57 protein-coding genes (1 of these 57 only partly in view) are annotated in these 56,079 nt (G+C 64.3%); 23 read left to right on the plus strand and 34 right to left on the minus strand.

Annotated elements, in window-relative coordinates:
• Window positions 1-53 precede the first annotated feature (53 nt).
• From J7573_RS18885 to J7573_RS18915, 7 genes are all read right to left on the minus strand, one after another.
• Window positions 54-815, minus strand: a complete 762-nt coding sequence (locus J7573_RS18885; RefSeq protein WP_294338643.1) for an ABC transporter ATP-binding protein — start codon at window positions 813-815, stop codon at window positions 54-56.
• Window positions 812-1,873: an iron ABC transporter permease gene (locus J7573_RS18890; RefSeq protein WP_294338645.1), complete on the minus strand. Its 1,062-nt coding sequence runs from the start codon at window positions 1,871-1,873 to the stop codon at window positions 812-814. The genes J7573_RS18885 and J7573_RS18890 overlap by 4 nt, the downstream gene beginning before the upstream one ends.
• Window positions 1,870-2,985 carry an ABC transporter substrate-binding protein gene (locus J7573_RS18895; RefSeq protein WP_294338647.1) on the minus strand — a complete coding sequence of 372 codons (1,116 nt, stop codon included), beginning with the start codon at window positions 2,983-2,985 and terminating at the stop codon, window positions 1,870-1,872. Before J7573_RS18895 ends, J7573_RS18890 begins: the two co-directional genes overlap by 4 nt.
• 115 nt (window positions 2,986-3,100) lie before the next feature.
• The gene (locus J7573_RS18900; protein WP_294338649.1) at window positions 3,101-4,111 is read right to left on the minus strand and encodes an NAD(P)-dependent alcohol dehydrogenase; all 1,011 of its coding nucleotides are present in this window, start codon (window positions 4,109-4,111) and stop codon (window positions 3,101-3,103) included.
• A gap of 177 nt (window positions 4,112-4,288) precedes the next feature.
• Window positions 4,289-4,879, minus strand: coding sequence for an HAD family hydrolase (locus tag J7573_RS18905; RefSeq protein WP_294338653.1), 591 nt, complete (start codon window positions 4,877-4,879; stop codon window positions 4,289-4,291).
• Window positions 4,876-5,745 (minus strand): acyl-CoA thioesterase II, encoded by an 870-nt coding sequence (gene tesB / locus J7573_RS18910; RefSeq protein ID WP_027917732.1) that lies wholly within the window; start codon window positions 5,743-5,745, stop codon window positions 4,876-4,878. Before tesB ends, J7573_RS18905 begins: the two co-directional genes overlap by 4 nt.
• Before the next feature lie 90 nt (window positions 5,746-5,835).
• Window positions 5,836-6,408, minus strand: coding sequence for a GNAT family N-acetyltransferase (locus J7573_RS18915; RefSeq protein ID WP_294338660.1), 573 nt, complete (start codon window positions 6,406-6,408; stop codon window positions 5,836-5,838).
• Between the two features lie 167 nt (window positions 6,409-6,575).
• On the opposite strand from J7573_RS18915, the gene J7573_RS18920 reads away from it, so the two are divergent.
• The 3 genes from J7573_RS18920 to J7573_RS18930 all read left to right on the plus strand — a co-directional run bounded on the left by J7573_RS18920 (window position 6,576) and on the right by J7573_RS18930 (window position 9,600).
• A complete protein-coding gene (locus J7573_RS18920; RefSeq protein ID WP_294338662.1) occupies window positions 6,576-7,262 on the plus strand; it encodes a histidine phosphatase family protein in 687 nt (228 codons plus the stop codon).
• Window positions 7,263-7,300: 38 nt separating this feature from the next.
• Complete coding sequence (locus tag J7573_RS18925) at window positions 7,301-8,215, plus strand: histone deacetylase (RefSeq protein WP_294338665.1); 915 nt, start codon at window positions 7,301-7,303, stop codon at window positions 8,213-8,215.
• A 149-nt stretch (window positions 8,216-8,364) separates the two neighbouring features.
• Complete coding sequence (locus tag J7573_RS18930) at window positions 8,365-9,600, plus strand: TIGR03862 family flavoprotein (RefSeq protein ID WP_294338667.1); 1,236 nt, start codon at window positions 8,365-8,367, stop codon at window positions 9,598-9,600.
• Window positions 9,601-9,738: 138 nt separating this feature from the next.
• Here J7573_RS18930 and J7573_RS18935 read toward each other — a convergent pair whose 3' ends face one another.
• The 5 genes from J7573_RS18935 to J7573_RS18955 all read right to left on the minus strand — a co-directional run bounded on the left by J7573_RS18935 (window position 9,739) and on the right by J7573_RS18955 (window position 14,078).
• Window positions 9,739-11,070: a DEAD/DEAH box helicase gene (locus tag J7573_RS18935; protein ID WP_294338670.1), complete on the minus strand. Its 1,332-nt coding sequence runs from the start codon at window positions 11,068-11,070 to the stop codon at window positions 9,739-9,741.
• 55 nt (window positions 11,071-11,125) lie between these two features.
• Entirely contained in the window at window positions 11,126-12,040 is a 915-nt protein-coding gene (gene yedA / locus J7573_RS18940; protein WP_103449868.1) for a drug/metabolite exporter YedA, read from the minus strand.
• Window positions 12,041-12,149: 109 nt separating this feature from the next.
• Window positions 12,150-12,755, minus strand: coding sequence for a 3'-5' exonuclease (locus J7573_RS18945; RefSeq protein ID WP_294338678.1), 606 nt, complete (start codon window positions 12,753-12,755; stop codon window positions 12,150-12,152).
• Between the two features lie 9 nt (window positions 12,756-12,764).
• A complete protein-coding gene (locus J7573_RS18950; RefSeq protein WP_294338680.1) occupies window positions 12,765-13,259 on the minus strand; it encodes an NYN domain-containing protein in 495 nt (164 codons plus the stop codon).
• 51 nt (window positions 13,260-13,310) lie between these two features.
• Window positions 13,311-14,078, minus strand: a complete 768-nt coding sequence (locus J7573_RS18955; RefSeq protein ID WP_294338681.1) for a DUF2076 domain-containing protein — start codon at window positions 14,076-14,078, stop codon at window positions 13,311-13,313.
• Window positions 14,079-14,233: 155 nt separating this feature from the next.
• Here J7573_RS18955 and J7573_RS18960 point away from each other — a divergent pair, with 155 nt between their 5' ends.
• Window positions 14,234-14,884, plus strand: a complete 651-nt coding sequence (locus tag J7573_RS18960; protein WP_294338683.1) for a YciC family protein — start codon at window positions 14,234-14,236, stop codon at window positions 14,882-14,884.
• Window positions 14,885-14,902: 18 nt separating this feature from the next.
• On the opposite strand, the gene hrpB is transcribed toward J7573_RS18960, so the two are convergent.
• Complete coding sequence (gene hrpB / locus J7573_RS18965; RefSeq protein ID WP_294338684.1) at window positions 14,903-17,431, minus strand: ATP-dependent helicase HrpB; 2,529 nt, start codon at window positions 17,429-17,431, stop codon at window positions 14,903-14,905.
• 115 nt (window positions 17,432-17,546) lie between these two features.
• On the opposite strand from hrpB, the gene J7573_RS18970 reads away from it, so the two are divergent.
• On the plus strand, window positions 17,547-17,966 hold the full coding sequence (locus J7573_RS18970; RefSeq protein WP_159408768.1) for a polyribonucleotide nucleotidyltransferase: 420 nt from the start codon (window positions 17,547-17,549) through the stop codon (window positions 17,964-17,966).
• A 25-nt stretch (window positions 17,967-17,991) separates the two neighbouring features.
• Window positions 17,992-18,861 carry a cation diffusion facilitator family transporter gene (locus J7573_RS18975; protein WP_294338688.1) on the plus strand — a complete coding sequence of 290 codons (870 nt, stop codon included), beginning with the start codon at window positions 17,992-17,994 and terminating at the stop codon, window positions 18,859-18,861.
• A 1-nt stretch (window position 18,862) separates the two neighbouring features.
• On the opposite strand, the gene J7573_RS18980 is transcribed toward J7573_RS18975, so the two are convergent.
• Window positions 18,863-19,693: a DUF6515 family protein gene (locus J7573_RS18980; protein ID WP_294338692.1), complete on the minus strand. Its 831-nt coding sequence runs from the start codon at window positions 19,691-19,693 to the stop codon at window positions 18,863-18,865.
• Window positions 19,694-20,084: 391 nt separating this feature from the next.
• Between J7573_RS18980 and J7573_RS18985 the strand changes: the two genes are divergently transcribed.
• Complete coding sequence (locus J7573_RS18985; RefSeq protein ID WP_003249795.1) at window positions 20,085-20,561, plus strand: Lrp/AsnC family transcriptional regulator; 477 nt, start codon at window positions 20,085-20,087, stop codon at window positions 20,559-20,561.
• Window positions 20,562-20,613: 52 nt separating this feature from the next.
• On the plus strand, window positions 20,614-20,817 hold the full coding sequence (locus J7573_RS18990; RefSeq protein WP_027917747.1) for a DUF2788 domain-containing protein: 204 nt from the start codon (window positions 20,614-20,616) through the stop codon (window positions 20,815-20,817).
• Window positions 20,818-20,821: 4 nt separating this feature from the next.
• On the opposite strand, the gene J7573_RS18995 is transcribed toward J7573_RS18990, so the two are convergent.
• From J7573_RS18995 to J7573_RS19010, 4 genes are all read right to left on the minus strand, one after another.
• Window positions 20,822-21,457 (minus strand): pseudouridine synthase, encoded by a 636-nt coding sequence (locus J7573_RS18995; RefSeq protein ID WP_294338722.1) that lies wholly within the window; start codon window positions 21,455-21,457, stop codon window positions 20,822-20,824.
• A 6-nt stretch (window positions 21,458-21,463) separates the two neighbouring features.
• Window positions 21,464-22,927, minus strand: coding sequence for an AMP nucleosidase (gene amn, locus J7573_RS19000; RefSeq protein WP_294338723.1), 1,464 nt, complete (start codon window positions 22,925-22,927; stop codon window positions 21,464-21,466).
• Between the two features lie 84 nt (window positions 22,928-23,011).
• Window positions 23,012-24,664 carry an acyl-CoA dehydrogenase family protein gene (locus J7573_RS19005; protein ID WP_294338725.1) on the minus strand — a complete coding sequence of 551 codons (1,653 nt, stop codon included), beginning with the start codon at window positions 24,662-24,664 and terminating at the stop codon, window positions 23,012-23,014.
• A gap of 117 nt (window positions 24,665-24,781) precedes the next feature.
• On the minus strand, window positions 24,782-26,773 hold the full coding sequence (locus J7573_RS19010; RefSeq protein ID WP_294338726.1) for a hybrid sensor histidine kinase/response regulator: 1,992 nt from the start codon (window positions 26,771-26,773) through the stop codon (window positions 24,782-24,784).
• A 265-nt stretch (window positions 26,774-27,038) separates the two neighbouring features.
• Between J7573_RS19010 and J7573_RS19015 the strand changes: the two genes are divergently transcribed.
• The 4 genes from J7573_RS19015 (at window position 27,039) to J7573_RS19030 (ending at window position 30,575) form a co-directional block, all read left to right on the plus strand.
• Window positions 27,039-27,836 carry a hydroxymethylpyrimidine/phosphomethylpyrimidine kinase gene (locus J7573_RS19015; RefSeq protein WP_294338727.1) on the plus strand — a complete coding sequence of 266 codons (798 nt, stop codon included), beginning with the start codon at window positions 27,039-27,041 and terminating at the stop codon, window positions 27,834-27,836.
• 13 nt (window positions 27,837-27,849) lie between these two features.
• Complete coding sequence (gene thiE / locus J7573_RS19020) at window positions 27,850-28,473, plus strand: thiamine phosphate synthase (protein ID WP_294338728.1); 624 nt, start codon at window positions 27,850-27,852, stop codon at window positions 28,471-28,473.
• A gap of 17 nt (window positions 28,474-28,490) precedes the next feature.
• Window positions 28,491-29,774, plus strand: a complete 1,284-nt coding sequence (hemL, locus tag J7573_RS19025; RefSeq protein WP_294338730.1) for a glutamate-1-semialdehyde 2,1-aminomutase — start codon at window positions 28,491-28,493, stop codon at window positions 29,772-29,774.
• Between the two features lie 255 nt (window positions 29,775-30,029).
• Complete coding sequence (locus J7573_RS19030; RefSeq protein WP_152956212.1) at window positions 30,030-30,575, plus strand: tetratricopeptide repeat protein; 546 nt, start codon at window positions 30,030-30,032, stop codon at window positions 30,573-30,575.
• Between the two features lie 3 nt (window positions 30,576-30,578).
• Here J7573_RS19030 and J7573_RS19035 read toward each other — a convergent pair whose 3' ends face one another.
• Window positions 30,579-30,905, minus strand: a complete 327-nt coding sequence (locus tag J7573_RS19035) for a DUF1820 family protein (RefSeq protein WP_085677149.1) — start codon at window positions 30,903-30,905, stop codon at window positions 30,579-30,581.
• A 174-nt stretch (window positions 30,906-31,079) separates the two neighbouring features.
• Between J7573_RS19035 and J7573_RS19040 the strand changes: the two genes are divergently transcribed.
• Genes J7573_RS19040 through lnt form a run of 4 tightly spaced genes read left to right on the plus strand, consistent with a single transcriptional unit; the run spans window position 31,080 to window position 34,935 of the window.
• Complete coding sequence (locus tag J7573_RS19040; protein WP_294338734.1) at window positions 31,080-32,078, plus strand: PhoH family protein; 999 nt, start codon at window positions 31,080-31,082, stop codon at window positions 32,076-32,078.
• Window positions 32,071-32,544: an rRNA maturation RNase YbeY gene (gene ybeY / locus J7573_RS19045; RefSeq protein ID WP_294338736.1), complete on the plus strand. Its 474-nt coding sequence runs from the start codon at window positions 32,071-32,073 to the stop codon at window positions 32,542-32,544. The genes J7573_RS19040 and ybeY overlap by 8 nt, the downstream gene beginning before the upstream one ends.
• 25 nt (window positions 32,545-32,569) lie before the next feature.
• Window positions 32,570-33,409: an HlyC/CorC family transporter gene (locus tag J7573_RS19050; protein WP_294338737.1), complete on the plus strand. Its 840-nt coding sequence runs from the start codon at window positions 32,570-32,572 to the stop codon at window positions 33,407-33,409.
• Window positions 33,410-33,417: 8 nt separating this feature from the next.
• Complete coding sequence (lnt, locus tag J7573_RS19055) at window positions 33,418-34,935, plus strand: apolipoprotein N-acyltransferase (RefSeq protein ID WP_159408755.1); 1,518 nt, start codon at window positions 33,418-33,420, stop codon at window positions 34,933-34,935.
• Window positions 34,936-35,061: 126 nt separating this feature from the next.
• Here lnt and J7573_RS19060 read toward each other — a convergent pair whose 3' ends face one another.
• Window positions 35,062-35,823: a YdcF family protein gene (locus J7573_RS19060; protein WP_294338741.1), complete on the minus strand. Its 762-nt coding sequence runs from the start codon at window positions 35,821-35,823 to the stop codon at window positions 35,062-35,064.
• 131 nt (window positions 35,824-35,954) lie between these two features.
• Window positions 35,955-36,269 carry a hypothetical protein gene (locus tag J7573_RS19065; protein WP_085677143.1) on the minus strand — a complete coding sequence of 105 codons (315 nt, stop codon included), beginning with the start codon at window positions 36,267-36,269 and terminating at the stop codon, window positions 35,955-35,957.
• Window positions 36,270-36,498: 229 nt separating this feature from the next.
• On the opposite strand from J7573_RS19065, the gene leuS reads away from it, so the two are divergent.
• The 5 genes from leuS to J7573_RS19090 all read left to right on the plus strand — a co-directional run bounded on the left by leuS (window position 36,499) and on the right by J7573_RS19090 (window position 42,605).
• Window positions 36,499-39,105: a leucine--tRNA ligase gene (gene leuS, locus J7573_RS19070; protein WP_294338744.1), complete on the plus strand. Its 2,607-nt coding sequence runs from the start codon at window positions 36,499-36,501 to the stop codon at window positions 39,103-39,105.
• 61 nt (window positions 39,106-39,166) lie between these two features.
• Window positions 39,167-39,772, plus strand: a complete 606-nt coding sequence (gene lptE, locus J7573_RS19075; RefSeq protein WP_294338747.1) for an LPS assembly lipoprotein LptE — start codon at window positions 39,167-39,169, stop codon at window positions 39,770-39,772.
• Between the two features lie 37 nt (window positions 39,773-39,809).
• On the plus strand, window positions 39,810-40,847 hold the full coding sequence (gene holA, locus J7573_RS19080; RefSeq protein WP_294338749.1) for a DNA polymerase III subunit delta: 1,038 nt from the start codon (window positions 39,810-39,812) through the stop codon (window positions 40,845-40,847).
• Window positions 40,848-41,063: 216 nt separating this feature from the next.
• Window positions 41,064-41,228 carry an alternative ribosome rescue factor ArfA gene (arfA, locus tag J7573_RS19085; RefSeq protein ID WP_009685838.1) on the plus strand — a complete coding sequence of 55 codons (165 nt, stop codon included), beginning with the start codon at window positions 41,064-41,066 and terminating at the stop codon, window positions 41,226-41,228.
• A gap of 60 nt (window positions 41,229-41,288) precedes the next feature.
• Window positions 41,289-42,605, plus strand: coding sequence for a lytic murein transglycosylase (locus J7573_RS19090; protein ID WP_294338759.1), 1,317 nt, complete (start codon window positions 41,289-41,291; stop codon window positions 42,603-42,605).
• Between the two features lie 33 nt (window positions 42,606-42,638).
• Here J7573_RS19090 and J7573_RS19095 read toward each other — a convergent pair whose 3' ends face one another.
• The 13 genes from J7573_RS19095 to J7573_RS19155 all read right to left on the minus strand — a co-directional run bounded on the left by J7573_RS19095 (window position 42,639) and on the right by J7573_RS19155 (window position 55,013).
• Window positions 42,639-43,577 carry an LD-carboxypeptidase gene (locus J7573_RS19095; protein WP_294338762.1) on the minus strand — a complete coding sequence of 313 codons (939 nt, stop codon included), beginning with the start codon at window positions 43,575-43,577 and terminating at the stop codon, window positions 42,639-42,641.
• Between the two features lie 82 nt (window positions 43,578-43,659).
• Window positions 43,660-44,676: a lipoyl synthase gene (gene lipA / locus J7573_RS19100; RefSeq protein ID WP_060509515.1), complete on the minus strand. Its 1,017-nt coding sequence runs from the start codon at window positions 44,674-44,676 to the stop codon at window positions 43,660-43,662.
• A gap of 2 nt (window positions 44,677-44,678) precedes the next feature.
• Window positions 44,679-45,326: a lipoyl(octanoyl) transferase LipB gene (lipB, locus tag J7573_RS19105; RefSeq protein ID WP_294338766.1), complete on the minus strand. Its 648-nt coding sequence runs from the start codon at window positions 45,324-45,326 to the stop codon at window positions 44,679-44,681.
• A complete protein-coding gene (locus J7573_RS19110; protein WP_003249736.1) occupies window positions 45,326-45,601 on the minus strand; it encodes a DUF493 domain-containing protein in 276 nt (91 codons plus the stop codon). The genes lipB and J7573_RS19110 overlap by 1 nt, the downstream gene beginning before the upstream one ends.
• Window positions 45,602-45,674: 73 nt before the next feature.
• A complete protein-coding gene (locus J7573_RS19115) occupies window positions 45,675-46,835 on the minus strand; it encodes a D-alanyl-D-alanine carboxypeptidase family protein (protein WP_294338782.1) in 1,161 nt (386 codons plus the stop codon).
• Window positions 46,836-47,059: 224 nt separating this feature from the next.
• Window positions 47,060-48,061: a septal ring lytic transglycosylase RlpA family protein gene (locus tag J7573_RS19120; RefSeq protein ID WP_294338785.1), complete on the minus strand. Its 1,002-nt coding sequence runs from the start codon at window positions 48,059-48,061 to the stop codon at window positions 47,060-47,062.
• Complete coding sequence (mltB, locus tag J7573_RS19125) at window positions 48,061-49,071, minus strand: lytic murein transglycosylase B (protein ID WP_294338788.1); 1,011 nt, start codon at window positions 49,069-49,071, stop codon at window positions 48,061-48,063. The genes J7573_RS19120 and mltB overlap by 1 nt, the downstream gene beginning before the upstream one ends.
• 17 nt (window positions 49,072-49,088) lie before the next feature.
• A complete protein-coding gene (rodA, locus tag J7573_RS19130; RefSeq protein ID WP_050437190.1) occupies window positions 49,089-50,192 on the minus strand; it encodes a rod shape-determining protein RodA in 1,104 nt (367 codons plus the stop codon).
• Window positions 50,193-50,230: 38 nt separating this feature from the next.
• Entirely contained in the window at window positions 50,231-52,120 is a 1,890-nt protein-coding gene (gene mrdA / locus J7573_RS19135; RefSeq protein WP_294338790.1) for a penicillin-binding protein 2, read from the minus strand.
• Window positions 52,121-52,136: 16 nt separating this feature from the next.
• Entirely contained in the window at window positions 52,137-52,604 is a 468-nt protein-coding gene (gene rlmH, locus J7573_RS19140) for a 23S rRNA (pseudouridine(1915)-N(3))-methyltransferase RlmH (protein ID WP_008090421.1), read from the minus strand.
• 9 nt (window positions 52,605-52,613) lie between these two features.
• Window positions 52,614-53,036, minus strand: a complete 423-nt coding sequence (gene rsfS / locus J7573_RS19145; RefSeq protein ID WP_152956229.1) for a ribosome silencing factor — start codon at window positions 53,034-53,036, stop codon at window positions 52,614-52,616.
• A gap of 44 nt (window positions 53,037-53,080) precedes the next feature.
• Window positions 53,081-53,740 (minus strand): nicotinate-nucleotide adenylyltransferase, encoded by a 660-nt coding sequence (nadD, locus tag J7573_RS19150; RefSeq protein WP_294338804.1) that lies wholly within the window; start codon window positions 53,738-53,740, stop codon window positions 53,081-53,083.
• A gap of 1 nt (window position 53,741) precedes the next feature.
• Complete coding sequence (locus tag J7573_RS19155) at window positions 53,742-55,013, minus strand: glutamate-5-semialdehyde dehydrogenase (RefSeq protein WP_294338807.1); 1,272 nt, start codon at window positions 55,011-55,013, stop codon at window positions 53,742-53,744.
• 204 nt (window positions 55,014-55,217) lie between these two features.
• Between J7573_RS19155 and J7573_RS19160 the strand changes: the two genes are divergently transcribed.
• Window positions 55,218-55,910: a DNA-3-methyladenine glycosylase gene (locus J7573_RS19160; protein ID WP_294338809.1), complete on the plus strand. Its 693-nt coding sequence runs from the start codon at window positions 55,218-55,220 to the stop codon at window positions 55,908-55,910.
• 3 nt (window positions 55,911-55,913) lie between these two features.
• Window positions 55,914-56,079, plus strand: the start of a protein-coding gene (locus J7573_RS19165; protein ID WP_294338812.1) for a bifunctional DedA family/phosphatase PAP2 family protein. The gene runs 1,151 nt beyond the window's last position; the window shows 166 of its 1,317 coding nt (coding positions 1-166); it begins with the start codon at window positions 55,914-55,916; its stop codon lies beyond the right edge, outside the window.

The raw sequence follows: 56,079 nt of genomic DNA on the forward strand, positions 1-56,079 counted from the left end.
CCTGTGGGAGCGGGCGTGCCCGCGAAGAGGCCAGTACAGGCAACCAGAAAATCTCAGGCCAACGCCCGATCCACCAGCACTTGCAGCCTTCCCTGCGAACAGCGCTCGACCCGCGCCTCGACGCCATACACCTCAGCCAGCAGCTCAGGCTGCAGCACCTCCCCCGGTGCCCCACACGCCACAACCCTGCCCTCGCGCAACACCACCAGCCAATCGGCATGGCTGGCCGCCAGGTTGATGTCATGCAACACCGCCACTGCCAGCAACCGATGCGCCACCACCCGCTCGCGCACCGCGCCCATCACCCGCAACTGGTAATGCAGGTCCAGCGCACTGGTCGGCTCATCGAGCAACAGCACCTGCGGATTGCGCGCCATCAGCTGCGCCAGCGCCACCAATTGCCGCTGGCCACCGGACAGGCTGTCGAGCGAACGCTTGGCCAGCGCCTCGATACCCAATTGGCGCAACGCCTCGTAGGCGCTGCCGAGCAGGTCATCGGCACCACTCACACGCAACGCCGCGACAATGCTTTCCAGTACCCCAATGGCAATCCCCGGCGGCAGTTGCTGGGGCATGTAGGCCAGCCGCCGCGAGCGCTCGGCAAAGCTCAGCCGGGTCACGTCCTGGCCATCCAGGCTCAAGCCGCCCTTCATCCGCTCCAGCCCTGCCAGCGCCCGCAGCAAGGTCGACTTGCCCGCGCCATTGGGCCCGACCAGCGCCACCAGGCTACCGGCCGGCAGCTCGGGCAAACTCACCCCGTGCAGGATCTGCCGCGCGCCATAGGCGACCGCTACGTCATCGATCAACAGGCTCACAGTCTTCTCCCCCGGCGGAACACCAGCAGCACGAACACCGGCACCCCGACCAACGCCGTGACGATACCCACCGGCACGATCACCCCGGGCAGGATCAGCTTGCTGGCAAGCGACGACATCGACAGCATCAACGCCCCCACCAGCGCACTGGCCGGTAGCAGGAATCGTTGGTCCTCACCAACCAGCAAGCGGGCGATATGCGGCCCGACCAGGCCGACGAAACCGATAGTGCCGACGAACGCCACCGCCGTGGCCGACAACAGGCTGATGCGCAGCAGCGAGGCAAAGCGCAGGCGCCGGGTATCCACGCCAAAGCTGCGCGCGCGGTCCTCGCCCATGCGCAACAAGGTCATGGCCGGCGCGGCGCGCAGCGAGAACGGCAACAGCAGCGCCAGCACCAGGGCCAGGATGCCGAGCTTCTGCCAGTCGGCCCGGGCCAGGCTGCCCAAGGTCCAGAACACCAGTTGCTGCAGCACGTCCTCGGTGGCCAGCAACTGCAGCAGCGAGACCAGCGCATTGCAGCTGAACACCAGGGCGATGCCGAACAGCACCAGGCTCTCCACCCCCGCGCCACGCAAGCGTGACATCGCCTGCAGCAACACCACCGACAGGCAAGCGAAGACGAAGGCCATCAGCGTCACCTGCGCGCTCGGCGCCAGCCAGGCGATACCCAGTGGATAGGCGATCGCCAGCGATGCACCCAAAGCCGCCGATGACGACACGCCGAGGGTGAACGGGCTGGCCAGCGGGTTGTCGAGGATCGCCTGCATCTCGGCGCCAGCCAGCGCCAATGCCGCGCCCACCAGCACCGCCATCAGCGAGTACGGCAGGCGCACGTTCCAGATGATCACCCGCTCGGTGGCGCTCAGCGTCGCCGGGTCGAAGATGCCCTGCAGCAGTTGCCCCAGGCCCATGCCCGAGGCACCGCTGGCCAGGTCACCGAGCACCGACAGCAGCAGCAACAGCGCCAGCGCGAACACCAGCAAGGCTCGCCGCCAGAGCAGGCGGCGGTAATGCCAGGCCGCAAGTGCCGCACCCTCCTGCGCCAGCGCGGTCACTTGGCGTCGACCCAGTACTGGCCGTCCAGGCCTACCTTCAGCATGCGGTTGATTTCACCCAGGGTGGCCTGTGGGTCGACATCCTCGAAGCGCTCGGGGTGCACCCAACGCGCCATGACCTCGATCGCGAGGATGTTGAACGGCGAGTTGTAGAAGTCATGCCACAGGCCGTGGGCCTGCCCGGCCTGGATTGGCCGCAGCGGCGCGAACTCGGGGCGTGCGGTGATCTTCGTCAGGCTCTGGCGGGCTGTCTCGGTGGCTACACCCGCGCCCAGCAGCACGCCCGGTGCACGGTTGCCGGTGGCGATGTACACGTCAGGGTCTGCCTGCAGCACGTACTCGACACTGACGTCGCCGAGTGCGCCCGGCACCACGTCGGCACCGATATTGTGCCCCCCGACCGCCTCGACCACGCTGCCCAGGCCGCTTTTTCCGGTGGTGTGACCCGGTGCCTGCCACACGCCTGCCAGCAGTTCGAGAAACACTTTCGGCCGCTCACTGGCCTTGAGCATGGCCACGCTGTCGGTGATGTGCTTGAGGTGACGGTCGTACAGGCTCAGGTATTCCTGCGCCTGCTGTTCACGCCCGAGCAGGGTGCCCAGCGCCTGCATGCTGACCCGGGTATTGCGGATCGGGTGCACGCGGAAGTCGACGAACAGCACCGGCACCCCGGCCTTTTCCAGCAAGTCGGCCACCGGGCTGTGCTGGGTCGGGCCTTCGCCAGCGATGCTGAAGATCGCCAGGTCCGGCTTGAGCGCGAGGATCTGTTCGGCACTGACGCTCTGCTCCGAGGCCTGGCCGATCAATGGCAGCCTGGCGACCTGCGGGTACAGCTTGGCGTAGACGTCGTAGGTGTGCGGGTCGAGCAGGCGCATGTCGTTCTGCCAGCCGACCACGCGCTGGAACGGGTTGTCGCGGTCGAGCAAGGCCAAGGCAAAGAACAACCGCCCTTCGCCAAGCACGATGCGCCGCGGCGCATGGTCGATCTCGACCTGGCGCCCAAGCACGTCAGTCACTTGCAGGGCGCTGGCGGTTTGCGCAAAGCCGGCAGCAGTCGCCAGCAGAACGAGGGCAGGCAGCAAGCGCTGCCGGATACGGGAAAGGAAGCTCATCGGGGGGAATCCTCTTGAAGAGAATCAGTCGCAGCTGAAGCGGGGCATTCTAGCCAGCCGCTTTCCCCTGCCGATGTGCGCAAATGTATTGGCTTGTCGGGCGCCTGTTACAGTTTCACCAGGTCAGGCAGATCTTGCCGAAATGCCGGTTGCTCTCCTGATAACGGAACGCCTCGACGATCTGCTCCAGCTCGAAATGCTTGTCCACCACTGGCCGCAAGCCGTTGGCATCGATCGCCCGCACCATCGCCTGCTGCTGCGCACGGCTGCCCACCAGCACACCTTGCAGGCGGATCTGCCGCACCAGTGCCTGCACCAGCGGCAACTGCCCGGCCACGCCTGTGAGAATGCCGATCAGCGACACATGCCCACCGATGCGCGCGGCGATCATCGACTGCTCCAGGGTCGCCGGCCCACCCACTTCGATCACATGATCGACGCCGCGATTGCCCGTGAGCTCACGCGCCTTCTCGCCCCAGGCCGGGGTGCTCTTGTAGTTGATCAGGTGGTCGGCGCCGAGGGCTTTCAGGCGTTCGAGCTTGGCGTCACTGGACGACGTGGCGATGACCGTCGCCCCCGCCAGCTTGGCAAACTGCAGGGCAAAGATCGACACGCCGCCAGTGCCCTGCACCAGCACCGTGTCACCCGGCTTGAGGTGGTCATCGCTCATCAAGGTGCGCCAGGCGGTGAGGCCGGCCGTGGTCAGGGTCGCCGCCTCGGCATGGCTGAAGCCCTTGGGTGCCAGGGTGAACGAGGTGGCCGCAGCGGTGACCTGTTCGCGGGCATACCCATCGATGCCGTCACCGGGCACCCGGCCAAAGCCTTCGACATTGGCCTGGCCGTCGAGCCAATCGGGGAAGAAGGTGCTGACGACGTTATCGCCGACCTGGAACTCGCTCACACCCGCACCGACCGCGATCACTTCGCCGGCACCGTCGGCCATGGGAATGCGCCGCTCGCTCGGGCCCCACATGCCACTGACTACAGCGTAGTCGTGATAGTTGAGGGAGCTGGCATGCAGCTGCACGGTGATCTCGCCGGCCTTGGGCGCCGGGGCCTCGCAGGTGCCGACTTCGACCTTGTCGTAGCCGCCGCCGGGTTGCACATAGATGGCCTTGTTGGTCATGACTGAGGTTCCATTCAGAGGAAAGACTGGGTTCAGCATAGCCAGTGCGGGCCTCTTCGCGGCGGTTCGGCGCCCCGACACGCCCGCTCCCACAGGGAGCACCACAGGCTCGAATCTTGTGGGATACCTGTGGGAGCGGGCGTGCCCGCGAAAGGGCCCTCATTGGCAACAGATCATTCAGCCCAGAAGCACCTGCAACGCCCGGCAATCCGCCGCATGCCAGTCCACCAGCGCCGGCCATGGATTATCCGGCAGGTTCACCAGCACCGTGCGCGCACCTGCGGCCCGCCCGCAGTCCAGGTCAAAGCGGTAATCCCCGACCATCACCAGCTCGCCAGGCGCCACGCCCCAGGCGCGGGCAATCTTCAACAGCCCATCCGGGCTCGGCTTCGGCTCTGCTTCATCACGCCCGAGAATGTGCTCGACCGCGAAGCAGTCCGCCAGGCCGATGGCCTCCAGCGTCACATGCGCCAGCTCCCGCGCATTGCGGGTCAGGATGCCCAGGCGGCAGCCACGCCCGGCCAGCTCACGCACCAGCTCCACTGCCCCGGCGGCCGCTGTCGAGGCAATCGCCAAGTCGCGCTCATGCTCCAGCAGCCAGGCATGCTTGGCCGCCGCTTCCGCCGCCGGCAGCGCCGCCAGGTGGGTGAGAATGTCGTGCTCGGCCGGGATGTCCAGGGCGACGCGAATGGCGGCGAAATCGTGCACCGCCACGGTCAGGGTGCCGTCCATGTCGAACACCCAGTTGCGGATTTCGCCCAGGTTCATGCCCAGTCCTTACGGTGGCGAATCAGGCCTTCCTGGGTCGACGACGCCACCAGCTGGCCGGCACGGTTGAAGATGCTGCCGCGGCAGAAGCCACGGGCATTGCCGGCCCACGGGCTGTCGGTGGCATACAGCAGCCACTCATCGGCACGCAGGTTGCGGTGGAACCACAGCGAATGGTCGAGGCTGGCGATCTGCATGTCGCGCTGCCATACCGACTTGCCGTGGGGCAGCAGCGAGGTGGTCAGCAGGCCAAAGTCGGAGGCGTAGGCCAGCAGGTACTTGTGCAGGGCAGGTACGTCCGGGAGTGTGCCGTCGGCGCGGAACCAGGCGTACTTCACCGGGTCGCCGGGCTGGGGGTTGAACGGGTCGCGCTCGGTCACCGGGCGGATCTCGATCGGCTTGGCGCACAGCACCTTGTCACGGATGCGCTCGGGCAGCTTGTCGGCATGGGCGCTGGCCAGCTCGACTTCGGTCGGCAGGTTTTCCGGGCCGACCACATCGGGCATCTGCACCTGGTGCTCGAAGCCTTCCTCGTCGTACTGGAACGACGCGCTGCAGGTGAAGATCGGCTGGCCCTTCTGGATCGCCGTCACTCGCCGGGTGCTGAAGCTGCCGCCGTCACGCACGCGGTCGACCGAATAGACCACCGGCAGGCTGGCATCGCCCGGGCGCAGGAAGTAACCGTGCAGCGAATGCACATGGCGCGCGTCCTCGACTGTCTGGCTGGCGGCCGACAGCGACTGGCCCAGTACCTGGCCACCGTACAGCTGGCGGAAGCCCAGGTCCTGGCTGCGGCCACGGAACAGGTTCTCCTCGATCGACTCGAGGCTCAACAGGTCGACCAGGTCGTCCAACACATGACTCATCGGGGGTTCTCCTAGCAAGGCATCACAGCTCTACGGCGCTCTCAGGTGGGAAATGATACAGGGTTTGCCATTGACGCCGTGCATGACGGCTCATTCAGTGCGCAGGGTCTGTTCCCAATGTGCGCGGTCAATGCGATACAGCACATGGAGGCGCAGCGGGTGGCCGATGGGCAGCCGGGGGTGGTCGAAGCTGCCATTGGCGTCCTGGACCATGCCGATGGCCTGCATGACTTTCTGCGACGGCAAGTTGCTCTCGCTAGTGAACGACACCACCTCTTCCACGCGCAATTGGGCGAAAGCACAACGCAGGCAGGTCCACGCCGCCTCGCTGGCAAACCCCAGGCCCCAGTGGCGCCGGGCCAGGCGCCAGCCAATCTCCACCGCCGGGGCGAACGGTGCGTCGAAATTGACATTGAGCAACCCCGTCATACCGATGAAAGCCCCGCTATCCTTTCGCTCCAGGGCCCACAGGCCAAAGCCGTATTCGTTGAAGTGCCCACGAATCCTGCCGATCAGCGCCGCCGCTTCCAGCCGCGTCATCGGCGCCGGGAAATAACGCATCACCTGCGGGTCGGCACACAGCGCGGCGAACTCGCGCAGGTCGTCATCGTGCCATTGGCGCAGCACCAGGCGTGCGCTTTCCAGGTGGAGGATGGGGTTCATGGGGCGAGCTCCGGTTTTGCGCGGTGGCATCTAACAGCGTAGGCGCGGCCAGGTTTTTCACGCAACCGACGGCGCCCAGAATGCAATTTTCACAACCCCTTCACCAGCTCCCGACAGACGGCTGAGCACAATACCGCCACACCACCGCCGCGCCATTGGAGTGACGCATGCAGCCAAGCAACACCTCGGGCCATCCCGCCATCCACGCCCGTCGCAAGCGACGCATGTCACGCAAAGCCCTCGGTGCCGCTCTCGGCCTGTGCATGGTCATCGCGGCAGTGACCACCTGGCTGGCGACGAGGACCCATATCGTGGACCTTGGCAACGAGCAGCAGTTGAGTGAAAGCGGCCTCCTGCAGGACTGGGCCGAAGGTGCGGTGATCGTGATGATCCGCCATGCCGAACGTTGTGACAGCGCACCCGGCCCGTGCCTGAACGACCCCACCGGCATCACCGTGGCCGGCAGCGAGGCCGCCACACGCGTCGGCCAGGGCCTGAAGCAACTGGGCCTGAGCAATGCCGACATGCTCGCCAGCCCCAAAGTGCGTACCCAGCAAACGGCGCACTTCATCCTTGGCCAGGCCGTGCCGAGCGAAGCCTGGCTGGAAAGCTGCGACAACCAGTTCGCCAGTGAAGCGCTGGCACGCAAGCGTGCAGGGCACAATTTGGTGCTGGTGACCCACAATGGCTGCATCGACCACTTCGCCCGGCAGCAGCGCGTGGCTGGCGGTGAGCGGGAAAGCAACTATGCCAGTGCACTGTTCGTCTCCGTGGATGCCAATGGCAAGGCACGCATCCTTGGTCGGCTGAACGAGCCGGACTGGCAACGCGTATTGGCCAGCGCAGGGAAATAACTGGCAAGATCAGCGCTGGCCCCGATTACGAAGTCCCCATGCCGCTGCCGCTGATCTACCACGAAGACTACAGCCCGGAATTCCCCGCCGAGCACCGCTTTCCCATGGACAAGTTCCGCCTGCTGCGCGACCACCTGGTCGACAGCGGGCTGACCACCGACCAGGCCCTGCTGCGCCCGGACATCTGCCCCAACGATATCCTCGCCCTGGCCCATGACCGCAGTTACATCGAGCGCTACATGAACGGCGAACTGTCCCGCGAGGACCAGCGCCGCCTCGGCCTGCCCTGGAGCGAAGCCCTGGCCCGGCGTACCGTGCGCGCGGTGGGCGGCTCGCTGCTGAGCGCCGAGATGGCGCTGCAGCACGGCATCGCCTGCCACCTGGCGGGCGGCACCCACCACGCCCACTACGACCACCCGGCCGGCTTCTGCATCTTCAATGACCTGGCCGTGATCAGCCGCTACCTGCTCGAAGCCGGCCGCGTGCACCGGGTGCTGATCTTCGATTGCGATGTGCACCAGGGCGATGGCACGGCACGTATCCTCCACGACACCCCGGACGCCATCACCGTGTCCCTGCACTGCGAGCAGAACTTCCCGGCGCGCAAGGCTCACAGTGACTGGGACATTCCCCTGCCCCGTGGCATGGGCGACACGGCTTACCTGAAGGTGGTGGAGGATGCGCTGAACTACCTGCTGCCGCTGTATCAACCCGACCTGGTGCTGTACGACGCCGGCGTCGATGTGCACAAGGACGATGCCCTGGGCTACCTGCAACTCACCGACCAGGGCCTGGCGGCGCGTGACGAGCGGGTGATGCGTCACTGCCTGGGCCGCGATATCCCGGTGGTCGGGGTGATCGGTGGGGGCTACAGCAAGGACCGTGAAGCCTTGGCCAGGCGCCACGGCATTCTTCACCACAGTGCGGCACGGGTCATCGGTTGTTCACAATGACTGTGGAACCGCTTGTGGATAACCTGCGGGAAAGGCGCTGCAGCCCTTTGCGGGCGTGGGCTGTAGAACATTGATCATTTTTTGTTCAGTGCTTAGGTTGGCCCGGCTGCGCTAGAATGTGCAGTCTTTTCCACAGCCTGCTGCCTACCATGTCAGAAAAATCCCCCGCCTCCCCTTCCCTGGCCGTCGTTATCGGCGGCGGCCCTGCCGGCCTGATGGCTGCAGAAGCCATGGCCCAGGCGGGCCTGGCGGTGGAAGTGTTCGACGCCATGCCATCGGTGGGCCGCAAGTTCCTGCTGGCCGGCGTCGGCGGCATGAACATCACTCATTCGGAAGCTTATCCACAGTTCGTTTCGCGCTACGCCGAGCGGCAGAGCGAGATCGACGGGTTGTTGCGCGACTTCGATGCCGATGCGCTGCGCCAGTGGATTCACGGGCTGGGTATCGAAACCTTTGTCGGTACGTCGGGCCGGGTTTTCCCGACCGACATGAAAGCAGCCCCGCTGTTGCGCGCCTGGTTGAAGCGCCTGCGTGACAACGGCGTAGTTATCCACACCCGCCATCGCTGGCTGGGCTGGAATGCCGACGGCAGCTTGCGGATTGCTTATCCACAGGGTGAACTGCAGGTCGAGGCCGACGTCGTGGTGCTAGCCCTCGGTGGTGCCAGCTGGGCCAGGCTGGGCTCCGATGGTGCCTGGCAACCATTGTTGGCCGAACGCACTGTGGATATCTCGCCGCTGCGGCCAAGCAACTGTGGTTTTGAGGTCGAAGGCTGGAGTCCAGTGCTTGTGGACAAGTTTGCCGGGGCGCCGCTGAAGAACATTGCTCTGAGCGTGCCGGGCATGACGCCGCGCAAGGGCGAGTTCATCCTCACCGCACAGGGCGTCGAGGGTAGCCTGGTGTATGCATGGTCGGCGCAACTGCGCCAGGCCATCGAGCATCAGGGGCAGGCCAGGCTGTTGCTCGATCTGCTGCCGGACAAGCCTGTGGACAAGATTGCCCAGGCGCTGGCCAAGCCACGCGGGTCGCGGTCGATGGCCAAGCATCTGCACAGCCAGCTGGGGATCGATGGGGTCAAGGCGGGGTTGCTGCGGGAGCTGACGGATCAGGCGACGTTTGCCGATCCTCAGGCGCTGGCGCGGGCGATCAAAGCCTTGCCGATCACGCTGGTACGCACGCGTCCGCTGGACGAAGCGATCAGCAGTGCCGGTGGCGTGCGTTTCGAAGGGCTGGATGAAGGGTTGATGGTTCGCCGGATGCCGGGGGTGTTCTGTGCGGGCGAGATGCTGGACTGGGAGGCGCCGACTGGGGGGTATCTGCTGACGGCGTGCTTTGCCAGCGGATTGCGGGCGGGGCGAGCTGCTGCAGACTGGCTCAATTCCTGACGCAAACATCGTCCCCTGTGGGAGCGGGCTTGCCCGCGAAGCAGGCAACGCGGTGCATGGCACGGGCTTCGCCCGTGTTCGCGGCGGTTCGGCGCCCCGACGAGCCCGCTCCCACAGAGGTACGTGTTGCTCCCGAAACTACGGCTTACGCTTGCGCGGCCCGCCGTTGAAACTCGGCACCTTGCGCACGGCCTTCACCGATGGCTCGGCAGCACCCGCTTCGGCGCTGTCCATCCACCGCCCCAAGCCACGCTTGGCGCTGTTCTCTTTCGGTTTCTTGGGTTTCTTCGGCTTCTTGATCACCTGGCCGCTGGCATCGGTCATCGGTACCCGGTGCTCGGGGATGAAGTCGGGCTCTTCATGACGCGGCAGGGTCTGCCGGGTCAGCACTTCAATCGCCGACAGCATCTGCACTTCATCGGCACACACCAGCGAGATCGCCTCGCCCTTGTTGCCAGCCCGGCCGGTACGGCCAATACGGTGCACGTAATCCTCCGCCACGATCGGCAGGTCGAGGTTGACCACCAGCGGCAGGTCGTCGATATCCAGGCCACGGGCCGCGACATCGGTTGCTACCAGCACCTGGATCTCCCGCGCCTTGAAGCTGTCCAGCGCGCGCTGGCGGGTGGCCTGTGGGCGGTCGCCGTGGATACCGTCGGCATTTACGCCTTCAGCCAGCAAGCGCTCGACCAGTTGGTCGACGCCATTGCGGGTCTTGGCGAATACCAGCACCTGTTTCCAGCGCTGCTTGCGCAGCAGGTGCATGAACAAGTCGGCCTTGCGCTTCTTGTCCACAGGCACCAGCCATTGCTTGACCGTGGTCGCCGCAGCGTTGCGCGGGCTGACTTCAATACTCAGCGGGTCGTTCAGGGCCAGGCCGGCGAGCATACGGATCTGCTCGGAGAACGTGGCGGAGAACAGCAGCGTCTGACGCTTGCGCGGCAAGGCGGCGTACACCGACTGCAGCTCCTCGGCAAAGCCCAGGTCGAGCATGCGGTCGGCTTCGTCGAGCACCAGGGTCTGCACCTGGTTGAACTTCACCGCGTTCTGACGGAACAGGTCGAGCAAGCGACCGGGCGTTGCCACCAGCAGGTCGACGCCACGGCGCAGGCGCATCATCTGCGGGTTGATGCTGACCCCACCGTACACCGCGTAGGTGCTCAGCGGCAGGTTCTCGGCATACTCGCGCACGTTGTTGTGCACCTGCTCGGCCAGCTCGCGGGTCGGCACCAGCACCAGCGCACGGATCGAGTTGCTGGCAACCTTCTCACCTTCCAGAGCCAGGCGTTGCAGCACCGGCAAGGCGAAACCGGCGGTCTTGCCGGTGCCGGTCTGGGCCGCGGCCATCAGGTCGCGGCCGGCCAGCACGGCAGGGATGGCCTTGGCCTGGACCGGGGTCGGGGTGGTGTAGTCCAGCTGCTGCAAGGTGCGCAGCAGCGGTTCGATCAGGCCGAGTTGGGCGAAATTCATGGCAATACCGTCAGGGGGTTCAGCGAAGGCGGCAAGTTTACCGCATCGCCCCTGGCTACTTGCAGATTTCGCCCTTCAACGGCTGCTCGGGCGCCTTGCGCCACTGCGGCAGGCCGATCAGCACCACGGCGCCGATGATCACCGCCATGGCCAGGCATTCTTCCGCACCGATCTCTTCGCCGGCGAAGAGGATGCCCAGCAGCACCGCCACCGCCGGGTTGACGTACGCATAGCTGGTGGCAGCGGCCGGGCGCACGTTCTTGAGCAGGTACATGTAGGCACTGAAGGCGAGGATCGAACCGAACAGCACCAGGTAGGCCAACGCGCCCCAGCCAGCAGCCGTCGGCATCTGCGTCATGCGCTCACCGGACAGCACGCTGCCCAGCAGCAATACCGCACCGCCGACCAGCATCTCGGCAGCACTGGCCATCGGCCCCTGGGGCAGCGGCAGGCTTTTGCTCCACACCGAACCGAATGCCCACGAAGCCGCCGCGAACAGGATCAGCGCCGCGCCGATGGGGCTGGCCTGCAGGTTCGAGCCGAGGTTGAGCAAGCCGATGCCGAGCAGGCCGAGGAAGATCCCGGCCCATTCCAGGCGCGAGTTGCGGTGGCCGAACAGCAAGCCAAAGACCAGGGTGAACAGTGGCACCGTGGCCACTGCCAACGCCGCCACACCCGATGCCACGCCAGCATGTTCGGCCACGGTCACACCACCGTTGCCGCAGCTGAGCAGCAGAAAGCCAATGGCACCTGCCGCACGCCATTGCGGCCAGGTCGGTGCCGGCACCCCGCGCCAGCGCAGGAAGCCATACAGCAACCCGCCCGCGATCAGAAAGCGCACTCCCGCCATCAGCATGGGCGGCCATGACTCGACGCCGATGCGGATGAACAGGTAGGTGGAACCCCAGACCAGGTACAAGGCCAGAAAGGCGCCGACGAGCAACAGCGGAAAACGACGGGAGGCAGGCATGGCAGACAACTCAGAAATCCATTTTCGGGTGACCGAGTTTAAGGCTGCGAGCAAGTAAAGATAAGTTACAAAACAGCGCGAAATGAGCGGCACACTTTTGCTGCGCTCATCAGGCGAGCTTGGCCAGGGTGTCGCGAACTTTCGCAGCCGGCGTTTTCTGCAAGCGGCAGAGGAGCTCGTGGGAGAGTTGCTGCACGCCGTGGGTCTGGCGTAGCACGCCCGCCAGGTGTTGCAACAGGTTGGCGGCCATTTCCGCATCGGCCATGGCCCGGTGCGCGGTACCGGTATCCGGCAGCCCGGCCCAACGGGTCAGGGTGCCCAGCTTGTGATTCGGTGCCGCCGGCAGCAGGCGCCGTGACAGCAGCAGGGAACAGGCGAAGGATTGCCGGCGGCTGCGGCCGATGCGGCTCAGTTCGTAATCCCAGAACTTCTGGTCGAAGGCGGCGTTGTGCGCCAGCAACGGGGTATCACCGACGAACTCGGCCACTTCGTTCATCACCTGGTCCACCGGTGGCGCAGTGCGCAGCATGGCGGTGGTGATGCCGGTCAGCCCGGCGACGAAAGCAGGCACCGGCACACCGGCATTCATCAGGCTTTGATAGCGCTCGACGATACGCCCGCGTTCCAGCATCACCACCGCCACCTCGGTGGCGCGGCAGCCGGCACCGGGGGAAATACCGGTGGTTTCAAAGTCGATGACAGCAATACGTTCCATGAAAAAACCTTAGTGCTTGAGCAACAGCGCGCCCTCGATGGGCACATAGCGGGTGGCGGCGCGAATCAGCGACAACGCGGTCAGGCCGGGGACGCCATAAACCACCGCCTCGGTGCCGTGGCGCTGGATGACCCGCTCCAGCAGCAGGTCGAAGTCACCATCACCGGAGGCCAGCACCACCTGGTCGACCCGGCTGGCCGCATCGATCACATCGAGGGTGATGCCCACGTCCCAGTCGCCCTTGGCCGAACCGTCGCTGCGCTGGATGAACGGCTTGAGGCGCACGTCGAAACCGAGGTTGCGCAGGATCTGCTGGAATTGCTGCTGCTTGCTGTCACCGCGGTCGATGGCATAGGCCACGGCCTCGACGATCTCGCCTTCGCGGCTGACGTCCTTCCACAATGCGGTGTAGTTGAAGTGGCAGCCGTAGGCCTGGCGCACGGTGTAGTAGAGGTTCTGCACATCGGCGAACAGCGCGATCTTTTTCACCACATACCTCGACATGAAAAGGGGCGCAAAGCGCCCCTTCGAAATGCCAGCAGTATGCCAGACCGGTCAGACGAACGTATCGTCATCCGAGAAGAAGCCACCACCATCATTACCGTAATCAGTATCGGCCCAGCCACCCTGGTCATTGCCCCAGCCACCGTTGTCGGCGACCTGCTGCTGTGCCCCCTGATCATTCCAGCCGCCGTTGTCACTGGCCGGTGCCGGTTCTTCCTTGATCACCTCGACCACCTCTTCAGGCTGCGAGTGGTGGTTGAACAGGCTGCTGATGCCTTGGGCCAGCAACACACCACCGGCGACACCCGCAGCAGTCTGCATCGCGCCGCCGAGGAAGCTGCTGGCACCGCTGCGCGCCGGCGCGGCGCCAAAGCCGGCCTGTTGCGGCTGTGCTGGTGCCTGCATTTGCGGCTGCGGCTGGGAGAAGCCCGGTGCACTCGGCTCGCGCCAACCACCACCCGTTGCCACCGGCGCACTTGGCCGCTGCGGCTGAGCCGGCTCCGGATTGCGCGCACCGGCACCGAAGATGCTGGAGAGGAAACCACCGCCGCCATTGCCACTGCTGGTACGGGTCGCTTCAAGTTGGGCCCGGGCCTGCTTGAGTTCGGCCTCCAGCTGCTTGTTCTGCTCGTCCAGGCGCTTGATCGCGGCTTCCTGAACCAGGATCGCCTGGGTCATGTAGTAAGGCGCCGCCGGCTGCTGGCGGACATGCTCCTCGATCCGTGCCTGCGCCTGCGCATCACGCGGCTGGCTTGGGTCTTCGGCTTGCTTGATGCGGCCGAACAGGCCGTCGATCAGGGTTTGTTCATCAGTGTTCATTGGGCTACCTCATGGGCTAGCAGGACATCGGACATGGCAAAGATGGGGCGCACGGGCTGCGGATTCAATCACCGCGCGGGTGAAACTTTTTTCAGCAAGTGACAGCTCTGGGCTAAAGTTAGGCCCCTGCTTTTACTGCCTTGCGATGTTGACTGATGAATCCGCTGAGCGTTCTGCGCGACTCCCTGTACTTCTTCCGCCTTCACCTGGCCAGCATCATCCCGCTGTGCCTGCCGCTGGTGGTGCTCGAAGCCCTTATTACCCAACTGCTGTATCGCCATCTGGGCGACCAGGCCTCGCCGGCCTACGGCATGCTGGTCAGCCTGTTGTTCTATCCGCTGTACAGCGCGGCGCTGATCCTCTACCTGGATACCCGCAGCAACGGCCAGGAGATTCCCAAGCGGGACCTGTTTGCCCGCGCCGTGCAGCTGTGGCCGCAGCTGGCCCTGCTGATCATGATCAGTTCGCTGCTGATCATGGCCGGCCTGGCGCTGCTGGTGTTTCCGGGCGTGTGGATCATGATCAACCTGGTGTTCGCCGAATACCTGCTGGTGCTGCGCGGCCTGCCGGTGGTGCAGTCGATGCGCGAAAGTGCGCGGATGACCACCGGGCACTTCATGCGCATCATGATCTGCGTGGTGGGCGTGCTGGCGCCGATCTGGCTGATCGACGGGCTGCTGCTGATGGCCATCCCCGAGCCCTCGCCAGCAGCCGAACTGGCCATGGACAGCTTGAGTGGCTTCCTGCAGCTGTTCAGCACGGTGGTGCTGTATCGCCTGTTCATGTTGCTGGAAGCAGAAAGCTGAACAGCGTCCTCCCGCCCCTCAAGTACCGCGTGGCTTGGCCCGCGCGGTAGCCTCGGCCACCAGTGGGTCATCCGGCCAGTAGTGCTTGGGATAGCGCCCCTTCAAGTCCTTCTTCACTTCGGCATAGGTCGTGCGCCAGAAGTTGGCCAGATCCTGGGTCACCTGCACTGGCCGTCGCGCAGGCGACAACAGGTGCAGTTTCACCTGCTGGCGGCCCTGGGCAATGCGCGGGGTATCCGCCAGGCCGAACAGCTCCTGTAGGCGTACGGCGAGAATCGGCGGGTTTTCGCTGTAGTCCAGGCGGATGTTCGAGCCGGACGGGACTGCCAGTTGCGCTGGTGCCCATTCGTCCAGGCGCTGCGGCAGCGGCCAGGGCAGTAGGTTGCGCAAGATCGAGGACAGGTCCAGGGCGGCGAAATGGCTCAGGCGCGAAACCTTGCCCAGATAGGGCTGCAGCCAGTCTTCCAGCGTCGCCAGCAGCGCCTCGTCACCCAGGTCGGGCCATTCGCTTTGCCCCTCCTTGTCCAGGTCCAATTGACGCAACAGCGCCACCCGCGCTTGCCATTGGCGCAGCTCCGGGGTCCAGGTCAGCAGGTTCAGGCCCTTGCGTCGCACCAGGCCAAGCAGCGCCCTGGCGCGGGCTTCATCATCCAGCCCGGGCAATGGTTCGCGGCCCAGCACCAGCTCGCCGACCTTGGTCTGGCGTTCGGCACGCAGCACCTGCTCGCGCTCGTCCCAGTCAAGGATATCGACGCGCTCGACCTGCTCGGCCAGCACATCATCGAGCAGCGCCGGGTCGAACTCGGCCGCCAGGTAGATGCGCTCTTCCCGCTGGCCCTGGCGGCTACCGAGGTCGGCGACCACCAGCCACGGGCATTTCATCAACGCGTCTACCTCGGCAAACAAGGCGGCACGGCCATTGGCCAAGCGATATTCAGCGCCACCCTCGCGACGCTGCTGGGCAACCCGGTCGGGATAGGCCAGCGCCAGCAGGGCACCGAGCCAACGTGGATGGTCAGGATCGGCAACCGCTGCAGCGGCCTTGCCGCGCAACAGGCCACGGTACTGCCGAGCGAGTTGCCGTGCACGCTGCACGCCACCCTGGCCTCCTCGGTTGGCCTTGCTTTCGCCGCTGACCAGCGCCAGGCGGCTGTGCAGGTCGGCACCGCCACCGCGCTGGATATCGCGCTCGCCCAGCAAGGCGGCGACATCGCAGGCCATCGTGGCCAGGCCCAGGTCCTGGCCGCGCAGCAGCAGGTGGGCGATGCGTGGGTGGGCCGGCAGTTCGGCCATGGCCTGGCCGTGGTCGCTGAGGTTGTCGCGGCTGCCCGGCTTGAACGCGCCCAGCCGTGCCAGCAGGTCCTGGGCCTGGGAGAAGGCAGCTGCCGGCGGCTGGTCGAGCCAGCGCAGCTGTTCCGGCGTAACACCCCAGCGAGCAAGCTGCAGGGCCAGGCCGGCGAGGTCGGCCTGGAGGATCTCGGCGCTGCCGTGGGCGGCCAACTGGTCATGCTGGGCTTCGGACCACAGGCGATAGCACACCCCGGGCTCCAGGCGCCCCGCCCGGCCGGCGCGCTGGGTGGCACTGGCCCGGGAGATACGTTGGGTGTCCAGGCGGGTCATGCCGCTACCCGGATCGAAACGCGGTACGCGCGCCAGGCCGGCATCGATGACCACGCGCACGCCGTCGATGGTCAGGCTGGTTTCGGCGATGTTGGTGGCCAGCACCACCTTGCGCAGGCCCCTGGCCGGCGGGTCGATGGCGGCGCGCTGGGCATTGAGGTCCAGTTCGCCGTGCAGCGGGCACAGCAGCACATCTGGCCGCTCACCCAGGGCATCCTGCAGGCTTTGATGCACGCGACGGATCTCGGCCTGGCCGGGCAGGAACACCAGCACGCTGCCGGGCTGTTCGGCCAGCGCCAGCAACACGTTGTCCACCACCCGCGGTTCGATGAACTCGCCCGGCTGGAACGGCCGGCCCCAGCGGATATCCACCGGGTGCATGCGGCCTTCGCTGCTCACCACCGGCGCGTCGCCCAGCAAGCGTGACAGGCGCTCACCTTCCAGGGTCGCCGACATCAGCAGGATTTTCAGCGCAGGGTCGTCACGCAGCAGTTCGCGGCCATTGAGGCTCAGCGCCAGGGCCAGGTCGGCATCCAGGCTGCGTTCATGAAATTCATCGAAGATCAGCAGCCCCACGCCGTCGAGTGCCGGGTCGGCCTGCAAACGGCGCGTGAGGATGCCTTCGGTGACCACCTCGATGCGCGTGTTCGGCCCGACCTTGCTGTCCAGGCGGATGCGGTAGCCCACGGTTTCACCGACCTTTTCGCCCAGCTCACTGGCCAGGCGCTCGGCCGCCGCCCGCGCAGCCAGGCGGCGCGGTTCGAGCATGAGGATGGTCTGCCCGGCCAGCCACGGCTCGTTGAGCAGCGCCAGCGGCACGCGGGTGGTCTTGCCCGCACCGGGGGGCGCTTCGAGCACCGCTTCGTCACGGTTTTCCAAGGCTTCGCGCAAGGCGGGCAAGACAGCATCGATCGGTAAAGAAATCATGGTGGTCCTCGAACAGTCTGGCGAGTATAACGGCGAACCCAGCCTGCTCTATCATGGTCTTAGCTTCAGGTGCTGGCGCTTCGCTTGCCCTGCTGAATACTTCTCGGAGATTTACATGCGCATCCCATCCCGCGTCATTGGTGGCGCCCTGATCGTCACCCTGCTGACCCAGCTGACGGCCTGCGGCACCATCTTCTATCCAGATCGCCGTGGCCAGATCGGCGGCAAGATCGACCCCGTGGTTGCCGCGATGGACGCCATCGGCATCCTGTTCTACGTGATCCCGGGCCTGATCGCCTTTGGCATCGACTTCGCCACGGGTGCCATCTACTACAAGGGCGGGCACACGGCCCAGGTCGACCCGGTAAAACTGCGTGACGCCGTCAGCCCCGATGGCAAGGTCGACAACCTCAAGCTGCAAGCCATCCTCGAAAGCGAACTGGGCCAGCGCCTGCCGCTGGATGACCCGCGTCTGATCCAGCACCGCGGCAGCGTCGAGCAGCTGGCGGCCTTGGGCCTGGTACCTGCAGCCTGATTTTCACAAGGACATCACCCTGGGCATGATTACCTCGGCCGAACACCAACGCCTGCTGCGCCTGGCCACCCGTGCATCACTGGCGGTGGCCAGTATTCTGGTCGTGAGCAAGGCCGTCGCCTGGTGGCTCAGTGGCTCGGTCAGCCTGCTGGCCGGGCTGACCGACTCGGCACTGGACGCCGTCGCCTCGTTCCTCAACCTGCTCGCCGTGCATTACGCCCTGCGCCCGGCCGATGACGACCATCGTTTCGGCCACGGCAAGGCCGAGGCGCTGGCTGGCATGGCCCAGGCCCTGTTCATCGGGGTCAGCGCGGTGTTGATCGGGGTGCAGGCTGTCGAGCGCCTGAAAGCGCCCGAGCCGCTGGGTGACACGGCCATCGGCATCGCCGTGATGCTGCTGTCGCTGGCGCTGACCGTGGCCTTGCTGGCATTGCAGCGCAAGGTCATTCGCCTGACCGGTTCCACTGCGGTGCGCGCCGACTCACTGCACTACCGCTCCGACCTGCTGCTCAATGGCAGCATCCTGCTCGCCCTGCTGCTGGCACGCTTCGGCTGGCCGCAGCTGGATGCGCTGTTCGGTCTCGGCATCGCGTTCTACATCCTCTGGAGTGCCCTGCAGATTGCCCGCGAGAGTACGGCGATCCTGATGGACAAGGAATTGCCCGGCGACATTGGCGAAGGGATGGTCGAACTGGTCCTGGGCATTCCCGGCGTGAAAGGCGTGCATGACCTGCGTACGCGGGTGTCGGGCAACCAGTGGTTCGTGCAACTGCACCTGGAACTGCCGGGGCAGCTGCCACTGAATGAGGCCCACGACTTGTGCGTGCAGGCCTCGGCAATCATCCGCCAGCGTTATCCACAGGCGGATGTAATGGTGCATGCCGACCCGGTGTGAATCAGTTGACGCTGTAGCCTCGGCCACTGAAGCAGGCACTCAGCGCCCGACGGTAGTTGCTCGCCACTTCGACAGGTGGCGCATAAGGTGCCGTTGCCGGGTCAAAGCCTGACTGGCTCACCGCCCAGCGGTGGCACTGGTAGCGGTCCTGATCCTGCTGCTCCTGCCCTTGGCCATACATCGGGTAGGCAATCACGTCGTAACTGTTGCTGGCCGGGGCGGCTGCCGGCAATAGTGCCGGGGCCATGGCGGGCGGGTTGACCACGACATACTCCTGGCTGTCGGCCAGGTACTGGTAGTAGGTGTCGGCCACCAGGAAAAACAGTGCGCCGCCCAGCCAGACTTCCCGCGCATAGGACGGCAGGTAGTTGACCCGCACGCCGTAGGGCGGGGTCACCACCACGTAGCTGCCGCCATGGGGGCGGTACCAGTAGCCACCGGAGTAGAAGTAGTCATTGCCGCGGTACGGCACCTTCCAGTAGCGGTCCGGGAAGTGATCGATGGTGTGCCCGGGGCGATACTGCGGTCCGGGGCCCCAGCCATTGCCGTGGCCATCCGGACGGCCTTGCCAGTCGCCGCCGGGCCGTTGCCCTGGGCCGCCGGCTTGCCAGTGGCGGTTGTCGCCGTTATGCCGGGGGATATCCTGGTAATAGCCCTGCCGCGGGGGCTGGGTCTGCTGCACTTCGCCACGCGAGTTGAGCGGGCGACCAGGGCCACCCTCGTTGCCATGCCCTTCGCCATGCCCCTCATCCGGCCCTTCGGCCATGGCCCCGAGGCTGATGCTCAAACCCAGCAAACCAACACCTGCCAACTGCCAGATGCGCGACTTCATGTTGTTCCTCACGGTAAAGAAAACGGCATGCTGCCAGTCTACCGCGCTGCTACCACGGCCAGATGAAATCGCGGACATGAAAAAAGGGAGGCCAGTGGCCTCCCTTTGAGAATTGTCGTCCGTGCTCGGCACTTGTGGCGCCGGCTCACCTCACAGCGTCTTCTGGAAGCTGTGTAGCCCGGGGGCCTGCAGATCCTGTTGGATGGCTGGCCGCGACCGCCCGCCTAGGGCGCGTCGCCGTGGACTGATGTCCGGGCAGTGATTCTGTAGGTAAAGATACGGGAGCGGCTGCGGCAGAGGATTGCGAAGATTGCTCAGATAAATAGCACTTGCGCAATTTTTAACCCTGGATCGATAATTCACCGCAATCCGAACAGAAAAGGCTTTTTCCATGAGCAAACTTGACCGCTACGACCTGAGCATCCTCGCCGAATTGCAGCGCGACGCGCGCATCTCCAACCAGGAGCTGGCCGAACGCATCGGCCTGTCGCCATCGCCATGCTCGCGTCGGGTCAAGCAACTGGAAGACGACGGCTACATCTCGCGCCAGGTCGCCCTGCTCGACCGCAAGAAGCTCGGCCTTAGCCTGACCGCCTACGTGCTGATCGGCATGGACCGGCACACCCCGGAGCGTTTCGAAACGTTCGAAGCCGCCATCCGCAACCTGCCGCAGGTGCTCGAGTGCAGCCTGGTCACCGGTATGGACGCCGACTACCAGCTCAAGGTGGTGGTGCCAGACATGGACCACTATCAGAAACTGCTGCTGGGCAGCCTGACCCGTATCGAAGGCGTGACCAGCGTGCGTTCGAGCTTCGTGCTCAACCAGGTACTGGCAAGCACCGAGCTGCCATTGACCCACCTGCGCTAAACGCCCGCTCGCCCGCGTATAATCGCAAGCTCAGCCTGCCTGGAGAACACAGATGGATCCCGCCGTATTCGAAGAGTGGATGATGATCGTGCTGGTCACCGTACTGATCGGCTTCATGGGTTTCATCGTCTGGGACCTGGCGAAAAAGTCCAAGGCCGGGCGCTTTGGCACGATGATCCTGTTCTTCGTGCTCGGCCTAGGAGTGCTGGCCTTCATCATCAAGAGCGTGGTGGTGGCGTTTCTCGAAGGGGTCTAGGCCATTAACGCGTGAGCTTCGGGGCCACCTCACGCCAGCACCCCTGCTCCAGCCCATCCAGCGCCCAGTCGCCGATCCGCACCCGCACCAGGCGCAAGGTCGGCAAGCCCACTGCGGCAGTCATCCGCCGCACCTGGCGATTACGCCCCTCGCGAATCACCAGCTCCAGCCAGCTGGTCGGCACACTCTTGCGAAACCGTACCGGCGGATTGCGCGGCCATAGCTCGGGCTCGTCGAGACGCCGAGCTTCAGCAGGCAACGTCGGCCCGTCATTGAGTTCCACGCCATCGCGCAACCGCTGGATCTGTTCGTCGCTCGGTTCACCTTCCACTTGCACCCAGTAAGTCTTGGGCAACTTGTGCTTCGGATCGGCAATCCGCGCCTGCAGCCCGCCGTCGTTGGTCAGCAGCAACAAGCCTTCACTGTCACGGTCGAGACGCCCGGCCGGGTAGATGCCTGGGATGTCGATGAAATCCTTGAGCGTCGCGCGCCCTTCTCCGTCGCTGAACTGGGTCAGCACGTCGAATGGCTTGTTGAACAGGATCAGGCGTGGCTCGGCCGGTGGCGCCTTGGCCTGGCGACGGGGGCCGACAGGCCGCGCCTGAGGGCGGCGCGGCTTGGAACGGGGTGGCAGTGGCATGGATCCTCAGCGGAACGGCGGCTCATCGAAGCTGCGCAGTTTACGCGAGTGCAACGAATTGAGCTCGGTGCGCAGCAGGTCGAGGGCGGCGATGCCGATCTTCAGGTGCTGGCTGACCGCACGGTTGTAGAAGGCGTTGGCCGAACCCGGCAGCTTGATTTCGCTGTGCAGCGGCTTGTCGGAGACGCACAGCAAGGTGCCGTAAGGCACCCGGAGGCGATAACCCTGGGCCGCAATGGTGCCGCTTTCCATGTCCACTGCCACGGCACGCGACAGGTTGATCAACGGGCGCTCCTGGGCCCAGCGCAGCTCCCAGTTGCGGTCGTCGTAGGTCAACACGGTGCCGGTGCGCAGGCGCTTCTTCAGTTCTTCGCCACGCTCGCCGGTTACCTGTGCCGCGGCCTCCTGCAGCGCCAGCTGCACTTCGGCCAGGGCCGGAATCGGAATGTTCGGTGGCACCACACGGTCGAGAATGCCATCGCGGCGCATATAGGCGTGGGCCAAGACATAGTCGCCGATGGTCTGCGACTGCCGCAGGCCACCGCAGTGACCGATCATCAGCCAGCAGTGCGGGCGCAGCACCGCCAGGTGGTCGGTGATGTTCTTGGCGTTGGACGGGCCGACGCCGATGTTGACCAGGGTCACGCCATCACCGTCGCCAGCGATCAGGTGGTAGGCCGGCATCTGATAGCGGTGCCAGACCACGCTGGCCACCAGGGCCTGGGTTTCACCGTGGTCCATGCCCTTTTCGATTACCACGTTACCCGGCAGCACCATGCGCACGAAGCGCGGGTCTTCGCGTAGCTGCTCAAGGCCGTGGCTGATGAACTGGTCGACGTAACGGTGGTAGTTGGTCAACAGGATCCACGGCTGTACGTGGCGCCAGTCGCTGCCGGTGTAGTGCACCAGGCGGCGCAGCGAGAAGTCCACGCGGGCGGCATCGAACAGCGCCAGCGGCAGGGTTTCGGCATTGCCCCAGTCGTACAGGCCATCGGCGATGTTGTCGGTGGCTGCCGACAGGTCGGTGCTGGGGAACACCCGCGCCAGTTCGGCGGCAGTGATGCCGCTGCCGGCCAGCTCATCGCCCTGGTCGACCACATAGGGGTACGGGATGTTCTGTTCACTGACGCCGACTTCCACGGTCACCGTGTAGTCATGCATCAACGGGCGCAGCTGCTCCAGCAGGTAACCCCGGAATGCCGCAGGCTGGGTAACGGTGACGCTGTAGGTGCCCGCCACCTGGACCTTGGCATAGGCGCGCGTGGTGGCGGCCACTTCGCCGTGGCTGTAGTAGGTCAGGCGCAGTGCCGGGTAGCGGTACAAGGCGCGCTCGTCGGCACCCGGCTCGGTACGGTCCTTCAGGTAACGCTTGAGGGCCTGGCTCAGGGCCCCGGTGGCCTGTTCATGCAAGGCCGCCAGACGGTCGACGGCCTGTTCGGGGGTATCAACGACTACAAAAGCTTGGCTCACACTGGGCTTCCTGTCTGGACATGCATGTCAGCCATCTTGCCTGCCTTTGGTGCTAAATACATCCCCGGTGGTCAGCCGTCATATTCAACTTGGCCAGGACGGTGTCGCCCGCGCCACCAATGCCCCGACATCGATGCCGCGCGGCAATGCGCCATACACCCGCCCGCCACCGGTCAGACGGCTGCCGATAAAGGCATCGCTGACCACGGCATTGCCCGCCTCCAGCAGCAGTTTGGCCTGCAGTGCCAAGGCAATGTCCTCGGTCAACTGACGTGCCCGGTACTGGATATCGCTGGTATCGGCGAAGGCCCCCTTGAGGTTGCCGATATGCGCGGCCAGACGCGGGTCGCCATGCCCATCGCCCAGCTCGGCGAACAGGGCATCGAGCACCCCGGGCTCCTTGGACAACGCCCGCAACACATCCAGGCACTGCACGTTGCCGGAACCTTCCCAGGTCGAGTTGACCGGCGCTTCGCGATACAGTCGCGGCAGGATGCTGTCTTCAACATAACCGGCACCGCCCAGGCACTCGGCGGCCTCGTTGATCATGGCCGGCGCCCGCTTGCAGATCCAGTACTTGCCCACCGCCGTGACCAGCCGCGCGAAGTGCGCCTGCTGCGGGTCGTCGAGCTGCTCCAGGGCTTGGCCCATGCGCAGGCTCAGGGCCAGAGCAGCCTCGCTTTCCAGGGCCAGGTCGGCCAGCACGTTCTGCATCAGGGGTTGTTCGCTCAACACCCGGCCGCCGACCTTGCGATGGGCACAGTGGTGTGCCGCCTGGGTCAGCGCCTGGCGCATCAATGCACTGGAGCCGACCATGCAATCGAAGCGGGTCATGGCGACCATCTCGATGATGGTCGGCACGCCACGCCCCTCCTCGCCCACCATCCACGCCAGGGCACCGCGAAACTCGACTTCGCTGGAGGCATTGGAGCTGTTGCCCAGCTTGTTCTTCAGGCGCTGGATGTAGAACTGGTTGCGGTTGTCATCAGGCCGATGGCGCGGCAGCAGGAAACAGCTCAGGCCCTTGTCAGTCTGTGCCAGGGTCAGGAAGGCGTCGCACATCGGTGCCGAGCAGAACCACTTGTGCCCGACCAGTTCGTAGGCCTGCCCCGGGCCGGGGCTGCCGACCGGGTAAGCGCGGGTGGTATTGGCGCGCACGTCGGTGCCACCCTGCTTCTCGGTCATGGCCATGCCAAGGGTCACGCCGGCCTTGTGGCGGTCACCGACATTGCGCGGGTCGTATTCGCGGGCGAGGATCTTCGGTAGCCAGTATTCGGCCAGCTCGGGCTGCAGCCGCAATGCCGGCACGGCGGCGAAGGTCATGGTCAGCGGGCAGCCGGTACCGGCTTCGGCCTGGCTGTGCAGGTAGGTCATTGACGCCCGCGCCACATGGGCACCGGGCCGAGGTTCGGCCCAGGGCAACGATGGCAGGCCATGTTCGACGGCGGTGCGCATCAGTTCGTGGTAGGCGGGGTGGAACTCGACCAGGTCGATGCGATGGCCGTATCGGTCATGGCTGCTGAATTCCGGCTTGTGCGCATTGGCCAGGAAGCCTGCGGCCATCAGCGGCCCGCCGGCCAAGGCACCATAGGCGTCGATCCGCGCTTCGGCCCAACCGGCCCCGAAACGCCGTGACCACTCCTGCAGCGGCAGGTCGAGGCGGTACAGGTTGGCACCGTCGAGTGACGGTGGCTGATTGGTGACTTCGTGGGTTTCAGCGTACTGGTGCAGGTTCATCGGGAGCTCCTGGATCCGGGCATGCCTGAAAAGCCCAGTGAAGCACTCCCTGCGGGTCAGTCAAAGTGACAATAATGACTAAACATGTGGCACGCAGCCCTGGCAAAGCGCCCTCAATCAGAACCGAGCAGCGCCCGACATGGCCCTCCCCGGCGGCGTCTGCACCTGGGCAATCGCCACATTCAAGGTCAGCTCAAAGCGGCTCCCCAACCCGCGCGTCGACTCATGGGACAGCTTGGCGTCGAGCAGTTCGGCCAACTGCCGACAGATCGACAAGCCAATACCGAGCCCGCCATAGCGCCGGGTCATCGAGCCATCGACCTGGAAGAAGCGCTGATAGAGAATCGCCTGGTCCAGGTCATCGAAACCGATGCCGCTGTCACTGATGGTGAACGTCAACGCCAGGCTGTCGGGGCCAAGGCGACGGCCGCGAACCTGCACCATCACACCACCGTGATGCGTGAACTTCAGGCCGTTGTCCACCAGGCAACCCAAGCAGCGGGCGACTTTCTGCGCATCGCCCAGCAACTCGTCCGGCAGCTCGGCGGGGATATCCAGGCTCAGGTACAAGCCCTTGCCCAGGGCCGTTCCGGCATAGCCGGCACGCAGGTCCTGCAGCGTGCGCCGCAGGCTGAACGGCAGTGCCTGCGGGCGCATGCGGCCGGCCTGCAGCTCGGTCAAGGTGAGAATGTCGTCAACCATGTCCATCATGCTCTGGGCCGAGCCGACCGCCGTGCGGTGGTACTGGGCCATCTCGGCAGTCATGGGCAGTGTGTGCATCAATTCCAGCGAGCCGATCACGCCATTCATCGGTGTGCGCAGTTCGTGGGTAACGGTGGCGAGGAATTCGTCCTTGAGGTGATTGCTCCTGGCCAGCTGCTGGTTCATCTGCTCCAACGCCTCGCCGGTATCACGCAGGGTCTGCGCCTGCTGTTCGCGCATGCTGTTGATGCGGTCGGCCAGCGCCAGCGACAGCAACGCCACTTCCAGCGCCGACCCCAGCTGGCTGGAATACATGGTGATGAACAGGTTGGGCAGGTAACCCAGCACCATCAGGGTATTGACCAGCCCGCCAAGCAGGAACGCCGTCCAGGCAATGATGAACCAGCGCGCCACACGCAGGCCGCGTACCCAGGCATACAACCCGGCGGCAAAGATACTCACGGTAAACAGCAGGGCCAGCACCGTGGCCATGCGCAAGGCGATGCCGTAGCGCATGCTCACCGACAACACCATCACCAGCACGCCACCGAGCATCAACAGCTGCAGCAGCCGGTCGAAGCTGCGACTGATTTTGCCCAATTGCAGGAAGTGACGCGCGAACTGGCAACCGAACAGGCCCGCTGCGCCGATGAACAGCGGCGTTGCGGCGTTGGCCCACCACGGGCTGTCCGGCCAGAAGTAGGCGACCCCTGCGCCGTTGACCGACACCTGATACAGGCCGAACGAGGCAATGTAGAGGATGTAGTAGAGGTAACTGACGTCTCGCACGCTGAGGTAGATGAACAGGTTGTACACCGCCATCACCAGCAGCACGCCATAGATCATGCCCAGCACATAAAGGCGGGTCGGCTGGTCTTCCATGTAGGCTTCGGCTGACCACAACGCCAGCGGTGCCTGTACCGAACCCTGACTGTGCAGGCGCAAGTAGGCGGTGGTCGACTGCCCGGGCTGCAGCGGCAGTTCGAACAGGTAATTGTTCTGGCGGATCTGCCGGCTGTCGTAGGGCAAGGCGTCGCCGGTACGCTGGGCCAGGCGGAACTCGCCATCGCTGCCCGGCAGGTACAGCTCGACATGGTCCATGGGAGGGTATGCCAGCTCAAGCAACCACTGGCGCGGCTGCGCATCGGCAGAGGCCACATAGTGCAGATCGACCTTTAGCCAGAACACCGAAGTCGAGTAACCGGCGTTCAGCACGTCCTGGTGATGCGTGCGGAAACGGCTGGCAAAGATCGGCGCGCTGACCTGGGCAATGCTCGCGCTGCCATCACGGTCCTCATAGACCTGCATGATTTTGCCCAATGGAAGATGCCGGGTCGCCTCGTCGAATTCGACGGCTCCGGCCAGCACGGGCAACAAGCCCAGAAGCACAATCAGCAAATAGCGCATACAGCCCCAGCATGGCCTGTCCGGTCGCGTCGCGATGGCCTCCGATCCTTTTGAGACGACGAAATCCGGCAGAGCCCGTTTGTCGAGTTATCCGAGCACTCTAGCATAGCTTTCAACGCTGTCGACGGGCTACTCCAATTTTCAAAGAAAAGGCTCTAGAACAATACTTTCAGAGCAAACACGCAGGATAATCTGACCGCTCGATCAACAAATCTCATTTGTAGGACGATCCGCACAAAAGGGTTTGGTGGTAAGCTCGCCGACCATGAATACCTACAGCTCCCGCCCCGTTGTCCTCTGTCTCTCCGGCCACGACCCAAGTGGCGGCGCCGGCTTGCAGGCAGATATCGAAGCCCTGATCGCCCAAGGCTGTCACGCCGCACCTACCGTGACCGCCCTGACCGTGCAGGATACCGTCAACGTTTCCGACTTCCGCGTGCTCGACCGCGAGTGGGTCCTGGCCCAGGCCAATGCCGTGCTGGCCGACTCCACGGTCGCTGCCGTCAAGCTGGGCATGCTCGGCTCGATCGGCATGGTCGACACCGTCGCCGAACTGCTCAGTGCCCACCCGCACCTGCCGCTGGTCTGCGACCCGGTCCTGCGTGCCGGTGGCGGTGGCCGCCTGGGCAAGGACGAAGTCGGCTATGCCCTGCGCGAACGCCTGCTGCCGCTGGCGACCATCGCCACGCCGAACCTGCCAGAAGCGCGTATCCTGGCCGAACTGCCTGAAGGCACCGCTGACGAGTGTGCCGAGAAACTGTTGCCGTACTGTAGACACCTGCTGATTACCGGTGGTCACGGCGACGAGGACGAAATCCACAACCGCCTGTATAGCCGCGATGGCCAGAGCCACACCTGGACCTGCCAGCGTCTACCGGGCAGCTACCACGGCTCGGGCTGCACCCTGGCCAGCGCCCTGGCTGGTCGCCTGGCCCTTGGCGAGCAACTGCAAAGCGCGGTGAAAAGCGCCCTGGACTACACCTGGCGCACCCTGCGCGACGCCGAGCAGTTGGGCAAGGGCCAGTTCGTCCCACGCCGCCTGCCCCTGGATTTCTGCTCCTGATACGAGGCTTTCAATGAAGCTACGCGGTCTGTACGCAATCACCGACAGCCAGCTGCTCGCCGGCCGTTTCCTGTCCCACGTCGAAGCCGCGCTGGAAGGCGGTGTGTGCCTGCTGCAGTACCGCGACAAGAGCGACGATGCCGCCCGCCGCCTGCGCGAGGCCGAGGCGCTGATGAAGCTTTGCGAGCGCTACGGCACGCAGTTGATCATCAACGACGACGCCGAACTGGCCGCGCGCCTGGGCGTCGGCGTGCACCTGGGCCAGACCGACGGCCCGCTGACACCGGCTCGCGCCCTGCTCGGTCGCCAGGCAATCATCGGTTCCACCTGCCACGCCAGCCTCGAGCTGGCCGTCCAGGCTGCCAGCGAAGGCGCCAGCTACGTGGCCTTCGGCCGCTTTTTCAATTCCGTCACCAAGCCCGGTGCGCCGGCTGCCAACGTCGATCTGCTGGAGCAGGCCCGTGCCCAGGTGAAGCTGCCGATCGCCGTGATCGGCGGCATCACCCTCGATAACGCCGCCCCGCTGATCGCCCATGGCGCCGATCTGCTGGCGGTGATCCACGGCCTGTTCGGTGCCGACAGCGCGCAGGAAGTCACCCGCCGCGCCCGCGCCTTCAACGCCCTGTTCGCTTCCTGATTTCGAGAGAAGATCCCATGTCCCGTTCCGAAGCCCTGTTCGCCCAAGCCCAGAAGCACATCCCTGGCGGCGTCAACTCGCCGGTCCGCGCTTTCAAGAGCGTCGGCGGCACCCCGCTGTTCTTCAAGCATGCCGAAGGCGCCTACGTCGTCGACGAAGATGACAAGCGCTATGTCGACTACGTCGGCTCGTGGGGCCCGATGATCCTCGGCCACGGCCACCCGGACGTGCTCGATGCGGTCCGCCGCCAGCTGGAACACGGCCTGTCCTACGGCGCACCGACCGCGATGGAAACCGAGATGGCCGACCTGGTCTGCTCGCTGGTGCCGTCGATGGAAATGGTGCGCATGGTCAGCTCCGGCACCGAAGCGACCATGAGCGCCATCCGCCTGGCACGCGGCTATACCGGCCGTGACGCCATCATCAAGTTCGAAGGCTGCTACCACGGCCACTCCGACAGCCTGCTGGTCAAGGCCGGCTCCGGCCTGCTGACCCAAGGCGTGCCGAGCTCGGCAGGCGTACCGGCGGACTTCGCCAAGCACACCCTGACCCTGCCGTTCAACGACATCGCTGCGGTCGAGAAGACCCTCGCCGACGTCGGCCAGACCGTGGCCTGCATCATCGTCGAGCCGGTGGCCGGCAACATGAACTGCGTACCGCCGGCGCCAGGTTTCCTCGAAGGCCTGCGCGAGCAGTGCGACAAGCACGGTGTGGTACTGATCTTCGACGAAGTGATGACCGGTTTCCGCGTCTCGCTCGGCGGCGCCCAGGGTTACTACGGGATCAAGCCGGACCTGTCGACCTTCGGCAAGATCGTCGGCGGCGGCATGCCGGTCGGCTGCTTCGGTGGCAAACGCGAAATCATGGGCTGCATCGCCCCGCTGGGCCCGGTCTACCAGGCCGGCACCCTGTCGGGCAACCCGCTGGCCATGGCCGCCGGCCTGACCACCCTGAAGCTGATCAGCCGCCCAGGCTTCCATGACGAACTGACCGCCTTCACCAGCCGCATGCTCGATGGCCTGCAGCAGCGTGCCGATGCCGCGGGCGTGCCGTTCGTCACCACCCAGGCGGGCGCCATGTTCGGCCTGTACTTCAGCGGCGCCGACGACATCGTCACCTTCGACGACGTGATGGCCAGCGATGCCGAACGCTTCAAGCGCTTCTTCCACCTGATGCTCGACGGTGGCGTGTACCTGGCGCCAAGTGCGTTCGAGGCGGGCTTCACGTCGATCGCCCATGGTGAAAAAGAGCTGCAGATCACCCTGGATGCGGCCGAAAAAGCCTTTGCCGCGCTGAAATAAGCCACCACGCGGCCGCTGTAGGAGCGGCCTTGTGTCGCGAAAGGGCTGCAGAGCAGCCCCAGAGTTTCAGCGTTGACGCAGACAATGTCGGGGCCGCTTTGCGGCCCTTTCGCGACACAAGGCCGCTCCTACACAATCATCCAATTCACCAGCAAGACAGAAATTCGCGTAAAACTTTGTAAGGTTGGCGCTGCTTATCCCATAATGTGCCACCAGAGACATTGGCCGCAGCTTTGCAGAGGTAAGTCGATCCCCATGAACCGCACCGGCCGCGCCCTGACCTTGGGCTGCCTGTTGCTTCTTCAGCCCCTGCTGGCCCTGGCGGAGGGCGGTAACTCGTTGCTGATTCCGGCAACGGGGCGCTGCACGCTCAATGTTCAGCCAGAAGACCTGCAGAACGCGCTGAAAGCCTGCGAGGAAACAGCGGCGACCGGGGACGCCCAGGCACAGTTCGAGCTGGGCGAGTACTACTACACGCTAACGCCGAAAAACCTGAAAAAGGCGCTGGACTGGTTCGAGAAGGCCTCGCTGCAAGGCCACGCCGAAGCCCAGTACCGCCTTGGCGCCATGTTCTTCCATGGCGAAGGGGTCAAGGCCAACAACGTGCAGGCCTATATCCTGCTGAAGATGGCCGCGGTCAACGGCGCCGAGGATGCGCTGGACATGGCCGACGAAGTGACCGAGCAAATGCCGCGCGACGAGCTGGAGCACGCCACCCAGGTGCTCGGCCAGATCTTCCGCAAGTACCTGCTGGAACTGCAGAACGCCGAAGGGCGCACGCCGTTCTCGCCACTCCCCTGATCCTTACTTCTCCGGCATCGGCATGGGGAACGGCATCACGTTGCCGCTGGCCCGGGCCTCGCTGATCTTGGCCGTGCCCAGGCGCTCCACCTCGTCGATGCGCACGATCGAGTGCATCGGCACGAAACTGCGAATCACCCCTTCGAACTGATTCTTCAGCTTCTCTTCACTCGGGTCGACCACCACCTGGGTACGCTCGCCGAAAACGAACTCCTCGATTTCCAGAAAGCCCCACAGGTCGCTCTGGTAGATCTGCTTGGCATACATCTCGAAGACCTGCCCCTGGTTGAGGAAGATCACTTTATAGATGGCGGGTTCGCGCTTGCTCATGTTCGGCGGGATAACACATGCGTAAGAAAAGGCGCGCATCATAGCAGAGCGGGCCCAGGCCCGCGCAGGTACACAGTCTGTACCCACCCTTGATCGTTTCAGTGCTTTCGCCACCGCCGTTCAAGGGTTATTCTTGAGTTCACATTCATTGCCGTCGAGCGGCTAAAAACGACCTTGAACGCACCCATACAACCCCATCGCTTCATCCTCGAACCCTTCGAGGCCCACCGTTTCGCCAACTTGTGCGGCCAGTTCGACGAGCACCTGCGCCTGATCGAACAACGCCTGGCTATCGAAATCCGCAACCGCGGCAACCAATTCGAGCTGATCGGCGAACCCAAGACCACTTCCGCTGCCGAGCAACTGCTGCGCCGTCTCTATCGCGAGACCAAGGCGAATGACCTATCGCCGGAAACCGTGCACCTGTACCTGCAGGAATCGACGGTGGAGAACATCGACAACCCGGCGGTCAACGAGGTCAGCGTCTCGCTGCGCACGCGCAAGGGCAATATCCGCCCGCGCGGTGTCAACCAGCAGCGCTACGTCAAGGAAATCCTCGGCAACGATATCAACTTCGGCATCGGCCCGGCCGGTACCGGCAAGACCTACCTTGCCGTGGCCTGCGCCGTCGACGCCCTGGAGCGCGAGCAAGTGCGCCGCATCCTGTTGGTACGCCCGGCAGTCGAGGCGGGCGAAAAGCTCGGCTTCCTGCCTGGCGACCTGGCCCAGAAGATCGACCCATACCTGCGCCCGCTGTACGACGCGCTGTACGAAATGCTCGGCTTCGAGCATGTGGCCAAGCTGATCGAGCGCCAGGTGATCGAGATCGCTCCGCTGGCCTACATGCGCGGCCGCACCCTGAACAACAGTTTCATCATCCTCGACGAGAGCCAGAACACCACGCTCGAACAGATGAAGATGTTCCTCACCCGTATCGGCTTCGGCTCGACCGCGGTGATCACCGGCGACATCACCCAGGTCGACCTGCCTCGTGGCACCAAGTCGGGCCTGGCCCATGTCATCGAGGTGCTCAGGGACGTACCGGGGATCAGTTTCACCCATTTCCAACCCAAAGATGTGGTTCGTCACCCACTGGTGCAGCGTATCGTCGAGGCCTATGACCGCTTCGATGCCCGCCAGGCCAAGCCCGAGGCGCCCGGCAAAGATGCTTGAACTTGACCTGCAACGGGCCACGGATGCTGCCGCCCCGGATGACACCGCCTTCCGACGCTGGTGCGAACTGGCCCTGCGCCAGCGCACGGCCGATTCGGAAATGACCATTCGTCTGGTCGATGAAGCCGAAGGCCGCGAACTCAACCACACCTACCGGCACAAGGACTACGCGACCAATGTGCTGTCGTTCCCGGCCGATGTGCCCGATGACCTGCTCGATATCCCGCTGCTGGGCGACCTGGTGATCTGCGTGCCGGTGGTCGAGCGCGAGGCGGCCGAACAGGGCAAGTCACTGGAAGCGCACTGGGCTCACCTGGTCATCCACGGTTGCCTGCACCTGCTTGGCTACGACCACATCGAAGACGATGAGGCCGAGGAAATGGAAGCGCTGGAACGGGAATTGCTGGCAGAACTGGGTCACCCCGACCCGTACGCCGACGATGAAAACGAACCTCTCACACACTGATACACGAAGGATCACGAGAACCGCCATGAGCGAAGATCGATCGAGCAACGGGCAGAAGTCCTGGCTGGGTAAACTGACCCAGGCTTTTGCCCATGAGCCGAAAAACCGCCAGGAGCTCCTCGAGCTGCTGCGCGAAGCCCATCAGAACAAGCTGCTCGACAGCGAAGCGCTGACCATCGTCGAAGGTGCCATTCAGGTCGCCGACCTGCAGGTTCGCGACATCATGGTCCCGCGTTCGCAGATGATCAGCATCAAGGCGACCCAATCGCCGCGCGAGTTCCTCCCGGCCGTCATCGACGCCGCCCACTCGCGCTACCCGGTGATCGGCGAAAGCCATGACGATGTGCTCGGGATCCTGCTGGCCAAGGACCTGCTGCCGCTGATCCTCAAGGAGAACGGCGAGAGCTTCAACATCAAGGACCTGCTGCGCCCGGCTACCTTCGTGCCGGAATCCAAGCGCCTGAACGTGCTGCTGCGCGAGTTCCGCGCCAACCACAACCACATGGCCATCGTCATCGACGAGTACGGCGGCGTGGCGGGCCTGGTGACCATCGAAGACGTGCTGGAGCAGATCGTCGGTGACATCGAGGACGAGCACGACGTCGAGGAAGACAGCTACATCAAGCCGCTGCCCAGCGGCGACTTCCTGGTCAAGGCGCTGACCCCGATCGACAACTTCAACGAGTTCTTCGACAGCGAGTTCTCGGATGACGAGTTCGATACCGTCGGCGGCCTGGTGATGAGCGCCTTCGGCCACCTGCCCAAGCGCAACGAGACCACCGAGATTGGCGCCTACAAGTTCCGTATCCTCAATGCCGATAGCCGGCGGATACACTTGCTGCGCCTGACCCCGATCACCCGCTAAGGACAAACATGCGTTGGATCACCCGCCCCGGCTGGCCCGGTAACCTGCTGGCCCTGGCGGCCGGCGCATCGACCCTCCTGGCCCTGGCGCCGTTCGACATCTGGCCGCTGGCCCTGCTGTCCATCGCCCTGCTCTACCTTGGCCTGCGCGAGCTCAGCCCGCGCCAGGCCATGTGGCGCGGCTGGTGGTTCGGCTTTGGCCTCTACGGCGCAGGCACCTGGTGGATCTACGTCAGCATGAACACCTACGGCGGTGCCTCGCCGTTGCTGGCGATCGTGCTGCTGCTGGCGTTCTTCGCCGCCCTCGCCTGGTTCTTCGCCCTCCCCACCTGGCTGTGGGCGCGCTGGTTCAGGCGCAATGAGGCGCCCCTGGCCGACGCCTTGTGCTTCGCCGCCCTGTGGCTGCTGCAGGAGGCCTTCCGAGGCTGGTTCCTGACCGGATTCCCTTGGCTGTATGCCGGTTACAGCCAGCTCGATGGCCCGCTGGCGGGCCTTGCGCCGCTGGGTGGCGTGTGGCTGATTTCCTTCGTCCTGGCGCTGAGTGCGGCGCTGCTGTGCAACCTGCACCGCTTGCGCGAACGCCCGTCGTTCCTGGCCATCGGTGCAGTACTGCTGCTGGCGCCGTGGGTGATCGGCATGGCCCTCAAGGATCACGCCTGGACCAAGCCAGCCGGCGACCCACTGAAGGTCGCAGCCCTGCAAGGCAACGTCGAGCAAGACCTGAAATGGGATCCGGCGCACATCGACGCGCAGTTGGCGCTGTACCGCGACATGAGCTTCAGCTCCAAGCCGGTTGACCTGCTGGTGTGGCCGGAAACTGCGGTGCCGGTGCTCAAGGACCAGGCTCAAGGCTATATCGATGTGATGGGCCGCTTTGCCGCCGATCGGCATTCCGCGCTGATCACCGGCGTGCCGGTGCGCGAAGTGGTGCATCACCAGCGCCGCTTCTACAACGGCGTAACGGTCACTGGCGAAGGCGACGGTACCTACCTCAAGCAGAAACTGGTGCCGTTTGGCGAATATGTCCCCTTGCAGGACCTGCTTCGCGGTGCGATCGAGTTTTTCAACCTGCCGATGTCGGACTTTGCCCGCGGCCCCGCGGACCAGACACTGCTACAGGCCAAGGGCTACCAGATTGCGCCGTTCATCTGCTACGAGGTGGTCTACCCCGAGTTCGCGGCTGGCCTGGCCGCACGCAGCGACCTGCTGCTGACCATCAGCAACGACACCTGGTTCGGCACCTCGATCGGCCCGCTGCAGCACTTGCAGATGGCACAGATGCGTGCACTGGAGGCTGGCCGCTGGATGATCCGCGCTACCAACAACGGCGTGACCGCACTGATCGATCCGTTTGGCAGGATCACCGCAGAAGTGCCGCAGTTCCAGCGGGCGGTGCTGTATGGCGAAGTGGTGCCGATGCAGCAGTTGACGCCTTATCTGCAGTGGCGGTCGTGGCCGCTGGCGATTCTGTGTGTGCTGTTGCTGGGTTGGGCGTTGCTGGCCGGGCGTATCGCCAAGACAGTCTGATTCAGCCTGGGCCGGCCTCTTCGCGGGCAAGCCCGCTCCCACAGGGACTCCACAGGCCTTGAGCCTTGTACAGTTCCTGTGGGAGCGGGTTTACCCGCGAAGAGGCCAGCACAAGCGCTACAAGGTTCAGTAGAACAACCGATACCCCACCAACCCCACCGCTTCATTGAGCAACTGCCCGCTCTGCCACATGGCCCGACTCTCCGGCAGCAAGCCACCGAACGGCCGTGCATGATCGCGCCCCAGGAACCCCACTGGCGCGGGCACCACCTCGAACCCAGCCCGCTCGAAACTCCAGCGTGAGCGCTGCATGTGCCAAGCCTGGGTCACCACCACCACTCGTCGTATACCCAGCGGCTGCAACACCTTGGCGCTCAACTGGGCATTCTCCCAGGTGGTACGACTGGCCTCTTCCTTCCATTTCACCTCGACGGCGAAATCCTCGCGCAGGCGATCCGCCATCAGCTGTGCTTCGCTAGGCGGCGTACCGTAATGCAAGCCACCGCTGGTCAACACCGGTAACCCCGAGGCTTTCGCCAACCGGGCAGCAAACCGCATGCGTTCAAGGGCCGTTGCCGTAGGCTGGTCATCACCGCCCCAGGCCGGGTCACCCCGCTCACGCCCTGCGCCAAGCACGACGATGGCGTCCGCCCTGCTCGCCAGGCCGGCCCAATCACCTGTCGACAAAGGCGGTTCGGTCTCAAGCAGGCGGGCCGACTCCTGCACCACCAGCGGTAAGCTCATCAGCCACAGGCCTCCCAGCCCCACGGCAAAACACAGCGCCGCCAGCCGCGGCCGCCGCCTGCGCAACCACCACGCTGCGAGCAGCAGCAGGAACAGGACGCCAGGCGGCATCAGCCATTGCTTGATGAAAAACCGGATCGGCATCGACACACCTCCATGGAAGGTGTGCAGCCTATAGAGGATCGACGCCGGTCAACAAGTCCGGGCCGGCGTCGATCATGGGAAGTGTGTTGTAGAACCGGCGCGCGATTGCCTGCGCCTGGCGTCCTGAACGGCTAGCGATGTGGCAGCGTCCTGGATCTCGCCGAGTTGGCGGGGCGTTTCTTGTCCTTGAGCCAGATAATCTTTGCCGTTGCCGGTTCCGCTTGCGGGAATGTACCGGCGCAGGCATTGCGGCGTTCCGGGAGGGATTCCAGGTAGGCCTTGATCACTTCGAACTCTGCATGGCTCAAGCCACGCAACTCCAGCTCGGCTGGCATCTCGTCGCGTAATCTCACCGAGGTCCTGGCGACTTCCAGTGCCAGGCCAAGACGGTCGATCAGGCGTTCGTAAAGCTCCGGTTTGATTGCGGGTAGCTGCGTCTCTCCCATCCGTTCACCTCATTGAAGATAAAGATTATCTCCCCCCACACCTGAGCTTAGCGTTGCTGCAAAAAGCAGCCGGATGCCGCGACCAGCGGGCATTCGCAATCAAGGTTTCCCACGATGCGCGGCGCTGCTGTATGCTACGGCGTTCACTCTAAAACGACACCGGAGTGCCGGACGCAGCGAGGTTCCGCTGCCTGGAACAAGGTCTCTTCTCTCTCAGCAAAAAGTAGCCATGCACGAACAATACACGCCCCGTGATATCGAAGCCGCCGCCCAGAACTTCTGGGACGAGCAACAATCGTTCGCTGTTACCGAACAGCCAGGTAAGGACACCTACTACTGCCTGTCGATGTTCCCGTACCCGAGCGGCAAGCTACACATGGGCCACGTGCGCAACTACACCATCGGTGACGTGATTGCCCGCTACCAGCGCATGCTGGGCAAGAATGTCCTGCAGCCGATGGGCTGGGACGCCTTCGGCATGCCTGCGGAAAACGCGGCGATGAAGAACAACGTCGCCCCGGCCAAGTGGACATACGAAAACATCGACTACATGAAGACCCAGCTCAAGAGCCTGGGCCTGGCCATCGACTGGGCACGTGAAGTCACCACCTGCAAGCCGGACTACTACCGCTGGGAACAGTGGCTGTTCACCCGCCTGTTCGAGAAAGGCATCATCTACCGCAAGAACGGGACCGTGAACTGGGACCCGGCCGACCAGACCGTACTGGCCAACGAGCAGGTCATCGACGGCCGTGGCTGGCGTTCGGGCGCGCTGATCGAGAAGCGCGAAATCCCGATGTACTACTTCCGCATCACCGACTACGCCGACGAGCTGCTGGAAAGCCTCGACGAGCTGCCGGGCTGGCCTGAGCAGGTCAAGACCATGCAGCGCAACTGGATCGGCAAGTCGCGCGGCATGGAAGTGCAGTTCCCGTTCGACCAGGCCAGCATTGGCCACGAAGGCACCCTGAAGGTCTTCACCACCCGTCCGGACACCCTGATGGGCGCCACCTACGTCGCCGTTGCCGCCGAGCACCCGCTGGCCACCCAGGCCGCCCAGGGCAACCCGGCGCTGCAGGCGTTCATCGACGAATGCAAGAGCGGCAGCGTCGCCGAGGCCGACATGGCCACCCAGGAGAAGAAGGGCATGCCCACTTCCCTGTTCGTCGAGCACCCGCTGACCGGCGAGAAGCTGCCGGTGTGGGTCGCCAACTACGTGCTGATGCACTACGGCGATGGCGCCGTGATGGCGGTGCCGGCCCACGACGAGCGCGACTTCGAGTTCGCCCACAAGTACAACCTGCCGGTCAAGGCCGTGGTGCGCACCAGCGCAGGCGATGACGTCGGCAGCGAGTGGCTCGCTGCCTATGGCGAGCATGGCCAGCTGATCAACTCCGCCGAGTTCGACGGTCTGGACTTCGCCGGTGCCTTCGACGCCATCGAAGCGGCCCTGATCCGCAAGGAGCTGGGCAAATCGCGTACCCAGTTCCGCCTGCGCGACTGGGGCATCAGCCGCCAGCGCTACTGGGGCTGCCCGATCCCGATCATCCACTGCCCGTCGTGCGGCGACGTGCCAGTGCCGGAAGACCAGCTGCCGGTCACCCTGCCGGAAAACGTGGTGCCGGACGGCGCCGGTTCGCCGCTGGCACGCATGCCCGAATTCTACGAATGCAGCTGCCCGAAATGCGGCGCCGCGGCCAAGCGCGAAACCGACACCATGGACACCTTCGTGGAATCGTCCTGGTACTTCGCCCGTTACGCTTCGCCGAACTACGAAGGTGGCATGGTCGACCCGAAAGCGGCCAACCACTGGCTGCCGGTCGACCAGTACATCGGTGGTATCGAGCACGCGATCCTGCACCTGCTGTACGCGCGCTTCTTCCACAAGCTGATGCGTGACGAGGGCCTGGTCACCTCCAACGAGCCGTTCAAGAACCTGCTGACCCAGGGCATGGTGGTCGCCGAGACCTACTACCGCGTGGCCAGCAACGGCGGCAAGGACTGGTTCAACCCGGCCGACGTCGAAATCGAGCGTGATGCCAAGGCCAAGATCATCGGCGCCCGCCTGAAGACCGACGGCTTGCCGGTGGAAATCGGCGGTACCGAGAAGATGTCGAAGTCGAAGAACAACGGCGTCGACCCGCAATCGATGATCGACCAGTACGGCGCCGACACCTGCCGCCTGTTCATGATGTTCGCCTCGCCGCCTGACGCGAGCCTGGAGTGGTCCGACTCTGGCGTCGAAGGTGCAAGCCGCTTCCTGCGCCGCGTCTGGCGCCTGGCCCAGGCTCACGTCGCCCAGGGCCTGCCGGGCAAGCTGGATGTCGCCGCCCTGGACGACGCACAGAAAGTCATTCGCCGCGCCATCCACGCTGCGATCAAGCAGGCCAGCACCGACGTGGGCCAGTTCCACAAATTCAACACCGCCATCGCCCAGGTGATGACCGTGATGAACGTGCTGGAAAAGGCCCCGCAAGCCACCGAGCAGGACCGTGCCCTGTTGCAGGAAGGCCTGGAGGCCGTGACCCTGCTGCTGGCGCCGATCACCCCGCACATCTCCCACGAGCTGTGGAAGCAGCTGGGCCACGATCAGGCCGTCATCGACGCTGGCTGGCCGGCAGTCGACGACAGCGCCCTGGTACAGGACAGCATCACCCTGGTGGTGCAGGTCAACGGCAAGCTGCGCGGCCAGGTGGAAATGCCGGCCGCCGCCAGCCGCGAGGAAGTCGAAGCCGCTGCCCGCAGCAACGAAAATGTCCTGCGCTTCATTGATGGCCTGACCATCCGCAAGGTCATCGTGGTACCGGGCAAACTGGTCAACATCGTCGCCAACTGATGGCAACGCCCACCTGCACAGCGTGCGGGTGGGCGGTATCGGCCCACAAGGGAGCAACAACATGATCAAACGCAATCTGCTGGTAATGGGCCTGGCTGTCCTGCTCAGCGCCTGCGGTTTCCAGCTGCGCGGCACCGGCACCAACGCAATGAGCGTCAAGGAGATGGACGTCAGCGCACGCAACGCCTACGGCCAGACCGTGGTGCAACTGCGCGAGATACTGAAGCGCAGTGGCGTCAACGTCCACGCCGGCGCACCGTATCGCCTGGTCCTGACCAACGAGCAGGAAAACTCGCGCTCGGCCACCTATACCGGTGGTAACCGCACCGCCGAGTACGAACTCACCACCATCCTCAACTACAGCATCCTGGGCCTGAACAACCTCGAACTGCTGAGCGACAAGGTGGAAGTGCGCAAGGTTTACGTGCGTGACGGTTCCAACATCACCGGCTCCGATCAGGAAGCCCTGCGCTCGCGCGAAGAAATGCGTCGCGACCTGGTACAGTCGATGGTCGCGCGCCTGCAACTGCTGAGCCCTTCGCAGCTCGATGAGCTGCAACGCAAGGCAGACGCACGGGCCAAGGCCGAAGCCGATGCACTGGAGGCAGCACGCCGCCAGCAGGCGGAAACGCCGCAGCAGTCGCCTCTGGAAATCCCGGGCAACTAAGCCCGAGCGGGGCATTCCGGTGCCCCGCCTGTTCCCCATGAAGCTCGCCCCCGCCCAACTCAACAAGCACCTGCAAGGCAGCCTGGCCCCGGTCTATGTGGTCAGCGGCGATGACCCGCTGCTGTGCCAGGAAGCCGCCGACGCCATCCGCAATGCGGCGCGCCAGCAAGGCTTTGACGAACGCCAGGTATTCAGCGCCGACGCCAACTTCGACTGGGGCACCCTGCTGCAAGCGGGTGCCAGCTTGTCGCTCTTTGCCCAGCGGCGCCTGCTGGAGCTGCGCCTGCCGTCGGGCAAGCCCGGCGACAAGGGCGCGGCGGCGCTCATGGAGTATTGCGCCAGGCCCGCCGAAGACACCCTGCTGCTGATTAGCCTGCCCAAGCTCGATGGCAACGCGCAGAAGACCAAGTGGGGCAAGGCCCTGATCGAAGGTGCCCACTGCCAGTTCATCCAGATCTGGCCGGTGGATGCCCAGCAATTACCCCAGTGGATCAACCAGCGCCTGTCCCAGGCCGGGCTGTCGGCCCAACGCGATGCCGTCGACCTGATCGCCGCGCGGGTCGAAGGCAACTTGCTGGCCGCTGCCCAGGAAATCGAAAAGCTCAAGCTGTTGGCAGAAGGCAACCAGATCACCGTAGAAACGGTGCAGGCGGCCGTGGCCGACAGTGCGCGCTTCGATGTCTTCGGGCTGGTTGACGCCATCCTCAATGGCGAAGCTGCCCATGCCCTGCGCATGCTCGAAGGCCTGCGCGGAGAAGGCGTGGAACCTCCGGTGATTCTCTGGGCACTGGCCCGTGAACTGCGCCTGCTGGCCGGGCTGGCGCAACAGTTCAGCCAAGGTGTGCCGCTGGACAAGGCGTTCAGCCAGGCGCGCCCGCCAGTGTGGGACAAACGCCGACCATTGGTCAGCAAGGCCCTGCAGCGTCTCTCGGCTCAGCGTTGGGCGCAACTGCTGCAGGATGCCCAGCGTATCGATGCGCAGATCAAGGGGCAGGCCGAGGGGTCGCCCTGGACCGGGTTGTCGCGGTTGGCGCTGTTGATGGCTGGCCAGCGATTGGTGCTTCCTTCGGAATAGCTGAGGGCGTTGTGGGAGCGGGTTTATCGATGCGTCGAACCGCCGCGAACACCGGCAAAGCCGGTGCCATCCACCGCGTCGCCTGCTTCGCGGCTAAAGCCGCTCCCACAGGGATCTCGCAGCTCTCAAGGCGTTGTCATAAGCACAATCTATTTGCTCTGCCCCGTTCCCAGGCCTAAAGTTCGCCCCGAAACTCACCCAATCGGGAACCCCGCCATGAGCAAGAAGCCGAAAAAGCACGGCCCCAACAAGGCCAAGTCGATCATCGCCCAACCGCTGTTCCGCTGCCGCCAGGAACAACCGGAAAAGGGCAAAGGCAGCTACCGCCGCGAAGCCTTCCAATCGAGAGATTGGGAGGCTTCTTACTTTTTGGCCGCATGAAAGCATCGCAAGCGCAGGCATGGTATGGTCGGCACCTGACCTGCAATTCTGGATCTGTGCATGCTCTTGAGTCTTCTCCCCCGTTGGAATTCCCGCCAGTTGCTCGCGGCCTCCAGCTTCATCCTGCTCGTCGCCTGCGCGGAAAAACCCACCGCCGCCGACGCCCTGCCGCTGGCCCCCGCCCAGCCTGCCCCGGTCGTTACCCTGCCTGGCGCCACGCCCGACGTCAGCACTGAAATCCAGCCGCTGCAAACCTTCGCCCAATGGCAAGCCGGTTTCCGCCAACAAGCGCTGCAGGCCGGCATCGCGGCAGGCACCTTCGATCGCGCGTTCCTCGGTGTCACGCCAGACATGGATGTGATCAAGGCCGACCGCAGCCAACCCGAATTCACCCGCCCGGTATGGGAATACCTGGATGGCGCGCTGTCGCCCCTGCGCGTGCGCAACGGCAAGAAACTGCTGGAACAGAACGCCGAACTGCTGACCCGCATCGAGCAACGCTATGGCGTCGACCGCCAGGCGCTGGTCGCGGTGTGGGGCATGGAGAGCAACTTCGGCCAGTTCCAGGGCAGCAAGTCGGTGATCCGCTCGCTGGCGACCCTGGCCTATGAAGGGCGTCGTCCTCAGTTCGCCCAGGACCAGCTGATCGCCGCCCTGCAGATCATCCAGCATGGCGATATCCAGCCTGAGGCCATGCGTGGTTCGTGGGCCGGCGCCATGGGCCAGACCCAGTTCATCCCGACCACCTACAACACCTATGCGGTGGACTTCGACGGTGACGGCCGTCGCGATATCTGGAACAGCACGCCCGACGCCCTGGCCTCGACAGCCAACTACCTGCAAAGCTCGGGCTGGAAGCATGGCCAGCCATGGGGCTTCGAAGTGCAGGTACCAGCAGGCTTCGACTACTGGCAGGCCGACGGCGCGCTGCGCAAGCCGGTCTACGAGTGGCTACAGATGGGCGTGAAACTACCGGCGGGTACCCAGCTGCCTGCCGGCAGCAACCAGCTGTCAGCGGCCCTGCTGTTGCCGGCGGGTGCCCGTGGGCCGGCGTTCCTGGTGCTGGACAACTTCCGCGCGATCCTCAAGTACAACAACTCGTCGTCCTATGCCCTGGCGGTGAGCCTGCTGGGTGATCGCTTCTCGGGTTGGGGCTTCATCAACGGCAGCTGGCCGAAAGAAGACCTGCCTTTGAGCCGTAGTGAACGGATGGAGCTGCAGAATCTGCTGAATACCAGCGGGCATGAAGCGGGGAACCCGGATGGCATCATCGGGGCCAATACCCGCAAGGCCATTCGCAATGCCCAGCAGCAGCTGGGGTGGCCGGCGGACGGTTATCCGACCCACAAACTGCTCGACAGCCTGCGTCAGCGCTGATGCACCTGGGGCCGCTTTGCGGCCCCGGCTATTTCAAGCTCTGAACAGGTCCTGCCCCAGCACCAGTGTCTGCCTCTCGCTGTCCAGCCTCACCAAGGCCCCCAGCGGCAAGCACACATTCGGATCACAATGCCCGCTGCGCCATCCGGCCAGCACCGGCACGCCCAGCGGCCCGAAAGTCTCCTCCAGCAGCGGCGCCAGCGCCGCGACGGTAATCCCGGCAAAATCCCCCACCAGCACGCCCTTGATGCCCTCCAGCTTGCCTGCGAGGCGCAACTGGGTCAGCAGACGATCCACACGATACAGCGGCTCGTTGACGTCCTCGATGAACAGGATGCAGTCCCGGGTATCGATTTCCGCCACCGTCCCCAGGGTCGCCCCCAGCATCGACAGATTTCCCCCCAGCAAGCGCCCACTGGCGACACCGGGCACCACGCAGTTCAAGGCGAAATCAGCCGGATGGACAATTTCATCCCCCTCTCCCAAAAGCCCACCCAATTGCGCCAGCAGCGACGACTCGGTCGGTTGCAACTTGGCACCCAGCAGGTCGGCATTGAGCATCGCGCCGTGGAAGGTGATCAGCCCGGTACGCTGATAGATCGCCGTGTGCAGCGCAGTGATATCGCTGTAGCCGATCAGCGGCTTGGGGTTGCGGCGGATCAGCTCGAAATCGAGCCGATCGAGCAGGCGCATGCTGCCATAACCACCGCGCATGCACAGGATCGCGTCGACCTCCGGATCGGCAAAGGCCGCATGCAAGTCTTGCAGGCGCTGCTCATCGCTACCGGCCAGATAGCCCTCGGCCTCATAGACGCCTGGGTAGATCCGGCAGCGGTAGCCACGCTCGGCGAACCACTGGCCAGCCTTCTGCGCATCCAGACGCGCCGGCCCGGCCGGGGCGACGATGGCGAAGCAGGCATTGTCCGCCAGCACCTTGGGCAAAAGGGATTCCATGGTTTCAGCGCAATTCATCGCAGCTCCTTTCTATACCGCAAAAACAAAAATGCCGATGCCGCCTCTCAGCGCGCATCGGCATGGTCAGCTCAAGCCCGGATCAGAGCTTGATCTTGGCTTCGTGAGCCTGCTGGTCGGCGTGGTACGACGAACGTACCAGCGGGCCCGAGGCGACGTTCTTGAAGCCCATCTTGTAGCCTTCCTCGGCGAACCAGGCGAAGGTGTCCGGATGGACGAAGCGCTGCACCGGCAGGTGGCTGCGCGACGGCTGCAGGTACTGGCCGAGGGTGAGCATGTCGATGTCATGCTCGCGCATGCGGTGCATCACTTCGATCACTTCCTCGTCGGTCTCGCCCAGGCCGAGCATCAGGCCCGACTTGGTCGGCACGTGCGGGACCATCTGCTTGAACTTCTGCAGCAGGTCCAGCGACCAGTCGTAGTCCGAACCCGGGCGCGCGGCCTTGTACAGGCGCGGTACGGTCTCGAGGTTGTGGTTGAACACGTCCGGCGGCGTTTGCGCGGTGATTTCCAGGGCGACGTCCATGCGGCCACGGTAGTCCGGCACCAGGGTTTCCAGCTGCACGCCCGGCGACAAGGCACGGATTTCGCGAATGCAGTCGGCGAAGTGCTGGGCACCACCGTCACGCAGGTCGTCACGGTCCACCGAGGTGATCACCACGTACTTCAGGCGCAGGTCGGCGATGGCCACGGCCAGGTTCTTCGGCTCGTCCAGGTCCAGCGGCTTCGGCCGACCGTGGCCGACGTCGCAGAACGGGCAGCGACGGGTGCAGATGTCGCCCATGATCATGAAGGTCGCGGTGCCACCAGAGAAGCACTCGCCCAGGTTCGGGCAGGACGCCTCTTCGCACACGCTGTGCAGCTTGTGCTTGCGCAGCAGCTGCTTGATGCGGTCGACTTCCGGGGATACCGGGATGCGCACGCGGATCCAGTCGGGCTTTTTCGGCAGTTCGTCGGTGGGGATGATCTTCACCGGGATACGCGCAACCTTTTCGGCGCCACGCAGTTTTACCCCGGCTTCCACTTTCTTCGGCGCTGGGCGCGCGGTGGCATCCTGGGTAGGGATCAGGTTCGGCACGGCTTCTTGCACAGTTGTCATATTCAGTCGATTCCGCCCGTGAGGGTCGTCTGCTCAGCATAGTCGAGGTGCCTGACCAGCTGTCCGCGCAGCCTTGTCCTGACCTCGTCGAGTTCGATCGGGCCTGCCAGGTCGCGCAGCTGGGTCATGGCCAGCCCCGCATACCCACAGGGGTTGATTCGGCGGAATGGAGCCAGGTCCATGTCCACGTTCAGAGCAAGGCCGTGGAAGGAACGGCCATTGCGGATTCGCAGGCCGAGGGAGGCAATTTTCGCTCCATCGACATAGACACCCGGCGCATCGGGCTTGGCCACGGCGTTGACGCCATAGCTGGCGAGCAGGTCGATCAGGGTCTGCTCGATGCGGCTGACCAGCTCGCGCACGCCAAAGCCCAGACGGCGCACGTCCAGCAGCAGGTAGGCCACCAACTGCCCGGGGCCATGGTAGGTCACCTGGCCGCCGCGATCGGTCTGCACCACCGGGATGTCGCCCGGTACCAGCAGGTGTTCGGCCTTGCCGGCCTGGCCCTGGGTGAAGATCGCGGGGTGCTCGACCAGCCAGACTTCGTCCTGGCTGTCCGGGCTACGCTGCTCGGTGAAGCGACGCATGGCCTCCAGCACCGGTTCATAGGGCTGCAGGCCAAGCTCGCGAATACCGAGGCAAAGCGACATCAGAGCACCATTTTCACGATGCCGGTGGCACGCAAGGCACTGTTGATGTCGTGCAGCTGGTTCTCGCTTTCGGCGACGATGTGCAGTTGCACGGTGGTGTACTTGCCTTCCTTGCTCTGGCGCTCGGCCAGGGTGGAAAGGTCGACCTTGGCATGCTTGCTCAGGATCTCGATCACCGTGTCCTTGAAACCGACTACGGTGTCGCCGATTACCTTGATCGGGTAATCGTCGCAGGGGAATTCGATTTTGTGCGACTTGACGTCAGGTTCGCTCATGGCGGAAACGGCCTCGTAAGCCGTGGCAACAACAACGCCCCCGCAGGATGCGCGGGGGCTTGCAGGTCACGTATCAGTTGAACAACCCGTAGAAGAATAGACGGATGCTATCCCACATACGGCGGAAGAAACCACCTTCCTCGACGCCATCGAGGGCGATCAGGTCGGCACTGTGAACCACGTTCTCGTCCAGTTTGACTTCCACTTTGCCGATCACGTCACCTTTGGCGATCGGTGCGGTGAGCTGCGGGTTCATGGTCATCGAAGCCTGCAGGCGCTTCAATTGGCCTTTAGGCATAGTCATGGTCAGGTCGTCGGCCAGGCCAGCCTTGACTTGGCCAGTTGCGCCCTTCCAGACCGGAGCCTGGGTCAGCTCGGTACCCTTCTGGTAGAAGGTCTGGGTTTCGAAGAAACGGAAACCGTAGGTCAGCAGCTTCTGGGTCTCGGCAGCACGGGCTTGCTCGCTGTTGGTACCGAATACCACGGCGATCAGACGCTGGCCGTCACGTACGGCCGAAGCCACCATGCAGTAGCCGGCTTCATCGGTGTGGCCGGTTTTCAGACCGTCGACGGTCTTGTCACGCCACAGCAGCAGGTTGCGGTTTGGCTGCTTGATGTTGTTCCAGAAGAACTCTTTCTGCGAGTAGATGGCGTAGTGGGCCGGGTCGATGTTGATGATCGCGCGAGCCAGCAGAGCCATGTCGTGAGCCGAGGAGTAGTGCTCCGGGTTCGGCAGGCCGGTCGGGTTCATGAAGTGGCTGTTGGACATGCCCAGTTCAGAAGCCGTCTTGTTCATCATGTCGGCGAAGGCGTCTTCGCTGCCGGCGATGTGCTCGGACAGGGCGACCGAAGCATCGTTGCCCGACTGGATGATGATGCCGTGCAGCAGGTCGCTGACGGTGACCTGGCTACCGACCTTGATGAACATGCGCGAACCGCCGGTACGCCAGGCGTTTTCGCTGACGGTGACCGGGTCGTTCTCGCCGATCTGGCCACGACGGATGTCGACAGTGGCGATGTAGGCGGTCATCAGCTTGGTCAGGCTGGCTGGCGGCAGGCGCTCGTCACCGTTGTTCTCGACCAGCACGTTGCCGCTGGACGCGTCCATGAGTACGTAGGACTTGGCGGCCAGCTGCGGTGGCGCAGGCATCATCTGCTCTGCTGCGAAGGCAGCAGGCGTGAGCATCAGCAGTACAGGCAGGCAAAGTCGTTTGGCAAGGTTGGTGATGTTCATCCGTCTCTCGAAAATCGCTAATGGTCTGATGTTCCCTGGGCCACATCGTGTGCCCAGCGCCAGTCAGTCTAGTTTTGATGGCCATGGCCGGCCCACCCCTGAACGGCTGAATCAGGGTGCGGCTTTATGTCGCTGCGGGCAAAAGCCGACATTGTACATGGCCGGGGCCGGCAATTCATGACAAAACCGACAGTTTGTGGGGGCCAGGGCCCCCGCAAGAACTGTCAGTCAGCTGTGACAAGCTTGGCCTGGCCAAGGTTCGCCAGGCGAATGCTGTCTTGTGCCTGCTGGATTTCGCCCTGGCTGCTGAACGGCCCCAGGCGCACGCGGTGCAGGGTTTGCTGGTTACGCACGATGGAGCTGATGAACACCGGCGCGCTGACCATGGTGCTGAGCTTGGAACGCAGCAGTTCGGCAGCATCCGGGTTGGCGAAAGCGCCCACCTGAAGGACGTTGCCGGCGGCGCCGGCTGGCACGTTACTACCACCCACCTGCACCGGCACCACCGGCGCCGCGTGCTGCTGCGGCGGCGGGGTCCACTGCTCGACCCGCCCGGTGCTGACCGGGATCGCCTGGGTCTGCGCGACCTGCGGCTCTTTCAGCATCAGCGGCGGCTGCTGGCCCTTCTGCGCCCACCACTGCTGCGGATCGATACCCTCGACCCGCACGTGCGCGGTGCCGATCTCGGCGTAGCCGAGCTTCTTCGCCGCAGCGTAGGACAGGTCGATGATGCGGTCGGAATAAAACGGGCCACGGTCGTTGACCCGCAGGATTACGCTGCGGCCGTTAGCCAGGTTGGTCACTCGCACATAGGCCGGCAATGGCAGGGTCTTGTGCGCCGCGCTCATTCCATACAGGTCGTACAGCTCACCGTTGGCGGTGTTCTGGCCGTGGAACTTGGTGCCGTACCACGACGCGGTGCCCTCGGCGCGGTAGTTGCGCGAGTCCTGCATCGGGTAGTAGGTCTTGCCCAGCACGGTGTACGGGTTGGCCTTGTAGGCACCGGTATGCATGGTCGGCGTGGCATCGGGGATCTTGTTGACGTCCACATCCCACCACGGCGCACCATCCTTATGGGCACGGTTGATGTCCAGGCCAGGCTGTGAACGGACAACGTTGCCACTGCCCTGCGAGGTCGGGCGACTGGAGGAACAGCTGACCAGCAGCATGCCGACGGTCATGCAAGTCAGCAGTTTGAAGGTGTTGCCAGAGAGGATTGCGCGCATTACTTGACGCCCCGTACTTGGACCAGCTGTTCCGCAAGCTGATGCACCGCCATGGCATACATCACGCTGCGGTTGTAGCGAGTGATCGCGTAGAAGTTCTTCAGGCCCATCCAGTACTCGGGGCCGTTTTCGCCATCCAGGCGGAAGGCAGTAACCGGCAGATCATCGCGCAACGCATCATGGCTCGACCAGCCCAGCGCTCGCAACTCCCCGTAGGTTTTCGCCGGCTCGATACCGGTGGTCAGGCCAAGATCTGCCTGCGCGCCACTGACCTGGGCGCGGCTGACCACGCCCTCGCCGGCCACCCAGCCATGGCGCTTGAAGTAGCTGGCCACGCTGCCGATGGCGTCGTCGGGGTTGTTCCAGATATTGATGTGGCCGTCGCCGTCGAAGTCCACCGCGTAATTGCGGAAGCTGCTCGGCATGAACTGCGGCAGGCCCATGGCACCGGCATAAGACCCCTTGAGGGTGAGCGGGTCGACCTGCTCGTCACGGGCCAGCAGCAGGAACTCACGCAGTTCCTTGCGGAAGAATTCCGCGCGCGGCGGGTAGTCGAAGGCCAGGGTCGACAAGGCATCGATCACCCGGTAGTTGCCGGTGTTGCGGCCGAAGAAGGTTTCTACGCCAATGATCGCGACGATGTACTGCGCCGGCACGCCATATTCTCGCTCGGCACGGGCCAGCACCGCTTCGTGCTGGCGCCAGAAGTCCACGCCACGAGCGATGCGCGCGTCGGTGATGAACATCGGCCGGTATTCCTTCCACGGCTTGACCCGCTCGGCCGGGCGCGAGATGGCGTCGAGGATCGACTGCTTGCGCTGCACCTCGCGAAACACACCGTTCAATTGCTCGGGGGCAAACCCATAGTCGCGGCTCATCTGGAGAACGAACTCGGTCACTTGCGGCGAGCCGTCGTAATCGCCGGCATGGGCCAGCTGTACAGCGCCGAACAGGCCCACCGCGCCGATCCACGGCGCACAACGGGCAGCCCAGTTACGCACTGCTTGCATGAAATTCTTCACCTTATTCAAACCTGCGCGATCCATTTGCGGTGCGTGTGGATCGACATCAGAACGCCAAACGCTGACAGCAGCGTCACCAACGAAGTTCCGCCATAGCTAATGAAGGGCAGCGGCACACCCACGACGGGCAACAGGCCACTGACCATACCGATATTGACGAACACATATACAAAGAAGGTCATGGTCAGGCTGCCCGCGAGCAGCTTGCCAAACAGGGTCTGCGCCTGCGCAGTGATCATCAGCCCGCGGCCGATCAGCAGCAGGTAGACGATCAGCAGCAGGCAGATACCGACCAGGCCGAACTCCTCGCCAAGCACCGCGATGATGAAGTCGGTGTGGCTTTCAGGCAGGAAGTCCAGGTGCGACTGAGTGCCCAGCAGCCAACCCTTGCCGAATACGCCACCGGAGCCGATCGCCGCCTTCGACTGAATGATGTTCCAGCCGGTTCCCAGCGGGTCGCTCTCAGGGTCGAGGAAGGTCAGTACGCGCTGCTTCTGGTAGTCGTGCATCACGAAGAACCACATCGCCACCGCTACCGGCACCGTCGCCGCGAGTACGCTGAGGATCCAGCGCCAGCGCAAACCGCCCATGAACAGCACGAACGCACCGGAGGCGAGAATCAGCAGCGCCGTGCCCAGGTCAGGCTGACGGACGATAAGAATGAACGGCACGCCGATCAACACCAGGCTTATTGCCACGTGTTTCAGGTGCGGCGGCAAGGTGCGCTTGGACAGGTACCAGGCAATGGTCGCCGGCATGATGATCTTGAGGAATTCCGAGGGCTGGAAGCGGATCACCCCGGGGATGTTGATCCAGCGCGTGGCGCCCATGGCGTTGTGACCCATGACGTCCACCACCACCAGCAGGAACACCCCGACCAGATACGCCAGCGGCACCCAGCGGGCCATGAAGCGCGGTTCCAGCTGGGCGATGACGAACATCGAGACCAGGCCGATGCCGAACGAGGTGGCCTGCTTGAGCAACAGGTCCCAGTTCTTGCCACTGGCCGAATAGAGAACGAACAGGCTGCCGGCCGCGAGGGTCAGCAGGATGATCAGCAAGGGACCGTCGATGTGGATGCGCTGCAGGAAGCTGGCGCGTCGACGCATCACGTCCTCGCTGGAGAGCATGCGATCGAAATTGTTCTTCACGGGGCCGTTTCCTGGGCGACGGTAGTAGGCGCAAATTCGCTTTTCAGCCGGCCACTCTCGTCGAGCAGCCAGGCGTCCATGATCTGCCGCACCACTGGCGCGGCAACACCGGAGCCGGATTCACCGTTCTCGACCATCACCGAGACCACGATCTTCGGATCGTCGGCCGGGGCAAAGGCCACGAACAGCGCGTGGTCGCGGTGGCGCTCCTGGAGTTTGTTGCGGTCGTACTTCTCGCCCTGCTTGATCGCCACCACCTGGGCGGTACCGCTCTTGCCGGCGATGCGGTACTGGGCGCCGGCTGCAGCCTTGCGCGCAGTACCGCGGGCGTTGTGCATCACCTGCTCCATGCCGTGGGTGACCTTGGCCCAGTCGGACTTGTCGCGCAGGACAATGTCGTCCATCGGGTTGGGGTCCACCGGCGGCTGGCCCTCGATGGTCTTGGCCAGGTGCGGGCGGTTCCACACGCCCTTGTTGGCGATCAGTGCAGTGGCCTGGGCCAGCTGCAGCGGCGTGGCCTGCATGTAGCCCTGGCCGATGCCGAGAATCAGCGTTTCACCCGGGAACCAGGCCTGGCGGCGGGTGGCGCGCTTCCATTCGCGTGACGGCATCAGCCCGGGCGACTCCTCGAACATGTCGAGGGCAACCTTCTGGCCGATGCCGAACTTGTTCATGTAGCTGGACAGCCGATCGATACCCATCTTGTGGGCAAGGTCGTAGAAGTAGGTGTCGTTGGAACGCATGATCGCGGTGTCCAGGTCGACCCAGCCGTCACCGGTGCGGTTCCAGTTACGGTATTTGTGATCGTAGTTGGGCAACTGGTAGTAGCCCGGGTCGAATACCCGGCTGCTGGCGTTGACCACCCCGCTGTCGAGGCCGGCAATGGCCACCGCCGGCTTGATTGTCGAGCCCGGCGGGTACAGGCCACGAAGCACGCGGTTGAACAGTGGCCGGTCGATCGAGTCGCGCAGCTCGGCATAGGCCTTGAAGCTGATGCCGGTGACGAACAGGTTGGGGTCGAAGCTCGGCTGGCTGACCATCGCCAGCACCTCACCGGTACGCGGGTCGAGCGCCACCACCGCGCCGCGCCGGCCACCCAAGGCGGCCTCGGCGGCTTCCTGCAGCTTGATGTCGAGGCTCAGCACGATGTCCTTGCCCGGCTTCGGGTCGGTGCGCTTGAGCACCCGCAGCACACGGCCGCGAGCGTTGGTCTCGACTTCTTCGTAACCGACCTGGCCGTGCAGCTCGGGCTCGTAGAAGCGCTCGATACCGGTCTTGCCGATATGGTGGGTGCCGCTGTAGTTGACCGGATCGAGGGTTTTCAGCTCTTTTTCATTGATCCGCCCGACATAACCGACCGAATGGGCGAAATGCGCGCCCTGTGGGTAGTGGCGCACCAGCTGGGCGACGACTTCAACGCCAGGCAGGCGGAACTGGTTGACCGCCACGCGGGCGATCTGCTCTTCGTTCAGCTCGAACAGGATCGGCACCGGCTCGAACGGCCGACGCCCCTGTTTCATGCGCTTCTCGAACAGCGCCCGATCATCCGCTGTCAGGTCAAGCACTTCGACGATGTTATCCAGCACTTCCTGCCAGTTACCCGCACGTTCACGGGTCATCGACAGACTGAAGCTAGGCCGGTTATCGGCGATGATCACCCCGTTGCGGTCGAAAATCAGGCCACGTGTAGGCGGAATCGGCTGCACATGCACCCGGTTGTTCTCCGACAACGTCGAGTGATAGTCGTACTGGATGATCTGCAGGTAGTACAGCCGCGCGACCAGCACGCAGATGAGCAGGATGACCGCCACCGCGCCGACCACGACGCGGTTACGCACCAGGCGGGCGTCTTTCTCGTGGTCCTTGAGACGGATCGGCTGCGACATCGGACTGCTTACAGGCTCATTTGTGGTAAGGGTGCCCGGACAATACCGTCCAGGCGCGATAGATCTGCTCGCCGATGAGTATCCTTACCAACGGGTGCGGCAGGGTCAGCGGCGACAGCGACCAGCGTTGCTCAGCGCGCGCACAGACCTCAGGCGCCAGCCCTTCCGGGCCGCCCACCATCAAATTCACCGTGCGCGAGTCCAGGCGCCAGCGGTCCAGCTCGGTTGCCAGCTGCTCGGTACTCCAGGGCTTGCCATGGACCTCGAGGGTGACGATGCGTTCCCCAGGCTGAACCTTGCTCAGCATGGCTTCGCCCTCCTGACGGATCAGGCGGGCGACGTCGGCATTCTTGCCACGGGTGTTCAGCGGGATTTCCACCAGCTCGAGCGACAGCTCCTGGGGCAGGCGCTTGGCATATTCATGCCAGCCTTCCTCGACCCACTTGGGCATGCGCGAGCCGACCGCGATCAGGCGCAGACGCACGACGCTTCCTTATTCCCGGTCTTTCAGTTTGTCGGTGAAGTAGTCGCTGGCGTTTTCCGGGCTGTGGTGCTTGGCATCGGCGGCACGGCTCTGCTCGGCACCCAGCCACAGGCGCTCCAGGTCGTAGAACTGACGGGCAGCGGCGGTCATCATGTGCACGATGACGTCGTTCAGGTCCAGCAGTACCCAGTCGCTGTCGCCCTTGCCTTCTTCACCCAGAGGTTGCGCGCCCTCTTTCTTGACCGTTTCACGGACCTTTTCCAGCATCGCGTTGATCTGGCGGTTGGAGGTACCGGTGGCAATGATCATGTAGTCGGTCAGGCTGTGCTTTTCGCGCACGTCGATGACCTGGATGTCCTGGGCCTTGACGTCTTCCAGGGCGCTGATGGTCAGTTTGACCAGTGCTTCGCCATTGATTTTCTGCTTGCTCATATAAAACTCTTCAACTCGTTTGGATGAGGCGCCCTGGGGCACCGTCAGTTAGGGGCACGATACAGCTCGTGCGCCTCGATGTAGGCCAGTACGGCGTCCGGCACCAGGAACCTCACCGATTTGCCGCTGGCCAGCAGCTGTCGGATCTGTGTAGCCGACACCGCGAGCGGCGTCTGCCAGACGAACGAAATATTCCCCGCCGGGCCGGACATGGCGGTGGGATCGCTCTCCGAGCGCGCAGCCAACAGGTTGCGCAACTCGTCAGGGGGTTCAACGTCGGCATCCGGGCGTTGCAGCACCAGGATGTGACAGTGTTGCAGCAGTTCTTCCCAGCGGTGCCAGGTGGGCAGGCCGCAAAAGGCATCCCAGCCCAGTACCAGGAACAGCTGGTCGTCGACGCGCAATTCGGCGCGGATCGACTCCAGCGTGTCGATGGTGTACGACGGTTTGTCGCGTTCAAGCTCGCGGGCATCGACGCTCAGGCAAGCGACGCCCTGCACCGCTTCACGGACCATGGCCAGGCGATCCTGCGCCGCCACCTGCGGGGTATCGCGGTGTGGCGGACGGGCATTGGGCAACAGGCGCAGCTCATCGAGCGCCATGAACTCGGCCACTTCCAGCGCGCTGCGCAGGTGGCCGATGTGCACGGGGTCGAAGGTACCGCCAAGAATGCCGATGCGCCGGACTGCCTGGGCCTTGCTCAACTCAGCAGGACTCCTGGCCACGCAGCTGGCCGTCACCGATCACCACGTACTTCTCGCAGGTCAGGCCTTCCAGGCCGACCGGGCCGCGGGCGTGCAGCTTGTCGGTGGAAATGCCGATTTCCGCGCCCAGGCCATACTCGAAGCCATCGGCGAAGCAGGTCGGGGTGTTGAGCATCACCGATGCCGAGTCGACCTCGGCCATGAACTGACGGGCCTGGCCCTGGTGTTCGGTAATGATCGAGTCGGTGTGATGCGAGCCGTACTGGTTGATGTGCTCGATGGCCTGGTCCAGGCCGTCGACGACGCGGATCGACAGGATCGCGTCGAGGTACTCGGTGTGCCAGTCGTCTTCAGTGGCCGGCTTGGCCTCGATCAGCGCGCGGGTACGCTCGCAGCCACGCAGTTCGACGCCCTTCTCCTGGAAGCGGCGGGCCATTTCCGGCAGGAAGCCTTCGGCCACGCGCTGATCGACCAGCAGGGTTTCCATTGCGCCACAGATGCCGTAGCGGTAGGTCTTGGCGTTGAATGCCACGCGCCAGGCCTTGTCCAGGTCGGCGTGCTCGGCAACGTAAACGTGGCAGATGCCGTCCAGGTGCTTGATGACCGGCACGCGGGCATCGCGGCTGATGCGCTCGATCAGGCCACGGCCGCCGCGCGGCACGATGACATCGACGAACTCGGGCATGCTGATCAGCGCGCCAACGGCTTCGCGGTCCGTGGTCTCGACCACCTGCACCACGGCAGCTGGCAGGCCCGCCGCAGCCAGGCCACGCTGGATGCAGACGGCGATGGCGCGGTTGGAATGGATGGCTTCGGAGCCGCCACGCAGGATGGTGGCGTTACCCGACTTCAGGCACAGGCTGGCAGCATCGATGGTCACGTTCGGACGCGACTCGTAGATGATCCCGATCACCCCCAGTGGCACGCGCATCTTGCCAACCTGAATGCCCGACGGGCGGTAGCTCATGTCGCGAATCGCGCCGACCGGGTCCGGCAGGCCGGCCACCTGGCGCAGGCCAGTGATCATGCCGTTGATGCGCGCCGGGGTCAGCGCCAGGCGGTCAAGCAGCGCGGGCTCCAGACCATTGGCACGGCCAGCGGCCAGGTCCAGTTCGTTGGCTGCGGCAAGCTCGGCGCGCGCAGCATCCAGCGCATCGGCGGCGGCCTGCAGGGCGCGGTTCTTCTGCGCGGTGCTGGCACGTGCGATGACGCGGGAAGCCTGGCGTGCGGCGCGACCCAGGCGGGTCATGTAGTCAAGAACGGACTCAGTCATGGGTTCGGTGTCTTGGCGAAGGGGAAATCGGCTGATTATAACTGTCGCGCAGGTATACGCCCAGCGGCGGGTGGCGGATGGTAGAAAATGGCTCGCAAGAATCCATAAGAAAGATGTAACCACGCTTATCGAACTGTCCCGGTTAAGCCTCGATTAAGCCATTCATTGCTATCATCCCCGCCTTTACTGCCACGAACCGCCAGCATGCCAGCCTCAGCCCCCTGCCCTGCACGCGCCCTCCCTGACAGCTTCTTCGACCGCGACGCCCAGACCTTGGCCAAGGCGTTGCTGGGCAAAGTCATTCGTCATCGCCATGGCAACCTGTGGCTGGCCGCACGGATCATCGAGACCGAGGCCTACTACCTGACCGACAAGGGCAGCCATGCCTCACTCGGCTATACCGAAAAGCGCAAGGCGCTGTTCCTCGATGGCGGGCACATCTACATGTATTACGCCCGCGGCGGCGACTCGCTCAACTTCAGCGCCCAAGGCCCGGGCAACGCGGTGCTGATCAAGTCCGCCTACCCTTGGGTCGATGCCATCTCCGATGCCAACAGCCTGGCGCAGATGCAGCTGAACAACCCCGATGCCAGCGGCAACCTGCGCCCACCCGAGCGCCTGTGCGCCGGGCAGACCCTGCTGTGCAAGGCCATGGGCCTGAAAGTGCCGCACTGGGACGCACAACGCTTCGACCCCGAACGCCTGTACGTCGAAGACTGCGACATCGCCGTGCCACGGGTGATCCAGGCTGCGCGCCTGGGCATCCCCCATGGGCGCGACGAGCACCTGCCGTACCGCTTCGTCGATGCCGAATTCGCCCGTTTCTGCACCCGCAACCCGCTGCGACGGGGCCAAGTCGAAGGGCAGGACTTTTTCATTCTCAAACAAGGAAGCTGAAACATGGGCCAATGGCTCGATAGCCTGACCGGCTGGCTCAGTGCTCACCCCCAGTGGCTTGGCCTGGCGATTTTCCTGGTGGCCTGCGTGGAATGCCTGGCCATTGCCGGCATCATCGTGCCCGGCACGGTGCTGCTGTTCGCCGTCGCCGTACTGGCTGGCAGTGGCG

It is taken from the genome of Pseudomonas sp. (assembly GCF_017744435.1).
GTDB lineage: Bacteria > Pseudomonadota > Gammaproteobacteria > Pseudomonadales > Pseudomonadaceae > Aquipseudomonas.

Coding starts and splice junctions, on each gene's coding strand:
- J7573_RS18895 (WP_294338647.1), bottom strand. CDS start 2,985: ATGAGCTTCCTTTCCCGTATCCGGCAGCGCTTGCTGCCTGCCCTCGTT.
- J7573_RS18900 (WP_294338649.1), bottom strand. CDS start 4,111: ATGACCAACAAGGCCATCTATGTGCAACCCGGCGGCGGCTACGACAAG.
- J7573_RS18905 (WP_294338653.1), bottom strand. CDS start 4,879: ATGAACCTGGGCGAAATCCGCAACTGGGTGTTCGACATGGACGGCACC.
- tesB (WP_027917732.1), bottom strand. CDS start 5,745: ATGAGTCATGTGTTGGACGACCTGGTCGACCTGTTGAGCCTCGAGTCG.
- J7573_RS18915 (WP_294338660.1), bottom strand. CDS start 6,408: ATGAACCCCATCCTCCACCTGGAAAGCGCACGCCTGGTGCTGCGCCAA.
- J7573_RS18920 (WP_294338662.1), top strand. CDS start 6,576: ATGCAGCCAAGCAACACCTCGGGCCATCCCGCCATCCACGCCCGTCGC.
- J7573_RS18925 (WP_294338665.1), top strand. CDS start 7,301: ATGCCGCTGCCGCTGATCTACCACGAAGACTACAGCCCGGAATTCCCC.
- J7573_RS18930 (WP_294338667.1), top strand. CDS start 8,365: ATGTCAGAAAAATCCCCCGCCTCCCCTTCCCTGGCCGTCGTTATCGGC.
- J7573_RS18935 (WP_294338670.1), bottom strand. CDS start 11,070: ATGAATTTCGCCCAACTCGGCCTGATCGAACCGCTGCTGCGCACCTTG.
- yedA (WP_103449868.1), bottom strand. CDS start 12,040: ATGCCTGCCTCCCGTCGTTTTCCGCTGTTGCTCGTCGGCGCCTTTCTG.
- J7573_RS18945 (WP_294338678.1), bottom strand. CDS start 12,755: ATGGAACGTATTGCTGTCATCGACTTTGAAACCACCGGTATTTCCCCC.
- J7573_RS18950 (WP_294338680.1), bottom strand. CDS start 13,259: ATGTCGAGGTATGTGGTGAAAAAGATCGCGCTGTTCGCCGATGTGCAG.
- J7573_RS18955 (WP_294338681.1), bottom strand. CDS start 14,078: ATGAACACTGATGAACAAACCCTGATCGACGGCCTGTTCGGCCGCATC.
- J7573_RS18960 (WP_294338683.1), top strand. CDS start 14,234: ATGAATCCGCTGAGCGTTCTGCGCGACTCCCTGTACTTCTTCCGCCTT.
- hrpB (WP_294338684.1), bottom strand. CDS start 17,431: ATGATTTCTTTACCGATCGATGCTGTCTTGCCCGCCTTGCGCGAAGCC.
- J7573_RS18970 (WP_159408768.1), top strand. CDS start 17,547: ATGCGCATCCCATCCCGCGTCATTGGTGGCGCCCTGATCGTCACCCTG.
- J7573_RS18975 (WP_294338688.1), top strand. CDS start 17,992: ATGATTACCTCGGCCGAACACCAACGCCTGCTGCGCCTGGCCACCCGT.
- J7573_RS18980 (WP_294338692.1), bottom strand. CDS start 19,693: ATGAAGTCGCGCATCTGGCAGTTGGCAGGTGTTGGTTTGCTGGGTTTG.
- J7573_RS18985 (WP_003249795.1), top strand. CDS start 20,085: ATGAGCAAACTTGACCGCTACGACCTGAGCATCCTCGCCGAATTGCAG.
- J7573_RS18990 (WP_027917747.1), top strand. CDS start 20,614: ATGGATCCCGCCGTATTCGAAGAGTGGATGATGATCGTGCTGGTCACC.
- J7573_RS18995 (WP_294338722.1), bottom strand. CDS start 21,457: ATGCCACTGCCACCCCGTTCCAAGCCGCGCCGCCCTCAGGCGCGGCCT.
- J7573_RS19005 (WP_294338725.1), bottom strand. CDS start 24,664: ATGAACCTGCACCAGTACGCTGAAACCCACGAAGTCACCAATCAGCCA.
- J7573_RS19010 (WP_294338726.1), bottom strand. CDS start 26,773: ATGCGCTATTTGCTGATTGTGCTTCTGGGCTTGTTGCCCGTGCTGGCC.
- J7573_RS19015 (WP_294338727.1), top strand. CDS start 27,039: ATGAATACCTACAGCTCCCGCCCCGTTGTCCTCTGTCTCTCCGGCCAC.
- thiE (WP_294338728.1), top strand. CDS start 27,850: ATGAAGCTACGCGGTCTGTACGCAATCACCGACAGCCAGCTGCTCGCC.
- hemL (WP_294338730.1), top strand. CDS start 28,491: ATGTCCCGTTCCGAAGCCCTGTTCGCCCAAGCCCAGAAGCACATCCCT.
- J7573_RS19030 (WP_152956212.1), top strand. CDS start 30,030: ATGAACCGCACCGGCCGCGCCCTGACCTTGGGCTGCCTGTTGCTTCTT.
- J7573_RS19035 (WP_085677149.1), bottom strand. CDS start 30,905: ATGAGCAAGCGCGAACCCGCCATCTATAAAGTGATCTTCCTCAACCAG.
- ybeY (WP_294338736.1), top strand. CDS start 32,071: ATGCTTGAACTTGACCTGCAACGGGCCACGGATGCTGCCGCCCCGGAT.
- J7573_RS19050 (WP_294338737.1), top strand. CDS start 32,570: ATGAGCGAAGATCGATCGAGCAACGGGCAGAAGTCCTGGCTGGGTAAA.
- lnt (WP_159408755.1), top strand. CDS start 33,418: ATGCGTTGGATCACCCGCCCCGGCTGGCCCGGTAACCTGCTGGCCCTG.
- J7573_RS19060 (WP_294338741.1), bottom strand. CDS start 35,823: ATGCCGATCCGGTTTTTCATCAAGCAATGGCTGATGCCGCCTGGCGTC.
- J7573_RS19065 (WP_085677143.1), bottom strand. CDS start 36,269: ATGGGAGAGACGCAGCTACCCGCAATCAAACCGGAGCTTTACGAACGC.
- leuS (WP_294338744.1), top strand. CDS start 36,499: ATGCACGAACAATACACGCCCCGTGATATCGAAGCCGCCGCCCAGAAC.
- lptE (WP_294338747.1), top strand. CDS start 39,167: ATGATCAAACGCAATCTGCTGGTAATGGGCCTGGCTGTCCTGCTCAGC.
- holA (WP_294338749.1), top strand. CDS start 39,810: ATGAAGCTCGCCCCCGCCCAACTCAACAAGCACCTGCAAGGCAGCCTG.
- arfA (WP_009685838.1), top strand. CDS start 41,064: ATGAGCAAGAAGCCGAAAAAGCACGGCCCCAACAAGGCCAAGTCGATC.
- J7573_RS19090 (WP_294338759.1), top strand. CDS start 41,289: ATGCTCTTGAGTCTTCTCCCCCGTTGGAATTCCCGCCAGTTGCTCGCG.
- J7573_RS19095 (WP_294338762.1), bottom strand. CDS start 43,577: ATGAATTGCGCTGAAACCATGGAATCCCTTTTGCCCAAGGTGCTGGCG.
- lipA (WP_060509515.1), bottom strand. CDS start 44,676: ATGACAACTGTGCAAGAAGCCGTGCCGAACCTGATCCCTACCCAGGAT.
- lipB (WP_294338766.1), bottom strand. CDS start 45,326: ATGTCGCTTTGCCTCGGTATTCGCGAGCTTGGCCTGCAGCCCTATGAA.
- J7573_RS19110 (WP_003249736.1), bottom strand. CDS start 45,601: ATGAGCGAACCTGACGTCAAGTCGCACAAAATCGAATTCCCCTGCGAC.
- J7573_RS19115 (WP_294338782.1), bottom strand. CDS start 46,835: ATGAACATCACCAACCTTGCCAAACGACTTTGCCTGCCTGTACTGCTG.
- J7573_RS19120 (WP_294338785.1), bottom strand. CDS start 48,061: ATGCGCGCAATCCTCTCTGGCAACACCTTCAAACTGCTGACTTGCATG.
- mltB (WP_294338788.1), bottom strand. CDS start 49,071: ATGCAAGCAGTGCGTAACTGGGCTGCCCGTTGTGCGCCGTGGATCGGC.
- rodA (WP_050437190.1), bottom strand. CDS start 50,192: ATGCGTCGACGCGCCAGCTTCCTGCAGCGCATCCACATCGACGGTCCC.
- mrdA (WP_294338790.1), bottom strand. CDS start 52,120: ATGTCGCAGCCGATCCGTCTCAAGGACCACGAGAAAGACGCCCGCCTG.
- rsfS (WP_152956229.1), bottom strand. CDS start 53,036: ATGAGCAAGCAGAAAATCAATGGCGAAGCACTGGTCAAACTGACCATC.
- J7573_RS19155 (WP_294338807.1), bottom strand. CDS start 55,013: ATGACTGAGTCCGTTCTTGACTACATGACCCGCCTGGGTCGCGCCGCA.
- J7573_RS19160 (WP_294338809.1), top strand. CDS start 55,218: ATGCCAGCCTCAGCCCCCTGCCCTGCACGCGCCCTCCCTGACAGCTTC.